50 protein-coding genes, 3 tRNA genes and 2 pseudogenes (1 of these 55 running past the window's edge) are annotated in these 57671 nt (G+C 42.4%); 20 read left to right on the forward strand and 35 right to left on the reverse strand.

Features of this window, described 5'->3' with window-relative positions:
* From V7K31_RS03025 to V7K31_RS03035, 3 genes are all read left to right on the forward strand, one after another.
* The coding region (locus tag V7K31_RS03025; protein ID WP_335092513.1) for a tetratricopeptide repeat protein at nt 1–287 on the forward strand (287 nt) is incomplete at its 5' end.
* A gap of 273 nt (nt 288–560) precedes the next feature.
* Complete coding sequence (locus V7K31_RS03030) at nt 561–746, forward strand: hypothetical protein (RefSeq protein WP_335092515.1); 186 nt, start codon at nt 561–563, stop codon at nt 744–746.
* A gap of 105 nt (nt 747–851) precedes the next feature.
* Nucleotides 852–1271: a type II toxin-antitoxin system VapC family toxin gene (locus V7K31_RS03035; protein WP_442941200.1), complete on the forward strand. Its 420-nt coding sequence runs from the start codon at nt 852–854 to the stop codon at nt 1269–1271.
* Between the two features lie 113 nt (nt 1272–1384).
* Here V7K31_RS03035 and V7K31_RS03040 read toward each other — a convergent pair whose 3' ends face one another.
* From V7K31_RS03040 to surE, 3 genes are all read right to left on the reverse strand, one after another.
* Nucleotides 1385–2464 carry a bifunctional riboflavin kinase/FAD synthetase gene (locus V7K31_RS03040; RefSeq protein ID WP_335092519.1) on the reverse strand — a complete coding sequence of 360 codons (1080 nt, stop codon included), beginning with the start codon at nt 2462–2464 and terminating at the stop codon, nt 1385–1387.
* Nucleotides 2465–2985: 521 nt separating this feature from the next.
* Nucleotides 2986–3882 carry an MBL fold metallo-hydrolase gene (locus tag V7K31_RS03045; protein WP_335092521.1) on the reverse strand — a complete coding sequence of 299 codons (897 nt, stop codon included), beginning with the start codon at nt 3880–3882 and terminating at the stop codon, nt 2986–2988.
* 285 nt (nt 3883–4167) lie between these two features.
* Nucleotides 4168–4965: a 5'/3'-nucleotidase SurE gene (gene surE / locus V7K31_RS03050; RefSeq protein WP_335092628.1), complete on the reverse strand. Its 798-nt coding sequence runs from the start codon at nt 4963–4965 to the stop codon at nt 4168–4170.
* A gap of 574 nt (nt 4966–5539) precedes the next feature.
* On the opposite strand from surE, the gene pheS reads away from it, so the two are divergent.
* The 8 genes from pheS (at nt 5540) to V7K31_RS03090 (ending at nt 9498) form a co-directional block, all read left to right on the forward strand.
* Entirely contained in the window at nt 5540–6532 is a 993-nt protein-coding gene (pheS, locus tag V7K31_RS03055; protein WP_335092522.1) for a phenylalanine--tRNA ligase subunit alpha, read from the forward strand.
* Between the two features lie 44 nt (nt 6533–6576).
* Nucleotides 6577–6792 carry a hypothetical protein gene (locus V7K31_RS03060; RefSeq protein ID WP_335092523.1) on the forward strand — a complete coding sequence of 72 codons (216 nt, stop codon included), beginning with the start codon at nt 6577–6579 and terminating at the stop codon, nt 6790–6792.
* Entirely contained in the window at nt 6789–7073 is a 285-nt protein-coding gene (locus V7K31_RS03065; protein ID WP_335092525.1) for a type II toxin-antitoxin system RelE/ParE family toxin, read from the forward strand. The genes V7K31_RS03060 and V7K31_RS03065 overlap by 4 nt, the downstream gene beginning before the upstream one ends.
* Before the next feature lie 78 nt (nt 7074–7151).
* Nucleotides 7152–7427, forward strand: coding sequence for a BrnT family toxin (locus V7K31_RS03070; RefSeq protein WP_335092527.1), 276 nt, complete (start codon nt 7152–7154; stop codon nt 7425–7427).
* Nucleotides 7428–7500: 73 nt separating this feature from the next.
* Nucleotides 7501–8118: a Uma2 family endonuclease gene (locus V7K31_RS03075; RefSeq protein ID WP_335092629.1), complete on the forward strand. Its 618-nt coding sequence runs from the start codon at nt 7501–7503 to the stop codon at nt 8116–8118.
* 75 nt (nt 8119–8193) lie between these two features.
* Nucleotides 8194–8517: a DUF4926 domain-containing protein gene (locus V7K31_RS03080; protein WP_335092529.1), complete on the forward strand. Its 324-nt coding sequence runs from the start codon at nt 8194–8196 to the stop codon at nt 8515–8517.
* 2 nt (nt 8518–8519) lie between these two features.
* Nucleotides 8520–9143, forward strand: coding sequence for a hypothetical protein (locus V7K31_RS03085; protein ID WP_335092531.1), 624 nt, complete (start codon nt 8520–8522; stop codon nt 9141–9143).
* A gap of 196 nt (nt 9144–9339) precedes the next feature.
* On the forward strand, nt 9340–9498 hold the full coding sequence (locus V7K31_RS03090; protein ID WP_335092533.1) for a DUF433 domain-containing protein: 159 nt from the start codon (nt 9340–9342) through the stop codon (nt 9496–9498).
* Here V7K31_RS03090 and V7K31_RS03095 read toward each other — a convergent pair.
* The 4 genes from V7K31_RS03095 to V7K31_RS03110 form a co-directional block, all read right to left on the reverse strand.
* The gene (locus tag V7K31_RS03095) at nt 9495–10937 is read right to left on the reverse strand and encodes a RecQ family ATP-dependent DNA helicase (protein ID WP_335092535.1); all 1443 of its coding nucleotides are present in this window, start codon (nt 10935–10937) and stop codon (nt 9495–9497) included. The two genes, V7K31_RS03090 and V7K31_RS03095, sit on opposite strands and share 4 nt — an antisense overlap.
* A 504-nt stretch (nt 10938–11441) precedes the next feature.
* Nucleotides 11442–12122 carry a SnoaL-like polyketide cyclase gene (locus V7K31_RS03100; RefSeq protein ID WP_335092537.1) on the reverse strand — a complete coding sequence of 227 codons (681 nt, stop codon included), beginning with the start codon at nt 12120–12122 and terminating at the stop codon, nt 11442–11444.
* Between the two features lie 275 nt (nt 12123–12397).
* The gene (locus V7K31_RS03105) at nt 12398–13999 is read right to left on the reverse strand and encodes a 2-isopropylmalate synthase (protein ID WP_335092539.1); all 1602 of its coding nucleotides are present in this window, start codon (nt 13997–13999) and stop codon (nt 12398–12400) included.
* Between the two features lie 94 nt (nt 14000–14093).
* Complete coding sequence (locus tag V7K31_RS03110; protein ID WP_196517317.1) at nt 14094–14615, reverse strand: LabA-like NYN domain-containing protein; 522 nt, start codon at nt 14613–14615, stop codon at nt 14094–14096.
* Nucleotides 14616–15352: 737 nt separating this feature from the next.
* Here V7K31_RS03110 and V7K31_RS03115 point away from each other — a divergent pair.
* Nucleotides 15353–17722: a CHASE2 domain-containing serine/threonine-protein kinase gene (locus V7K31_RS03115; RefSeq protein WP_335092541.1), complete on the forward strand. Its 2370-nt coding sequence runs from the start codon at nt 15353–15355 to the stop codon at nt 17720–17722.
* Between the two features lie 23 nt (nt 17723–17745).
* Here the strand turns inward: V7K31_RS03115 and gorA are convergent, their stop codons facing one another.
* Complete coding sequence (gene gorA / locus V7K31_RS03120; protein WP_335092543.1) at nt 17746–19092, reverse strand: glutathione-disulfide reductase; 1347 nt, start codon at nt 19090–19092, stop codon at nt 17746–17748.
* Between the two features lie 218 nt (nt 19093–19310).
* On the opposite strand from gorA, the gene V7K31_RS03125 reads away from it, so the two are divergent.
* Genes V7K31_RS03125 through vapC form a run of 3 tightly spaced genes read left to right on the forward strand, consistent with a single transcriptional unit; the run spans nt 19311 to nt 20157 of the window.
* Nucleotides 19311–19445: a hypothetical protein gene (locus tag V7K31_RS03125; protein WP_335092545.1), complete on the forward strand. Its 135-nt coding sequence runs from the start codon at nt 19311–19313 to the stop codon at nt 19443–19445.
* A 41-nt stretch (nt 19446–19486) separates the two neighbouring features.
* Nucleotides 19487–19753 carry a ribbon-helix-helix domain-containing protein gene (locus tag V7K31_RS03130; RefSeq protein ID WP_335092546.1) on the forward strand — a complete coding sequence of 89 codons (267 nt, stop codon included), beginning with the start codon at nt 19487–19489 and terminating at the stop codon, nt 19751–19753.
* Nucleotides 19750–20157 carry a type II toxin-antitoxin system tRNA(fMet)-specific endonuclease VapC gene (vapC, locus tag V7K31_RS03135; RefSeq protein WP_335092547.1) on the forward strand — a complete coding sequence of 136 codons (408 nt, stop codon included), beginning with the start codon at nt 19750–19752 and terminating at the stop codon, nt 20155–20157. The genes V7K31_RS03130 and vapC overlap by 4 nt, the downstream gene beginning before the upstream one ends.
* A 153-nt stretch (nt 20158–20310) precedes the next feature.
* On the opposite strand, the gene V7K31_RS03140 is transcribed toward vapC, so the two are convergent.
* The gene (locus V7K31_RS03140; protein WP_335092548.1) at nt 20311–22632 is read right to left on the reverse strand and encodes a tetratricopeptide repeat protein; all 2322 of its coding nucleotides are present in this window, start codon (nt 22630–22632) and stop codon (nt 20311–20313) included.
* A gap of 235 nt (nt 22633–22867) precedes the next feature.
* Here V7K31_RS03140 and V7K31_RS03145 point away from each other — a divergent pair, with 235 nt between their 5' ends.
* Complete coding sequence (locus tag V7K31_RS03145) at nt 22868–23716, forward strand: peptidoglycan-binding domain-containing protein (protein ID WP_335092549.1); 849 nt, start codon at nt 22868–22870, stop codon at nt 23714–23716.
* Nucleotides 23717–24281: 565 nt separating this feature from the next.
* Here V7K31_RS03145 and V7K31_RS03150 read toward each other — a convergent pair.
* The 4 genes from V7K31_RS03150 to V7K31_RS03165 form a co-directional block, all read right to left on the reverse strand.
* Nucleotides 24282–25883 (reverse strand): TROVE domain-containing protein, encoded by a 1602-nt coding sequence (locus V7K31_RS03150; RefSeq protein ID WP_335092550.1) that lies wholly within the window; start codon nt 25881–25883, stop codon nt 24282–24284.
* Nucleotides 25884–25919: 36 nt separating this feature from the next.
* Nucleotides 25920–26044 (reverse strand) — tRNA-OTHER (locus V7K31_RS03155).
* A 67-nt stretch (nt 26045–26111) separates the two neighbouring features.
* Nucleotides 26112–26238 (reverse strand) — tRNA-OTHER (locus tag V7K31_RS03160).
* 66 nt (nt 26239–26304) lie between these two features.
* Nucleotides 26305–26434 (reverse strand) — tRNA-OTHER (locus tag V7K31_RS03165).
* A gap of 516 nt (nt 26435–26950) precedes the next feature.
* Here V7K31_RS03165 and V7K31_RS03170 point away from each other — a divergent pair.
* Entirely contained in the window at nt 26951–27673 is a 723-nt protein-coding gene (locus V7K31_RS03170; RefSeq protein WP_335092551.1) for a hypothetical protein, read from the forward strand.
* Between the two features lie 162 nt (nt 27674–27835).
* On the opposite strand, the gene V7K31_RS03175 is transcribed toward V7K31_RS03170, so the two are convergent.
* Nucleotides 27836–28969: a quinone-dependent dihydroorotate dehydrogenase gene (locus tag V7K31_RS03175; RefSeq protein WP_335092553.1), complete on the reverse strand. Its 1134-nt coding sequence runs from the start codon at nt 28967–28969 to the stop codon at nt 27836–27838.
* 14 nt (nt 28970–28983) lie between these two features.
* Here V7K31_RS03175 and V7K31_RS03180 point away from each other — a divergent pair, with 14 nt between their 5' ends.
* Nucleotides 28984–29403, forward strand: a complete 420-nt coding sequence (locus V7K31_RS03180) for a GNAT family N-acetyltransferase (RefSeq protein WP_335092555.1) — start codon at nt 28984–28986, stop codon at nt 29401–29403.
* Between the two features lie 90 nt (nt 29404–29493).
* On the opposite strand, the gene V7K31_RS03185 is transcribed toward V7K31_RS03180, so the two are convergent.
* A complete protein-coding gene (locus tag V7K31_RS03185; RefSeq protein ID WP_335092557.1) occupies nt 29494–29841 on the reverse strand; it encodes a hypothetical protein in 348 nt (115 codons plus the stop codon).
* Between the two features lie 250 nt (nt 29842–30091).
* Between V7K31_RS03185 and V7K31_RS03190 the strand changes: the two genes are divergently transcribed.
* Nucleotides 30092–33004, forward strand: coding sequence for a sensor histidine kinase (locus V7K31_RS03190; protein WP_335092558.1), 2913 nt, complete (start codon nt 30092–30094; stop codon nt 33002–33004).
* A gap of 655 nt (nt 33005–33659) precedes the next feature.
* Here V7K31_RS03190 and V7K31_RS03195 read toward each other — a convergent pair.
* From V7K31_RS03195 to V7K31_RS03210, 4 genes are all read right to left on the reverse strand, one after another.
* Nucleotides 33660–35081 carry an O-antigen ligase family protein gene (locus V7K31_RS03195; RefSeq protein ID WP_335092560.1) on the reverse strand — a complete coding sequence of 474 codons (1422 nt, stop codon included), beginning with the start codon at nt 35079–35081 and terminating at the stop codon, nt 33660–33662.
* 48 nt (nt 35082–35129) lie between these two features.
* Nucleotides 35130–35558, reverse strand: a complete 429-nt coding sequence (locus tag V7K31_RS03200; RefSeq protein WP_335092563.1) for a hypothetical protein — start codon at nt 35556–35558, stop codon at nt 35130–35132.
* Nucleotides 35559–35762: 204 nt separating this feature from the next.
* Entirely contained in the window at nt 35763–35969 is a 207-nt protein-coding gene (locus V7K31_RS03205) for a hypothetical protein (RefSeq protein ID WP_335092565.1), read from the reverse strand.
* On the reverse strand, nt 35962–36129 hold the full coding sequence (locus tag V7K31_RS03210; protein WP_335092567.1) for a hypothetical protein: 168 nt from the start codon (nt 36127–36129) through the stop codon (nt 35962–35964). The genes V7K31_RS03205 and V7K31_RS03210 overlap by 8 nt, the downstream gene beginning before the upstream one ends.
* A gap of 1068 nt (nt 36130–37197) precedes the next feature.
* On the opposite strand from V7K31_RS03210, the pseudogene V7K31_RS03215 reads away from it, so the two are divergent.
* Nucleotides 37198–37341 (forward strand): annotated as a pseudogene (locus tag V7K31_RS03215) (ISKra4 family transposase); the annotation flags it as partial.
* On the opposite strand, the gene V7K31_RS03220 reads toward V7K31_RS03215, so the two are convergent.
* The 16 genes and pseudogenes from V7K31_RS03220 to V7K31_RS03295 form a co-directional block, all read right to left on the reverse strand.
* The gene (locus V7K31_RS03220; RefSeq protein ID WP_335092569.1) at nt 37338–38408 is read right to left on the reverse strand and encodes a hypothetical protein; all 1071 of its coding nucleotides are present in this window, start codon (nt 38406–38408) and stop codon (nt 37338–37340) included. The pseudogene V7K31_RS03215 and the gene V7K31_RS03220 overlap by 4 nt on opposite strands.
* Nucleotides 38409–38717: 309 nt before the next feature.
* Complete coding sequence (locus tag V7K31_RS03225) at nt 38718–39389, reverse strand: sugar transferase (RefSeq protein WP_335092630.1); 672 nt, start codon at nt 39387–39389, stop codon at nt 38718–38720.
* 431 nt (nt 39390–39820) lie between these two features.
* Nucleotides 39821–41632: a GumC family protein gene (locus tag V7K31_RS03230; protein WP_335092571.1), complete on the reverse strand. Its 1812-nt coding sequence runs from the start codon at nt 41630–41632 to the stop codon at nt 39821–39823.
* A gap of 559 nt (nt 41633–42191) precedes the next feature.
* On the reverse strand, nt 42192–43421 hold the full coding sequence (locus V7K31_RS03235; protein WP_335092573.1) for a glycosyltransferase family 4 protein: 1230 nt from the start codon (nt 43419–43421) through the stop codon (nt 42192–42194).
* Nucleotides 43422–43543: 122 nt separating this feature from the next.
* Nucleotides 43544–44551, reverse strand: a complete 1008-nt coding sequence (locus V7K31_RS03240; protein WP_335092575.1) for a glycosyltransferase family 10 domain-containing protein — start codon at nt 44549–44551, stop codon at nt 43544–43546.
* 184 nt (nt 44552–44735) lie between these two features.
* Nucleotides 44736–45956, reverse strand: coding sequence for a glycosyltransferase family 4 protein (locus tag V7K31_RS03245; RefSeq protein WP_335092576.1), 1221 nt, complete (start codon nt 45954–45956; stop codon nt 44736–44738).
* 175 nt (nt 45957–46131) lie between these two features.
* Nucleotides 46132–47136 carry a glycosyltransferase family 2 protein gene (locus tag V7K31_RS03250; protein ID WP_335092578.1) on the reverse strand — a complete coding sequence of 335 codons (1005 nt, stop codon included), beginning with the start codon at nt 47134–47136 and terminating at the stop codon, nt 46132–46134.
* 188 nt (nt 47137–47324) lie between these two features.
* Nucleotides 47325–48179 (reverse strand): hypothetical protein, encoded by an 855-nt coding sequence (locus tag V7K31_RS03255; RefSeq protein ID WP_335092580.1) that lies wholly within the window; start codon nt 48177–48179, stop codon nt 47325–47327.
* A 203-nt stretch (nt 48180–48382) separates the two neighbouring features.
* A pseudogene (locus tag V7K31_RS03260) lies at nt 48383–48634 on the reverse strand (dTDP-4-dehydrorhamnose 3,5-epimerase family protein); the annotation flags it as partial.
* 15 nt (nt 48635–48649) lie between these two features.
* Nucleotides 48650–49297 (reverse strand): hypothetical protein, encoded by a 648-nt coding sequence (locus V7K31_RS03265; protein ID WP_335092582.1) that lies wholly within the window; start codon nt 49295–49297, stop codon nt 48650–48652.
* A gap of 460 nt (nt 49298–49757) precedes the next feature.
* Entirely contained in the window at nt 49758–51629 is a 1872-nt protein-coding gene (locus V7K31_RS03270) for an ABC transporter ATP-binding protein (protein ID WP_335092583.1), read from the reverse strand.
* 109 nt (nt 51630–51738) lie between these two features.
* Entirely contained in the window at nt 51739–52713 is a 975-nt protein-coding gene (locus V7K31_RS03275) for a glycosyltransferase (RefSeq protein WP_335092585.1), read from the reverse strand.
* 49 nt (nt 52714–52762) lie between these two features.
* Nucleotides 52763–53890 carry a glycosyltransferase gene (locus tag V7K31_RS03280; protein WP_335092588.1) on the reverse strand — a complete coding sequence of 376 codons (1128 nt, stop codon included), beginning with the start codon at nt 53888–53890 and terminating at the stop codon, nt 52763–52765.
* Nucleotides 53891–54188: 298 nt separating this feature from the next.
* The gene (locus V7K31_RS03285; protein ID WP_335092590.1) at nt 54189–55421 is read right to left on the reverse strand and encodes a glycosyltransferase; all 1233 of its coding nucleotides are present in this window, start codon (nt 55419–55421) and stop codon (nt 54189–54191) included.
* 104 nt (nt 55422–55525) lie between these two features.
* Nucleotides 55526–57085: a GMC family oxidoreductase gene (locus tag V7K31_RS03290; protein WP_335092591.1), complete on the reverse strand. Its 1560-nt coding sequence runs from the start codon at nt 57083–57085 to the stop codon at nt 55526–55528.
* A 30-nt stretch (nt 57086–57115) separates the two neighbouring features.
* Nucleotides 57116–57671 carry the 3' portion of a glycosyltransferase family 2 protein gene (locus V7K31_RS03295; protein ID WP_335092592.1) on the reverse strand. 425 nt of this gene lie beyond the right edge of the window, so the window shows 556 of its 981 coding nt (coding positions 426–981); the start codon falls outside the window, past its right edge — the gene reads right to left on this strand; it ends in the stop codon at nt 57116–57118.

A 57671-nucleotide genomic window follows, 5' to 3' on the forward strand; every position in this document is an offset into this window, starting at 1 on the left:
CTAACTATCTAAATGCTCACCTCAACTTAGGAAATACTCTCTATGCTCAAGGAAAGTTGGATGAGGCGATCGCAGCGTACCGTAAAGCTATTCAAATTGACCCTAACTATCTAAATGCTCACCTCAACTTAGGAAATACTCTCTATGCTCAAGGAAAGTTGGATGAGGCGATCGCAGCGTACCGTAAAGCTATTCAACTTGACCCTAACTATGCAAATGTTCATAACAATTTGAAGGCTGTTTTGAAGGTTAAAGGAGAGAAGAAAAAGTTCTTAGGGCTTTTCTGATATATGAGTAGGAAAAGAGTATTTATAAGAGTAATAAATAATTAAATCACGATTACCTATTAGACAAAGTTTACCAACGTGCCAAACACTTTTTCCGGTTAGCCAACCGAGATGTTGTCAGCATTGTGTTAAGAATGAAAAGGATTGAAATAGGCAATTCTTATGACTATTTGTGAGATTGCTCCGGCGTAGCCCGTCATAGACATCGCCCTTACCGTATATTTATTCAAATTTTTGAGTAAAAATGAAGAAGACTGAAAAAGGATTATTCTCATGACTATTCGTGAAACTGCGATGCCTTCGGCGAGCTTCGCTAACGCAAAATTGCAGCAACTTTCCGAACCACTCCTACAACAAGTGACCGACTTCATTGATTTTGTTATCCACAAACACCAAGTTAAAATTGCTGACAGTCAGCCTGATGAAACGCTTGTGGAAGCATGGTTACAATGGTTTTAGGTTGTAGATTCCTTAGACGTAGCTCCATCTGAACCAGTTAGTAACTATCAGCAACTCCTACTCAGCAAGTATCGGCAACAAGGGCTAGAGCTATGATCCTGTGTGATGCAGGAGTTCTGCTTTGTTTGGTCGATTGCCTACGGCACGCTACGCGAACACACTCAGCCTCAGCACAATGCTTATAAAATCGCAGTGATGCGTTTGGCAAAGCCTCTGGTCACAACTTGGTCATGCCTGACAGAAGCCATGTATCTTGCCCTGCATCGTGGCGGCTGGCAAATGCAAAAACAGTTAGGGCAGCTTCTTTTAGATAAACTGCTGACAGTTTATGAGATTCAGGAGACTGATTACAGCCGTTTATTGGCGCTGATGGAACAATATAGCGATCGCCCGATGGACTTGGCAGATGCTACTCTGGTTCTAGCAGCTGAAAAGACAGGGTATCGTCAAATTCTCACGCTCGATTCAGACTTTTTGTTTTATCGGATTAGCGATCGAGACACCTTTGAAATCATTTCAGTGTAAAGCAATGAGTAACCAAATCACGATTTAGATCAGGTTTAGCAACGCCAGGATGTCCCCTTGAGTAGACTGCGCGTAGCCCGGATTTCTCACTTGTGAGAAATCCGGGCTAACTCCTAACTTTGCGCTCCAGCACTTAAAACTTCTCTAGCCACAAAACAGTCAAGTTGAATTTGTGTTTTCAGAGCTTCTAGAGAAGGAAATTTTTGTTCCGGGCGCAAAAATTTAACTAGCTGCACAACTAGTTTTTTGCCATACAAATCACCAGACCAATCGAGCAGATGTACTTCCGCAGATGAATAAGTACCATTTACAGTGGGGCGATTACCGATATTCATTACGCCCAAACTCTCACTAGGAGTAACATCTGATGTTTCACTGAGAGTGAAAACACGGACAGCGTAAACTCCTTGGCGGGGCAAAAACTTTTCCTTTGGTAGTTGGAGGTTGGCGGTGGGAAAGCCAATTGTTCTGCCCAATTGTTGACCTTGAACGACATCACCAGTTAGGGTGTAGGGGCGTCCTAGCAGGAGATTTGCGTTTTCGATGTCGCCGTACTCAAGGGTTTGGCGGATTAATGAAGTGCTAATACGGGCATCCTGAGTCGGAGTAGTACTGACGCAACTACTTTCGGTGGGCGAGTCACCTGTATAAGTTTGTAAGGGGACGATCGCAACGGGGATATTGTACTTGGCGGCGATTAATTGTAAATCTTTAGCAGTACCACTGCGCTTTTCGCCAAAACAAAAATCCTGCCCGATGCTAATTCGCTGGCATCGCAGTTGTTGCACGAGAATTTTATCAACGAATTCTTCGGGGGTCAAAGCAGATAATTCTTTGTCAAAGGGTAGTAGTACCAGTTGTTCTACCCCAAGCGATCGCAATTGTTGGACTTTTTCATCCAGTGGGGTTAACAAAGTCCGGGGTTGCCCCGTAAAATACTCGTGTGGATGGGGGTCAAAGGTGACAACTGTTGAATAAATATATTCTCTATTCGTCAGTTGTTGATTTTCATTTGACTGCGGACTACTGGCTACTGACAACTGACTACCAGCGTGCAACACTGGTTGAATTACCCTTTGATGACCAAGATGAACACCATCAAACTTGCCAAGGGCAACAGCAGTCGGCGTTAGCAGTTCTTCGCTTGAAGAAGCAAGCCACACAGAACACCCATTTTGAGACAAATTTAGCACGTGGATTCTGAGATTTTAGGTTTATTTTAGCTATCAGCAGAAAGCTACCTTATGGTAAACCGTCTTGAGGAGGACAGCTTTTGTAGACGGTCTGAACTTTCACCAACTGCTCATGAAGTCTTCTGCGATCAGCCAGGATGTTGATGCCACCCTTTTTAGCTATCAGCCAAAAGCCTAATCCACGGGAAGTAGCCCAAGATGGTATCTTGTGCTATCAGCTTGAGAGCTAATTGCTAAGTCCAGATAACCCCAAATACCAGAGCTAAAAAGGCTCTAGTTCCGTGCTGAGACTGCCACGAGGTTTTACCCCGACCATCAGCCGCAATCTTAGGGCATCTGTGGGTGTCTGGCTGTGTTGGTGAATCTATAAAGTCTGTCCTCCTGTTGTCTCCCTGATCCTGTGGCGCTCTGACAACTCTGGGCAAGGCTGTCTCACCGTCCAGTCAACAGGTACGCTCTCATGCTGAAAGCCTCTGATCACCAATCTAATCTAAAATCTCCAATTCCTGCGATCGCAATCTTTAGACAGAAGACTTCGTAATAGGAAAAGATTCTGATAAGGAAACTGATGTGGGAACCTCAAGTACCATTCCTTCCCGTGCCATTATCGCACCAGAAAACTTTGCTGCTGCTTCTTTCCCTACACGATCTAAAAAGTCGTCATCGTGTGCGGGGTCGTGGTGATAAATCACTAGAGTTTTGACATTAGCAGCTTGTGCCACTTTCACCGCTTCTTGCCAAGTAGAATGTCCCCAGCCAATTTTCGGGGATTTTGGGGAGTGATATTCCTCATCAGTGTAGGTAGAATCGTAAATCAGAATGTCGGCATTACGAGCTAGCCACAACACATTGTCATCGAGTCGGTCGGGAAAATGTTCGGTATCAGTAATATAAGTAGCAGCGCCACCACGCCAGTTGACGCGGTATCCTACGGCTTCACCTGGATGATTTAAAGGTGCTGTTTCCAGGGTAAGGTCATCGATGTGGATTGGTTGCCCTGGTCGAATGTCGTAGAAATTTAAATTGGCTTGCATAATCTGCAAGGGTACGGGAAAGTTGGGGTGCAGCATCTGGTCATTGAGGCGCTGTTCTATGGTAGAACCATCAGGTGCGATCGCGCCGTAAATATGAAAGTCATTCCCCTTGGCAAACCCTGGGGTAAAGAAGGGAAAACCCTGCATATGATCCCAGTGAGAGTGGGTAAAAAATATATGAGCTTCTAACGGCATTTGGCGCAATAAAGATTGCCCCAAAACGTGTAGTCCCGTGCCGGCATCGAAAATTAAGCGTTTATCGCCCGCTTGCATTGATATGCAAGGGGTATTACCGCCGTAACGAACGGTGTCTGGACCTGGAGTGGGGATGCTGCCGCGAACGCCCCAAAATTGTACGGTAAATTGGTTCTCTATCCTAGACATAGGTGTTGCTTGCTGGACTGAGCGGGCGATAATTGGAAAAATTGTTACTTATTTTGTCTAAGTTTATGCTGTCTAATCGATTTTGCCAGAGGGAGGATTTCTTGGTAAAACAGCATACTCTGTTTTCGGCTGATTGTGTAAATGTGGATGAGATACTCTCAGGTAGAATTTTCCAGTTTTTGGAAGATATCTGTATCATTTATTTCAAGAGTGTCCCTACGTTATAGCCTACTTTTTCTGGGATGCATTTGAATAGCCCCAGTTTTTCCTGATAAATCAAATGATTCACGGAAACTTGAATTCCCATTCAGACAATTTATCTAGTCCAGTTGCGTAGGTAAGATTGTATTGTAACGGGGTAATACTGATGTAGTTTTTACTTACAACTTGCACGTCTGTCGGTACATTTTGAGGCAGATTTAATCCGGTTGGGGGTTCCACATCCTCAATTACCTCTCCAGTTAACCAGTAGTACGTTTTTCCACGAGGATCAACTCGTTTATCAAACACATCAATGTAATGCCGCACTCCTTGACGGGTGAGAGTAACTCCGGCAATTTCTTCCCATTTGATGGCAGGAATATTGACGTTGAGTAACATTAAATCTGGTAGCGGTCTTTGGGCTAACTGGTCTACGAGAATTTTGGCAAACTTAGCAGCAGGTTTAAAGTCTTTAGATGTGTGACTAGCAAGACTCAGCGCTACACTCGGAATGCCTTCAATTAGACCTTCCATTGCCGCAGAAACAGTGCCAGAATACAGAATTTCAGTTCCCAAATTTGCACCTTGATTAATGCCAGAGAGAACCAAATCAGGGGGAGTTTCTAGCAAAGCCCACAGCGCCAATTTGACACAATCTGAAGGCGTACCATCGCAAGCCCAAGCTTTGACAGTGGGATGAAAAATCTCTTCAACAATTTCGGCGCGAATTGGTTGGTGTAAAGTTAACCCATGTCCAGTTGCCGATCGCTCTCGATCTGGGCAAACTACACTCACATCATGACCTGCGTCTGCCAAGTAGTTGGCTAGGGTACGAATCCCCAAGGCAGAAATGCCGTCATCGTTGCTAATTAGTAATTTCATAGTCATTGGTCATTACTTATTAGTTATTTGTTATTTGTTATTAGCCATTTGTCAATGTCGCAGGTCACAAGCAGCAAAAAAACATATATACTCACTAGTACAGTTACCCATATTTTTGTACCAGTCAAAGTGTCACCCTGACCGACATCCCGCCTAGAACTTAAGTTCTAGGCTAATAGCTCAAGTCCACTTAAGTGGACTGAAATTTTGCCTTTCACTGAGTCTAGTCATGTAAATCGCTTCAAATTTTGTATTTAGTCCTCTTGAGAGGAATGCAAGCTATTAGCCTCGGAATTTATGACAAGGCTCTATGGCAACCAAGCAAAAGATTTATAAAGATGTTGGTAATGACAAAACCTTTAACAAGGGGCTTAAGTCCCAAGTCTTGTTAATTGAGATATTAGCTGGATTTATGCCAAGCTGTATTAGCTCAATCGTCTCTAACTGATAAACAGAGGTTTGGTTTCGACCCTCAGCTTTGATGATGTTAATGGCATAGCTGTAAGTTTATTTATCGAGCAGTTCACAGCTTTTGACTATAGACTAATGACTAATGACCAATGACTAATAACTAATGACTAGCAATTTAGAAGCTCAACTTTTAGCACTGCGGCAGTCAGGAGAAAAAGCGATCGCAGCCGCCGACACCCTAGAACGTCTGGAGGAACTCAGAGTTAACTATCTGGGTAAGAAAGGGGAACTGGGGGCACTGTTGCGAAGTATGGGGCAAATGAGCGCAGAGGAACGACCGAAAATTGGTGCGATCGCTAATACAGTTAAAGAATCCCTGCAAACTAGTCTAGACAAGCAACGCGCCGCCCTGGAATCTGCACAAATTCAAGCTTTGCTAGAGGCGGAAACTCTGGATGTAACTATGCCGGGAATTTACAGCCCCCAAGGTCGCATTCATCCCCTCAATGGTATTATCGACCGGGCGCTGGATATCTTTGTTGGTATGGGCTATACCGTGGCTCAAGGCCCAGAGATGGAAACAGATTACTATAATTTCGAGGCTCTCAATACTCCGCCTGACCACCCCGCCCGTGATATGCAGGATACCTTCTACCTGCCAGATGGGAATCTTCTCCGCACTCATACTTCATCAGTACAAATTCGTTACATGGAAAGAGAAGAACCACCGATTCGGGTTGTGGCTCCAGGGCGAGTTTATCGGCGAGATAATGTAGACGCGACTCACTCAGCTGTTTTCCATCAAATAGAACTTTTAGCCATTGATGAGGGACTAACTTTTACAGACCTCAAAGGCACAATTAAGGTATTTTTACAAGCAATATTTGGCGATTTACCAATTCGCTTCCGCGCCAGTTATTTCCCGTTTACCGAACCCTCCGCTGAAGTGGATTTGCAGTGGAATGGGCGCTGGCTGGAGGTGATGGGCTGCGGTATGGTCGATCCAAATGTACTTAAGTCTGTGGGTTATGACCCAGAAATTTATACTGGGTTTGCTGCCGGTTTTGGTGTAGAACGCTTTGCAATGGTGTTACATCAAATCGATGATATTCGTCGTTTGTATGCTAGCGATTTGCGGTTTTTGCAGCAATTTTAGGCATACGTAATAGTTATGTACTGCAAGCAAGGTAAGAATAAATAATGACCTCAGTTTCCAGGTTAGATCAAGTTCTAGAAAGCATCGAAGACTTATCAGTAGATGAACAAGAAACACTAATTGATCTGATACGTCATCGACTGGCAGAACGGCGGCGTTCTGCAATTGCTGCTAATATCGCTCAAGCACAGGTAGAATACCAGGCGGGTAAAGTGTTCCGTGGTACAGTTACTCAAATAATGGATGAGTTAAGTAAGTGAGAACTGTAGTTCTGGCATCATCGTTTAAACGAGCATTTAAGCGATTGGTAAGACGACAGCCAGAATTACAAGAGCGAATTGAAGAGCGGTTAGTAATGCTAACCGCCGATCCATTTGATCCACTGTTACAGACCCATAAGCTTAAAGGCAAACTGTCTGGAGCTTGGGCGTGTTCAGTTGACTATGATTGTCGCATTGTCTTTAACTTTGTGCAAAATCTAGAATCTGGTGAAGAGGAAATTTTGCTAATTGATATCGGCACTCATGATGAAGTTTACTGAGTTGTAGCTGCTGTCTTAGTATTTTACTACTGACTAATTTTGGATTGAATAATTCCAAATTTAGCATGGTGTAAGCTGATGCAGTTCACTTGGGATGAAAATAAGCGGCAATCAAATTTGGGCAAACACGGGTTTGATTTCGTAGATGCTTCTCAGGTTTTTGAAGGTGGAACATTCACGTTTGAAGATGAACGCTATGCTTATGGAGAACAGCGCTTTATTACACTGGGATTATTGCGGGGGCGAGTGGTTGTGATTGCCCATACGGAAGTTGGGGATGAAATTCGTGTCATTTCGATCAGAGAGGGAACTAAACGTGAGCAATTCATTTTCTTTCAAAGCCTCTCAAACTGATTGGGAGAGGATTGATGCAATGCAAGATGAGGACATTGATCTTTCTGACATTCCAGAAGTGACTGAAGAACAGATGAAGCAAGCGGTGCTGAGGGTTGGCGGAAAACCTGCTGAACGGGGTCAACAAGGTGGCAAACATCTAACGCTTGAGGAATATTTGAAGTATGACGATCGCACGGATAGCCAATATGAACTGGTGGCAGGTGAGTTAGTTGCAATCTCACCCGAAAGCCCAAAAAATGTCCAGATATCTCTCTTTTTGCTGGTAAATTTCCTCAAGTTCGTCCCGGTTAATCGGTTGAGTAACAAAGTTGAAATTGTTGTTGCTGGTTCTCGTGTAACAACTCGTATTCCTGACTTAGTTGTGCTGACGGATGAACTTGCAACAGCCTTAGAAGGTGCAACGCGATCCACAATCACTCTGGATATGCCACCTCCAGCATTAGTTGTTGAAGTCGTTTCTCCTGGCAAAGCTAACGAAGATCGGGACTATCGCTACAAACGTTCTGAGTATGCCGCAAGGGGAATTGCTGAATATTGGATTGTTGATCCACAAATGAACAGAGTTACCGTACTGATATTAGTTGACGGGTTTTATGAAGAAACCAGATTTGTCGGAAATACTGCGATCGCTTCTACTATTTTAAGAGAATTACAGCTAACCACAGAGCAAATACTTAACGCTGGATAAGATTTTAGAAGTGCGATCGCTATCAAACCTTACAACTAAATTTGTCACCTTCGTGGCAGATCAAGAACCCAACTCATGAAGGTACAGCACCCCCTACTCTCCCAAGTTGCCTTAGCGCAGGACTTACCAGAATACAATCTGAAGCGAGGCAATATTGCAACAATTATAGAACATTACCCCATGCCTGAAGGGGAAGAGGACGGGTATAGTCTGGAAGGGTTTGATCTGCCCCATGTAACGATCGAAGTACCAGCATCTCAAATTATCCCCATTGCCCAGTGGCATCAAGAAGAAATGATTTTAGCCAAGTTACGCCAGCTATCTGGAGCGAGGCTGTTACAATTACAAGACTATCTCGATTTTCTCTTGCAAAAAGAAGAGTCTGAGTATCAGAGTTAGGTATGGAGCTTGAGTATTACAAACAGTACTTGCATTATAAAAAACTTGGTTTTCGCACCCAAGCCAGACAACACCTTCAGGCGTTTATTGCTTCATTTGGTTCATTTGCCGAGAAAGAATTGTGGACTTACAAGTTTCTAGAAACTCAAGAATACCAATCTGGGTGGCATATAATCCGCTATGAGCTTTATGAACAGGTTGTATTTCCTGTTCTTTTTAGCGGTTATCAAAAGCGCGATCCTTGGTCAGTTTTATGGCTTGCTCGTACAGCCAACAATTTTTATAAAGTAAAGCATCTCCATAAGCAGATTGACTTTAAAACAGACTATGGGTTACTCAAAGAATGTTACTTGCTCGCTCCCAACAATAATGAAGTACATAAAGACTTACTAAGTATTCAGATTCGATGGCTTCAGTATTGTATTCATGAATATCCAACTGGGATACTATATGGAGCAGTAAATGGAGCAACAATAGACGAATGCCAGGAGATTCTTTCAGAAATTGAGTTTGCTAGAAAACTTGATGTTGAAAAAAATCAAGAAAAATTCCTCAATGAGGTTCAGTCAAAAGTTCTTGAATACATCGTTAGACTTCGGACTTACAAATATCAAGGTGGTCAGTGACTTTCTCTAACCACCTTTTTATTTTTGAGACTTGATTTTATTTAATTAAACGCCAGTTCTGCTGAGTGATTCGTTCTATGTTTGCTGAAACCTCCTCACGCTACGTTACCCGCAACCCGGAAATTTTGAGCGGAGAGCCAATTATTATAGGTACTCGGACATCTGTGCCATTGTCGGTTTGTGGCGATTGGAGATTATGCCAGAAGAAATCCTGAACCATTTACCACATCTAACGCTGGCACAAGTATTTGATGCCTTGAGTTTTTATCTCGATCATCAAGCCGAGATTAATGAATACATTGAGCGAAACCGAGTACCCGATGAATTAATACATCCATCTGTAAAAGCTGTTTAGCGGCAATTGTCGCAATGTCCGCAACGCAAGTTAGCTGCTTCTTTGTCAAAACCAAAGGCATTTAATAAAAACTGCCAACGACACTGCTTTGTAGTCAGATATTGATGCATTTGTTTGGGAGCGTGTAATTGTGTCGGTGGCTGATTTGCCGCTTTTTGCCCAATGGTGTAATGGAAAGGATCAAGCCAGTTTAGCTGACCATTGCTATGGAGTAAAGATAAGGCGATCGCACCATCAGGAAATTGTCGCGTCACTGCATTAACTTCTCCCTGTTTTGGTAATTTTTTCACAAGTTGCTGCGCTATTTGTTGTTGCGATCGCATTTGTTCTTGAAAAAACTCCTGTCTTTGCTTATCCTCTGGATCTAACCACCCCGTAGGTTCACTCACTAATGTCAGCGCTTCGGCCGGTTTCCCATCCCTTCCAGCCCGGCCAATTTCTTGCACATATTCAGACAGCAGATGCGGCGCGTGAAAGTGAATAACCCACCTGACATTGCTTTTATTTATCCCCATACCAAAGGCGCAGGTACAAACCACAAATGGTATTTTACCACTTAACCAACTTGCTTCTACTTCACGGCGTTCTGTTGCACCCAATCCCGCATGATAACTAGCTGTGGCATAACCCATGTCTGCTAACCATTCAGCTAAATCTTCGCTATCTCTCCTAGTACGAACATAAACTAATCCCGATTGTTGCGGTCTATTTTGAATAAACTTTAATAATTGTTGTTTCCTACCTCGTGGTGTCCAAGCAATGCGAACGCTGGGATGCAAGTTAGGACGGTAGGGATTCAAGCGGAAAATCTCTGGTTGCTGTAATTGTAAAACTGTTTGAATAATCTTTTGGGCTAATGGGTCAGCAGTAGCGGTAAAAGCAGCAATACTAATTTTTGTTCCTGGTGGTTTTGATTTTAGTAGTGCAGGACGCACCGCCCCTAATCTGCGATAAGCTGGGCGAAAACTATCACCCCACTGCACTAAACAATGGGCTTCATCTAAAATTAAGCCATTAATTTGCAATTGTGGCTGACATAATCTCTCCCACACTGGCGCACTTAGCAAAGTTTCTGGCGATAAATAAAGTAATCTTAGCTGTTGACGTTCTAAAGCTTGCAGAGTTGCACGGCGTTGAGATGGCGATAATTCACTATGTAAAAGTGCTGCTTTCTGATGGCTTTGTAGTAGTTCCTGTACTTGATTTTCCATCAACGCCACCAAGGGCGAAACTACCAAAGTTAATCCTGTTTGTAGCAGTGCGGGAAGTTGAAAACAAATCGACTTTCCTCCACCTGTAGGCATAATAATCAGCGCATCTTTTTGTGCCAATAAACTGCTGACAATTTCTCCCTGTGGTGGACGAAAATCTTCATAACCCCAGATTTTTTGAAAAGCTGCGCGGACTTCTTGCCAAGATTTTGTTGTATCCTGATTCATAATCAATGGTAGATGTACCAATATCCTTGAATACTGAATATAGCCTCTCTTATCCAGCTAATGGTTCAGTATTTTCATCATCTTAGGTTGCAACGCACTGGCTTCAAGAATGAATTAGAATTAATTATTATGCATTTAATATATTTAGGACTTACGCACAAGTTACGGAATAACGAACCACAGAGGCGCAGAGGACACAGAGAAATCAGAGTTTGAGAGATATTTTGCGTAAGTCCTAATATTTATTACAACAGTTTTCATGTATTTGAACCACATCTTTCGTAAGGGCACAGCAATGCTTATACGTGTGAACTTAACGTGAAATCCAGTCTATAACTAGCTTTTAGAGATTGTCTCGTCAAGAGTCTGCGACTGGGAATGCCTAATGGGGGGCTGCCGCCTCAAGACTTGCGGCTCTGCCGCAATTGAGAAACGCTATAGCGCTCCTAGTTGTTTACTAAAAGCGCTGATCAAGCGAACTATTTGACTACGAAAAAATAAAAATTAGTGACTGTTCTGATTTTGGGAATGGAAGGGACAACCGCCTGCCGTTAATTTCTCAAGAAAGACATTATTATCAAAATAATGCTCTAAAAGCTCAATCTTCAAATCATCAGTCACGCGAGCAATACTAACTCCTACGATTTCTACTGTTTCTCCTGTGGGTGCATAGTCTTTATAGGAACCATTAAATGTTCCCCAATGTCGCCACTTAAAGGTTACATTAGGCGGCCCCGATAGGACTTCTGTTAATTCCCAAAGAAAGCCATTATGAAAGGCATTATGAAAAACCTCAAATGAAGATTCAAAGGTTTCTGTTTCAGAGCTATAATGCTCACTTTCACCCAGAAACAGGTTATAAGTACCTTCCTGGGCGACCTCTTGAGCAGTGAATTGCTGTCCGCCATTGCTACTCATCCTAAACTTATCAGTAACAATCGAAAGCCACTGTTGAGGATTAGATTTATTAGAAGCTTCCATCTCAAAAGTGCGGACTAAATTTTGAGCGATCGCTTCTAAAGAACCTTCTGGATGCTGAAATTTGCTTTCTTGATGAAGAAATTCATTGGTGTAAGAATAATCTGGGCGTTTTCCTTCTCGCCACTGTACTTCTTGATCATGAGCAATAACTATATCTCTATCTTGTACCCAGAGCGGCAATTCTGGAGTTTTTTCGTTACTCATACAACCCGATTGAGTATAAACATCATTTTTGATCATAAAGTTTTATGGATATGAGGTAAATCTAAAAATCTGAAAAAGTAAAAAATATTTATAATGCAATACCGTTCAGTTAAAGTTATTTGTAGGATTTTTCGGTGTCTAGAGATCTTACATTACAACGTCTCTACATTCTTACAAAAAGCTGAAAAAGAGCAAAAGAAACGACAGATAAACACTTATATTTATCTGTGTTTATCTGTCGTTCTATTTAACAAATCTCAACTTATGCAAAAGGTCTAATGCAGTGCAGTTACTTCCTCTGGCTTTTCTTGAGTTTGCAATGCAGAATACAACCTATTCAGCGCATTTACATAAGCTTGAGCGGATGCCACGATGATATCTGTGTTCGCCGCATGACCGGAAAATACCCTAGATTGATAACGTAAACGAATCGTCACTTCTCCAATGGCATCAATGCCGCCTGTTACTGACTGGACAGAAAACTCAATCAACTCGTTGGGCACATTCACCACCCGATTGATGGCTTTGTAAACTGCATCCACTGGCCCAGTACCGATCGCAGCATCGGTTAATTCTTCACCTTCTGGGGTGCGGAGGGTAACTGTAGCAGTGGGACGGGCGTTGCTACCACAGGAAACTTGCACCAACTCTACACGGAACAAATCGGGCGCTTGTTGGATCTCATCGTTAACGATCGCTTCCAAATCCCAATCAGAAATTTCTTTCTTTTTATCTGCTACATCTTTGAATCTGACAAATGCTTTATTTAATTCAGTATCCGACAGTTCAAAGCCCAATTCTTTCAACCGAGTGCGGAAAGCATTTCTCCCTGAATGTTTACCCAAAACTATTTGATTGTCTGCTAAGCCAATCAATTGGGCATCCATAATTTCGTAGGTGAGCCTGTTTTTTAACACACCATCTTGGTGAATCCCAGACTCATGGGCAAAGGCATTCGCCCCAACGATCGCTTTATTTGCTTGTACTAACATTCCCGTCAAATTAGAAACTAAGCGTGAAGTTTTGTAAATTTGCTTAGTGTCGATATTTGTCAGGGATTCTTGAGAATCTGCTGGTCTTCCCAAATAGGGGTTAAAATATTGTCGTCGCACATGCAAGGCCATCACCAATTCTTCTAGTGATGCATTTCCGGCACGTTCGCCAATCCCATTAATCGTACATTCTAGTTGCCGTGCGCCATTTTTCACGGCTTCTAAAAAGTTAGCAACTGCCAAGCCTAAATCATTATGACCGTGAACGGAAATAATCGCTTGGTCGATATTGGGGACATTTTCGATAATCCCCTTAATTATGGCTCCAAATTCGCTAGGGGTAGTGTAACCCACAGTATCGGGAATGTTAACTGTTGTTGCACCAGCTGCGATCGCTCCCTCTAACACTTGGTAAAGAAATTCTGGATCGGTACGAGCCGCATCCATCGGCGAAAATTCGACATCTGTCATGAAGGACTTGGCATAAGCTACCATTTCTTGGGCGATCGCTAACACTTCTGCCCGTGACTTCCGCAACTGATACTCTAAATGAATATCAGAAGTGGAAATAAATGTGTGAATTCTGGCGTTAACTGCTGGTTTTAAGGCTTCGGCGGCGGCTTCAATATCTGCTTTAATCGCTCTTGCTAAACTGCAAATTACCGGGCCATTTTCTGTGCCGACAATTTGGGAAATCTTCTTAACTGCTTCAAAATCTCCCGGACTAGCAAAGGCAAAGCCGGCCTCAATGACGTCTACACCCAGACGCGCCAATTGCTTGGCAATTACTAGCTTTTCGTCTATATTCAGAGTTGCTCCTGGACACTGCTCTCCATCTCGCAATGTCGTATCAAAAATGATGATTCGATCTGTTTTGTTTCTCATTTGCGGTTTGTTGTTTAGTTTCTAGTTGCGGCTCAATATATCTTCAACTTAGTTTTTCTTTTACTCTTACCTTTGTAAATAATTGCTAAGGCTACTAACCTTCGGTTTTTTCTATTTGTTCTCTGATATCATTTAAATCTATATATCTATCAGTAGCATTCCGTAGCTCTCTAGCGATCATTCCTTCTGTTGATACTACCGTAATATGTGTATTTTTGGAGCGTAATAGTTCGATTGCTCTTTCAAAATCTCCATCGCCACTGAATAATACTACTCGGTCATACTGGTCTACTGTATTAAACATATCTACAACAATTTCAATATCTAAATTCGCTTTTTGCGAGTAACGACCAGACGTATCATCATAATATTCTTTAAGAATTTTAGTTCTGACTGTATATCCTAGACTAATTAGAGCATCTCTAAAACCTCGCTGATCTTGTGGGTCTTTTAAGCCAGTGTACCAGAATGCATTAATTAATGTTGTTTCTGATTGCTCATGTTTGAAGTATTCTAAGACTCGCCGGGGGTCAAAAAACCAGCCATTTTTTTGTTGAGCATAGAACATATTGTTTCCGTCTACAAAAATAGACAGACGATTCATTGGAGAACCCATACAAATTTACACCTAATAATATAAATGAATTTAGACGGAACAATAGATTATAGCAATTCTCAAATGACAAGTTTGCTAATATCTATAAAGTAGCTCTTTATCTATAGCTTTTATCCTACCTCTTTCAAAGCATAAAAACGGCTGCAATATTGGAGTTGAGATATTGGGTGCTAAACCTTATTCACCTCCGGCACTGCAAGAGCCACTCTGTGATCAAAATCTACCAATAAAATTGACTGAGTGGCAGCATTCATCGCTGCATAACACTAAATTTTACTCCTAAAGAGGTATAGCATAGACTTAGGGTAGGATATAAGTTAATGCCTATCTAGAGGTCAAGCTTTCAGTATCAGGACACGCTTTGTCGAAAGTACGAATATTGCGCCAGAGACAGAAGCAACTTGGGACAGCTTCTGGTAGATCATCGACTTCAGAGCCTACCTGTTGGTTGGGCTGGGGTAAAATCTCGCCGCAACCAAATACACAGGGGGAGTATATCCGGCTCTGATCTGTGGGACAATCACTAGTTGTAACTCACTCAACACAAAAAGAATAAGTTAGCCAATGACTGAGTAGGAATCTTTTGGGGCTAGCTCTGGTAATAAAAGTTTGTTGATGAATAGAAGATACTTTACAAATGTATAAGATTGTCATTTAAGTCTGATTTCAATGAGCTTGTACTAAAACGTGGTCTGAATAAATAAAAGTGTTGGACTTAAATCAATCAGTAACACGATATGGCAGAAGAACCTACATCTACCTTAACTAAAAACTATGTCTCTGCTGCCAATAGACTGTCAAGTAAACCGACAAAAGTAACTTTGACAGTATCGGCTCGCCAGTCCAAGTGGATGGTTCGCTTAGGTCATCTCCTCGCTGGTGCTTGGGTAATCGGGGCAGCACTGCTGAGTGCTTCTGGTTGGGAGTTGGTTGAATTGAGCGAAAATCAGGCGCGATCTGATTTTTTTCAACTGCGTGGGCCGATTGTGCCTCCAGAAGACATCGTAATTTTAGCAATAGACGATCAATCAATATCAGTTCCCGAACAGTACTATAAAACAGATCCAAAACAATATGCCTACCTAGAAATACTGAAATCTTATCCTTATCAACGTGCTGCATATGCTCAAGTAATCACAAAGTTAATCAAAGCAGGTGCCCGCTCTGTAGCGGTAGATGTCGTTTTTGACACGCCAAGTAGTTATGGAGTTACTGACGATCGCCAACTCCAGGCAGCATTACAAAAATATGGCAGCAAAGTTACCTTAGCAGCCGTCTACGAAAATTCCCAGACGCGCCAAGGGTCTTTTATGCAACTGATAGATCCCCAACAGATGTTTCGTACCGGATCAGTGTCGATTAGCTCAGTGAATTTCCCCGTGGAGGTGGATGGTAAAGTTCATCGATTGGGGAGTGAGTTTTCTAAGTTGTTACCTGAAGATAATTTGATCGAGAAGCTACCCTCTTTTGATCAAGCAGCGCTCAGGACAGCACAAGTAAATTATCCCCGACCAAAGGGCGATCGCATTAATTTTTGGGGGTCTGCGGGTACATTTGAGCAAATACCCTTTTGGCACGTACTCGACCCACAAAACTGGAACACCTATTTACAGCAGGGAAAGGTCTTCAAAAACAAGATCGTGCTGATTGGTGCAACAGATAAGTTAAACAATGATTATTATCCAGTTGCTGCTAGCAACAGCAATAAACCGATGTCAGGCGTGGAAATTCACGCCAATGCGATCGCCACTTTGATGCAAGGTAAAGCGATCGCTCCAGGAATTAACAATCCACGGTTGCAGGGTTTGTTTGTGCTAATTCTAGTTGGCAGTACAGCCTTGATGATTAGCCGACGCAAGCGTAGTATCAATAGATTTCTATATAGCCTCGCCTTCTCTGGCACTTGGGTAGGAATAAGCTATGGGTTATTTGTCAATGGTCAGTTAATTTTTCCCACTACTGTACCAACGATCGCGATCGCGATGATCGGACTTTCCTACCTGGGAACCTCATTAGTCAGAGAAAGCATCAAAAAACGCCAATTAGTAGATATTTTTCAGAAGTATAAAACTTCCACCGTTGTCCAAGAGATTATCAGCCAACAAGATGACTTCCAAGGACTAATCCAGGAACGAGATTTAGCCTTATCAGGAAAAGTACTGGCTCGACGCTACAAAATTGTCAAAGTTCTCGGTTCCGGTGGATTCAGCGAAACCTATATTGCCGAAGATACCCAACGTCCTGGTAATCCGCGATGTGTTGTCAAGCAACTAAAACCAGCCAACACCAAACCCGAAGGATTGCAAATTGCCAGACGTTTTTTTAACTCAGAAGCGCAAACACTAGAAAAATTGGGAACGCACGCTCAAATCCCCCAACTTTTGGCGTATTTTGAAGAAGATGAAGAATTTTATTTAGTGCAAGAACAGATAATTGGTCATCCTTTAAATCAGGAACTCTCAGCAGGTAGAGCAATTGATGAAATTGCAGTGATCAAAATTGTCAGGGATTTATTGCAAACATTAACATTTATCCATAAAAACAACGTGATTCATCGGGATATTAAGCCCAGCAATATCATCCGGCGACATTCAGACGGTAAACTGGTACTGATTGACTTTGGAGCAGTCAAAGAAGTTAGCACAAAACAGCTTGATAGTCAAGAGCAAACCCCCTTCACCGTTGGCATTGGTACTCAGGGTTACGCACCAAGCGAGCAATGTTTTGGGCGTCCACACTACAGTAGTGATATCTATGCAGTCGGCATGCTTGGGATTAAAGCCTTGACTGGGATAGCGCCCCGTCAGCTAGATAGAGACGCTGATGGAGAGATCAAATGGAGCGATGCCTACGGCGGTAAACTACGCCCACAAGTGAGCCACGCCCTAGCGAAGATTCTTAGTAAAATGGTGCTGGATGACTTCAAACAGCGATATCAGTCTGCATCAGAGGCTCTTGAGGCTCTTGAGGATCTTGAAGCTTTTGACGATGTTGTAAATTCCCAAAGCATATACCCTATACCACAGGATGATTCATTAATGAATACTTTAGACGATTTAGGCGCTCCCACAAAATCTTGCTCAGAAGGACAAAGGGGACAAGATTAACAATTCAAATTACGAATTACGAATTATTTTAACGACAGGAATTCTTCTCCTACCGTGGGATGAATGCCTATGGTTTCATCCAGGTCTTCCTTGGTAATCCCCTTGCGAATTGCCACGCCGAGACTTTGAATGATATCTGCTGCGTGTTCACCCACCATATGAGCACCCAAAACTTGCCCAGAATCACCATTTAACACTAACTTGATAGTGGTTGGCTGATTCTGTTCGATTAGCTGATACAACAGTGGTTGGAACTGGGTGCAGTAGCATTGTACAGATTCACCAAATTTTTCCCGTGCTTTTGCCTCCGTCATCCCCACACTAGCCGCTTCTGGACGACAAAAAACAGCAGTGGGCACATAATCATAATTCGGTTTTTGCGGCTTGTTGCCAAAAACTGTATCGGCAAAGGCAATACCTTCTGCTTGAGCGACTGGAGACAATTGCACGCGGCTGGTGCAGTCACCCACAGCAAAAATGTTTTCTTGGCTAGTGCGGCTGTATTCATCTACTTTAATTGCACCATGTTCGCCAAGTTCAACATGGGCATTTTCCAAACCAAGATTCTTGGTATTGGGAGCGTAACCTGTGGCAACTAAGATGGTATCTGCTGTAATTATTTCTTGGCTCTCACCAGTAATAGTTAACAACAAACACTCATCTGAGAATTTGATTTCACGAACAGTGCTATTGGTGAACAACTTAATTCCGCGTTTACTCAAACCCTGTTGTACAGCAGAGCGAATGTCATCATCAAACCCCGATAAAATCATCTCGTCTTTTTCAATTACCGTCACCTCGCAGCCGAAAGCGTGCATCATGCTGGAAAATTCTACGCCAATGTAGCCGCCGCCAATAATTGCTAAACGTTTCGGCAAATAAGGTAGCTGAAACATCTCGCGGGATGTGATGGCGTATTCTATACCTGGGATTTGGGGCTTGAGGGGTTGTCCTCCCACAGCAATTAAAATTTTGTCTGCTGTAACTTTGTGTCCATCAATATTGATAGTATGGGCATCAATGAAAGTGGCATATTGAGAAATTAATTCAATTCCAGCTTTGTGCAATTGCTGAAAATAGGATTGGTTAATGCTGCCAATATGCTGATGTACTGACTTAATAAATAATGTCCAGTCAAAGTATGTTTGACAGTCACTCCATCCATAACTGTGTGCTACTTGATTTTGCAGGGCGAAGTCAGCAGCGTAGACAATCAGTTTTTTAGGAACGCAACCGCGATTTACACAAGTCCCACCGACGGATTCTTGTTCGGCAATAGCGACACGTACACCGTAACTAGCTGCTTTTTTAGCTGCTGCCAATCCCCCAGGGCCAGCACCAATGACAAACAAATCGTAATCAAATGTCATAAAAATCTGTTCCTTTTTTACTGTTTGGAAAGCAGAGCTATTTCATCCCTTATAGTTATTCACACAAAACTTCATCTACTATCTTTGGGTGGACAAGTTGGGATGAAACCAGGCTGATATGTAGGAGATTGCCGCATTAATCGCAATTACATCCAAAAGGAACAGCGATCGCTTGATTTTTGCTAAGTTATATTACATTATGTTGCCAAACAAGCATTTTGTCTATTCTACAAGAGGTAGATGTTTGCGTCACCGAACAGCCCGTCGTAGACATCGCCTACGGTGCGCGGGTATGCGATCGCGCTTTTGATCCAATAAGTAACAGCCTAATCTTCAGTTACAATCTCACCTAAGACTAAAATAGTTATGGAAAAACACCCTTGTAAATAAATCTATGAATGTGTTCTTAAATCCAGAGATAGAGCAATTCATCCAAACTCAGATTGAAAGTGGTAAGTATGCTTCGGCAGAAGAAGTAATTGTTGATGCTCTCAAGTTGTTTGCAGCAAAAGGTCACATTGAAGCACCAGTGCAAGTAAAAATACCTGAAGAATTGGGGTGGCCTCCTGGTTTTTTTGAACAGACGGCTGGTTGTCTACAAGATGATCCTCTAGTGAGATATCCGCAAGGTGAATATGAAGTGCGGGAGCCGTTAGAGTGATTTATTTATTAGATACCAATGCTTGCATTGTTTATTTAAATCGTCCAATATCTGGAGTGCGACGACGGTTAGAGTCTTTATCACCACAGGATATTGCTGTTTGTTCAATTGTTAAGGCTGAACTGTTTTATGGTACGATAAGAAGCAAGAATCCTCAACGCACCCTAGCTTTACAGTTAGCTTTTCTCAATAATTTTGTCTCTCTGAGTTTCGATGATGTAGCCGCCACAATTTTTGGTCAAATTCGTGCTGAATTGGCAACTTTAGGTACGCCTATTGGCCCTTATGATTTACAAATTGCATCGATTGCCCAGGCACATAATTTAATCTTAGTTACGCACAATACGAGTGAATTTAATCGCGTGAATGGGTTAAAGATTGAGGATTGGGAGGAAGAAGGTTGATAATTGAGTCGAACAACTGTTCGGTTTTGCAACCTACCAAGCTATCCGACTCGGTTTAATATTTGAACAGAGTCACCCCTAAGAGGTTTGCGATCGCACTTCTGGACAGCAGCCATCCTGTAGAAAAACTAGAGATGCGTTGTTTACACATGATTATGGCAAATCAAATAAAGTTTGCATCTTTTCGGCATCCCGTGTCATTCCCAAGTGCTTAAAACTATTGATAGCCTTAGTTGAGAATTGGCGGGCTTTCTCTGCACTTCCCCACTTTTTCTCCCAACGAGCAAGAGAACGTTGATAGCGAGCCAAACGCCGCTTATTTTTGCTGCTTTCGGCGACAGTTAAGCCTTGAATTAATAACTTTTGAGCTTCATCGCGATCGCTTTGTTCAATTGCAATATCAGCTAGCCAATTTTGAGCAGAATTTATGACTCGATGCCAATTAATTTTTTCTGCACTTTTCATCACCTCTTGAAAGAGCTTCTTTGCTAAAAGATATTCACCTTCTAAATAAAAGATTTCAGCCTGATGGTAAAGAACAGGAATAAAATAGCGGATGTGCTGTTGCTCCTCTAGATTAGCCTCGATCACCAATTTTTCTTCTACCGTCAACCAGTGGCGTGCATCTTTATAATCCTCTTGTCTAATTTGCAGCCTCGCCATACTTTCGGCTAAGTCAGCCTGAACACATAAATCTGCATGGTCACGCAAAACCCACGTCCGCCGCAAAATTTCGTCTGCTTCTTTTAGACTCACAGATGAACACTCCCGAATTAGTAGCCAGCTTTTGCGGATAATGATTTTTACGAAAGAAGACCATTCACCACGCCGTTCTGATTGCTCCATGAGCCATTGCAGCCAATCGAGGCGATCGTCCCAATAGGCGTAGAGATTTGCGTACTGGCTTAAGAGAAGCCATAAATCCCTAACTGCTTCATAGTGTTCTTGGTCTTTACACCAATAAAGTACTGCCCGCAGATTTCCCTGTTCTTCTTCTAGCTTGTTGTAATGTATCCACTTTTCCGAATCTTCTCCGGCATAACTGTGGGCAAAATTCAGATACCATCTCACCCAGCGCCTTCGTGCTTCCCTCTCAAAATCTGGGTCAGCTGCTAATTCTGCTAAGGCGTATTCACGAGTCAAAGAGAGCAGCTCAAACCGCTTAGTTTCTGTGTTGAGATTCACCAAAGAAAGTTGCTGCAAACGTGCCAAGCCATTATTTACAGCATCAGGAGCGGCTGTTAGTCCAGCAACCTCAGCTACAGCAGCGAGTATAGGAGAGTCAGGAAAAATCGCCAGTGACATCAGTAACTTGTGGGGTGGTTGTCCCTTCATTTTTTGCACTGATTGCTCAAAGCAAAAACGAGCCACATCACCTGTAGCAGAGGCTAACCGCTCCAATACCGAGTTTAGGGAGTAGCCGCTAGATACTTGACCGATCGCATAGACGATCGCAAGAGGGATTCCGCCAGTGCGATCGTAGAGTTGCTTAGAGTCTTCATCGTTGATGGTTATAGCTTTTTCTTCAGCTTGTTGTCGAATCAACTGCAAACCATCATCAGGAGGTAAATTTCGCAGACGGATTGGCAGCAAGGCAATTTGCTCACGGGTAGTTATTACTACTTTGACGCAAATAGGCAGATTATATAAAAACTCAATAACCTGATCCCTGTCCTCTATAGTCTCCATATTGTCGACAATCAACAGTGTTCTCTGTTTTGAGAGACTTTGGCGTACACGATCAAATTGGTCATGGGGAGGAGATTGAATAATCGTAGGGTCGTCTAAGGCATTGGCAATTTCCCGAAAGATATCGCGCAGGTTACGCTGTCCCTGTTGCCGCCGCAAAATACTATCGGGGATGAGTTCTTGTTGTTTGGCTGAAGTGAAAATAATCGCATCAAATCTGGGTGTACCAGCAAGGTTTTCAGAACTGGCTTTTAAGCACAGATAAGCAGTTTCTAACACCAGTGCCGTTTTACCTACGCCACCAATACCATGCACCGTAATCATATGAGCACCATGATCCGGCGAAAGGCGTTCCAGTAGCTTGTTCATATCCGCTTCCCGACCGATAAACTCTGTATAGGTTGGTGCTGGAAGATTGTGCGGGATGTCACAGCGTTGGATAGCAGATACAACAGAACCTTTACGATACCCATGTTTTTCCAGAATGTAGACAAGATTGCTGGACTTAACACTGTTATCTGCTTCTCCTGTCAAAGTTTCGATGTCCCGATATATATTGCTCGATCCTGTTCTCACACCACCGTTATCTCTGTGCAAGTCCTTACTAATCTTCTTCAAGCTATACCCACACAGTAGCCCAAGTAACAGGGTTTTCTTTGCACTTTGTCTGTATCGCTGTTTAGTTCTAGCCTCCAAATCAGTCAGTAGTCGATCTATCTCCCAGTCCTTCAAAACCTTTCGATACCAAGTTTTGGGCAGATTCCAATCTTCTGACTGACCTGACATAAATATCACCCTATAATTCCATCATAAATCTCGTATTAGCAACATTTTAACAAACAAAAGTTTGACAAATTACTAACATTCTCTTAACTGTGTCAATTTGCTTTCGGAAATTTAATCAGTAAGCTAATTTCTAAGTCTATTTTTGTCTCTAGTAGGTAGAGGCACCCGATCGTATTGGCTTCTAAAGCTCTGAAACTTTGCCAGATTATTTTTTCACAAATTACTCACTAAAACTATGACAAATAAAGCACTCAGCTTCGTAAGCATCTTGTTTGGGCTAAAACAATCCCGGCGTTATTTCCCAGAAGAAAAACAAGTCTGTGTATTCAATAAACGTCCCATACTGTATCGAGACTTTTCGCCAAACTCTGCACAGGAATCAATCAATGAACTACAAGAGCGACTGCAAGCTAAGGGTTTTCTCTCAACTCTTAGTGGTAAATTTGACTTAGAAACAGAAGAGGCTGTAATAAAATTTCAGAAAGCCAATAATCTTCAGGTGGATGGAATAGTCGGGCCACTAAGTTGGGCTTGCCTTTTCTACCCAAGGCTTTACCGCAATCAAAAAAGTATGTCTCCAAAATTACAGGATGCTGTTAAGGAATTGCAAATTCTTCTCAATGAAGAAGGATTTTTCAAAAAAGAACCTGATGGATATTTTAGTAGGGAAACTGAAAGAGGGGTTAAACGCTTTCAAAGAACCTATGGACTAAAAGATGATGGTATTGTTGGGGCTGCAACTTGGGCTGTACTTTTGGGAATGCGACAAAAAATAGACAACAACAGCTTTCTCCAGTTAGTTTATTTTCTACCACCCCAATCCTGGTTTTTATGGGATCAGTTTTTAATGATCTCTTTCATTATGCTGGGTATTTATTATAGCCCCATACCAGGAGATGAACCTAAGTGGAATACAGCCTTAGCAACTGCTTATGGACTTACCTGTATAGTGCCTTTTCTTTTGGAGTGTTTACCGCTCAAGCCGTCTAAGCAGTCAAGCTTACCGCTTTTACAATATGCTCCTTATGTGTTAACTGGTATCTTTTGGAAACCAATTATCAACTTCATGGGGAAATTGTTTTAACCATTGGGTTCTTGAATCAATGATGAGCGATCGCTATATTATTTTGTGTCAAATTTTTGTGTTGTGCTTCTAAAAAATTGCGATGTCTACGACGGGCGTAGCTGCGGCACATCGAACATGCGTGTCAACTTAAGCTCAAACCCCTTTAAAACCTCGTTTCCAGCCAGAGGCTGGAAATGCACCTCATTGCGGCTCTGCCGCAAGTCAAGAGGCGGAGCCTCTCATTAGGCATTCCCAGTCTCTGACTGGGAACGAGATTATCTCTAAAAGCTGGTTCTAGACTGGCTTTAACCTTAAGTTGACACCAATGCACATCGAAGACACCCTACTCTTACCCATCGCTGAAAGAGAAAAACGACCATTCAAAAATTAAATCGCCTTCTTCTTTGCGTGAGGTAAAAATCAAAAACAAAGGCGGGTGCGGGGTTTGAACCCGCTAATCCCCACAATGGTGGAGACATAACCGATAACCCTAAATTCTTCGGCCCCGAAAGGCAAGTTGCGAACAGGGATAACCCGCCATGAAGCATGAAGGATAAAGTTTTCCTTTATCCTCCACCAATCTCTACAACTCATCCGTAGCCAGCATTTGGATGATCCGAGGCGTACCCGGATCGAACCCTGCCAAATCCCAAGACAGCGAATCTTCAGGATCTACCAAAGTAATCTGGTAAGGTGTCAAGCTGACATACACCGCCTTGACGTTGGGATTCACCTTTTTGCGGTACTGCTTCAACGCTTGACTTGGATGCTTATTTCCAGCCCAGCTTTCCGAGTCAGTCCAAAAGCAGACTACATCAGCTTTGAACTTGTTCTTAATCATCCAGTCGTAAGCCACAGATGCATCAGTTCCGCCGAAGTTTTGGTTGCTAGCTTTGCGAACCGCAGAACTAAAACTATCTTTGGCGGTGATACCTAATTCACGGAATTCCGTAGCAAAGCCGCGAATCATGTAGTTTTTCTCTGCTTTTGCTGTCACCAGTGCCATTGTGGTGGCAATTTCACAACAACTTAGTCCCATATCTGCAACCAAGTTACCCATAGAACCAGAAACGTCTACGGCGTGCATGAACACTTTACCAGTGGGTTTCACAACATCAAAAGATAGTTCAACCGCCTTTTCTAAAATGTCCACAATCCGAGGAACTGGGTTCCAAGTTTTCTTACTGCGTCCTAATCTTCCACCAGATTCATAAGTTTTGACTGCTTTCAAAACATCAATCGGATGGATGCGACCTTTACGCAGATGTTCTCTACGATTAAGAACTGCTTCAACTTGCAGCAAATTGGCGCTTTCATCGGCTCGCAACACACCTAGTTCAGTTAAAGAACCCAAGTTACGTAACATTGCACCTATTGGCATTTCCTGAAATAGCAGCTGCCAAGCAAGCTTGTCCATTTTGCCCACAGGTGCAGCCATTTCGTGGGTTAAGCGTCCTTGGGAAATAGCTTCATGGGTTTGGGTAGGATTTCGCTTGAGCCACTCATACCACCAAATCTGCGCCAACGCCTCTGAGGGAATGTCTGCTGGTAATTCTTCCCAACCTCTAACTACCCACTCAAATAGTTGACGGTGATTTTCTGTAGGCGGTTTGACATGGAACAACCGCAACGCATCTCGGTGAGAGAAGCCTTGACGCTGTTGATATTTCAACAGTTGATAAGCTAAACCCTTGACATCTTCCCTTGAGAGCCAAGTTTTACCAGCTTCCCGCACTACTTTGCCAAATCCCCGCAAAGATTTGGTGTAGTTCAACCATTCGTAGAAGTGGCTACCAGTGCGAACAACTTGCGGGAAGATTTCACCAAACGCCTGTTTTGCTTGTGGTGCTTCACCCATCGACAGCAGCACCAAAGCTAAGATAGGCGCACTGTTATTGATGGCGCGTCCATCGCTAGCATACAAAATTTCTTCCGCCACACGGCTGGGATTTTCAGCAACGGCAAGTCTTACAACTGCCACAAAATCCTCAGTTAATTCCTGTTTGCCAGCGTAGTAAGTGCTTTTTGCTGTGCCAACCAAAAGACAACGGCGCAGCATTTTCCAAATACCAGCATCAAACATAAAGCCGCCGGAACGTCCCTGAACCATTTCTGCTTCCCGTCCGGGGATAGGCTGATTTTGTGATGTAGTTGTTTTATTTTTAGTGAAAAAATTGTAATTCATCGCTTCATCTCCCGGCCTTTGCAGGCAAAATGAAAGGTGGCAGAGCAGGATTTGAACCTGCGACATCCGGCTTAACAGGCGATAACCCTAATTCGTCGGCCTTTTCAGGCAAGGTGTGAAGAAGGATGTTTTTCGGCGCTCTACCACTGAGCTACCTGCCACATGAAAATTTTGGATTTTGGATTTTAGATTTAATCCAAAATCGCAAATCTAAAATCTAAAATTATTTGGTGTAACGGAGCGGGATTTGAACCCGCGACCTCTCGAACCCTATTCGATAACCCTAATTCGTCGGCCTTTTCAGGCAAGGGGTGAAGAAGGATGTTTAGCGCTCTACCACTGAGCTACCCGCCACATAAAATTTTTGATTTGAGATTTTAAATTCAATTCCAAAATCCAAAATCTAAAATCTAAAATTAATTGGTGTAGTGGAGCGGGAATCGAACCCGCCACCTCCCGCTTGACAGGCGATAACCCTCAATTCGTCGGCCTTTTCAGGCAAAGGGTGAATAAGGATATTTAGGCGCTCTAACCTCTGAGCTACCCACCACATATAAAGTTATGAGTTAAGAGTGAGGAGTTATGAGTTAAACATTTAAAATTCGTCACTCAGCACTCAATTTGCTGTAGCGAAGTAGGACTTTTACCTGCACCTCCAGAAGTTGGATCAACGGTGTTTTAGTTATATGCGATAACCCTCGATATCTCGGCCCTTACGGGCAAGGTGGGCGCTCTGTCATTTGAGCTATCCGCTACTGGTGCAAGTTAACTCTCTGATGAAAGTTGACTTGTATTATTAATGTAGTATAAGTAGTATTTGTTGTCAAGGATCTGGCAAGCTAATTTATAGATTTGTTGGTTGAGTTAAAAACCTTCTTATTTTCTCTGGGAATTCTGCCCGATCGCAGACCAATATTAGAGAAGTTCCAGTTTCGGCAGCCCATAACATCTAGCGAGTAAAGATTTTGCCAGGAAATTTGCCACAAGTTTGCCAAAAGATACAAAAAAGTAGCCAAATTTTTGCCAATATAATATTATTTCCTAAAATTCACTTGGCAAAAATCGGCATGAGTGAAAAACCCATAGAAGGTAACGGCAAGGCTTTTCTCGTTCTACTTTTGCCCATCTCGTTTTTGATTATTTTCCTGGTTACTACCTGGAGGATTTTACTGGCGGTAATTTTGCTGGTAATTGGCTTCAAGGTTTGGCAGGAATATCAATGGCAACAGTGGACTGTGCGAGTTAACCCAATTTTTCATCAGTTGGTTCGGGAAAATCAGGGCAGACTTACGCCAATGGACTTGGCAATCAAGGGCAATTTTCCTGGTACAACGGCAAAACGCTACTTGGATGGTAAAGCTTCGGAATTTGGTGCCAGTGTACTTAATTCTGAAGATGCAGGGCAGTCTTATTACTTTATAACTGCCAGCATTCTCGGCAATATCCTTGACAGTAGTGAGCCTGTTAAAGAGCTTCCTGCTCAACCAGTTACTAAAACTGCCCGATCGCTCCTAGCACCACCACCAACCCCACAGGAGGAAGAACCAGAAACCGAATCACTCCCACAGCCAACCCATGAGTCAGCTAAACGATCGCTGGAAAAACAGTTAATTTTTGGCTCTCTGATCCAATCTGAACTTGCCAAACGGCTAAATGTCTATTCCAGCACTGTTTATAAACGGCGAAATGATCCAGAGTTTCCAGAGTGGAGCCGCAACAAAGACCCTGATGGTATTGCGTGGTCATACTCGGAAAAAATTAAGGAGTTTTTCCCACTGGAAGAAGGATAAGAATTCAAAAATCAAAAGTAATGCGGTGTGCAACTTTCTCTCAAACCTAACCCCCAGCCCCTTCCCTACGAGGGAAGGGGAGCAAAACTTAAAGCCTCTCCCCGAAGCGGAGAGAGGTTTGGAGAGGGGTTCCAACAATAAGTTGCACATCGCGTAAAGTAATTAATATTTTTGATTTTTGAATTCTAAACCCACAGCTTCGTTGATGGAATTTAATCCGCTTTGTTCTAGTAGGACAAGCAAACCTGAAAGAATCCGGCGTACCATCAGTGGTCCTTCGTAAATCCAGCCTGTATAAACCTGAATCAAGCTAGCACCAGCAGTAATTTTTTCCCAAGCATCTTCAGGAGAAAAGATACCACCAACGCCAATAATCGGGATTTCTCCTTGGGTTTGCTGCCAAATAAAACGAATTACCTCAGTGGAGCGATCGCGCAATGGCTCCCCGCTAATTCCGCCAGCTTCATCCTGGGGTGATTTGCCAGTTTGGTCAATCACCTGGGTTTTCAGCCCATCACGGCGGATGGTGGTGTTGGTGGCGATAATTCCCGCCAGTTGGTAGGTTTTAGCCAAAGAAATAATATCAGCGATCGCTGACCATTCTAAATCTGGCGCTATCTTGACAAAAATTGGTTTTTGTGTAGTATTTTCTTGTTGCAATAAATCTAAGATGACACCGAGCATAGAAGCATCTTGGAGCGATCGCAACCCTGGTGTATTGGGGGAAGAGACATTAACAACAAAATAGTCTCCAAAATCCAAGAGGGTGCGAAAACTATCGAGATAATCCTGTGCGGCTGCTTCTAGAGGAGTTACCTTAGATTTACCCAAATTTATCCCTATAGGTATTGACTGGGTTAACTCATGCTTTTCTTGTGCTAATCGTGCCGCCATTGCTGCTGCACCACGATTATTAAAGCCCATCCGATTGAGAGCAGCCTTATCCAACGGCAAGCGAAATAAACGGGGACGCGGATTTCCTGGCTGTGCGTGAAAAGTTACAGTTCCTAGTTCCGCAAAGCCAAAACCCAGGTTAGACCAAATGCCAGCAGCAACTCCATCCTTGTCGAAACCAGCTGCTAAACCTACGGGATTTGGGAAATTTAGCCCAAACAAATTTTGTTCTAATCGTGAATCGTACAGACATAAAGATTTTTTTAAGCGTTGGTTTGCCCAACTAGCAGGGGTTTGCGATAGCCAACTAAAACTGCGAATCGTCTGCTGGTGTAACCACTCGGAATCCGTTTTTACCACATTGAACAAAAGCGGACGAATGGCAAATTTATAAATATCCATTAGCTTTTATCAGGATGATAACAGTTCAGTTAGAACAGGAAGTAACTCAGCAGGATCGGATGAGAGTCATTCAAATGATTCGCCAGTTCAATCAACATTTTTTTCCGTTGTCGGAGTGGCAATCTATAGCAGTTTTTGCACGAGATGAATCAGGCTTGATTGTGGGTGGAGTTCTGGGTGAAATCGGTTGCGATTGGCTTTATATCAGAATCCTAGTTGTTCAAGAAGACTTACGCGGCAAAGGGATTGGAAGCAACATCCTTAAAATTGCTGAAAAAGAAGGTCAAAAGCAAAACTGTGTAGGGGTTCATCTTGAAACATTAGAGTTTCAAGGTAAGGAATTTTATGAATCTCAAGGCTACACTGTATTTGCTTTTCAAGAAAATTACCCACTTGGGCATAAAAGATACTTCATGCAAAAGTTATTCAACTAATTCTGTAAGTTTAAATCCCCGTTACAAAACGTAATGACGTTTGCGAGTCCGCAAACGTCATTACGAATTATTTTAAGTAGACTGCCGCGCTTACTCTTTAGCTTGTCGGAGTTCTTCTCTAGCTTGTCGGAGTTCATCTTTAGCTTGTCGGAGTTCATCTTTAGCTTGTCGGAGTTCATCTTTAGCTTGTCGGAGTTCTTCGGCAATCTGCCGTACTCCTTCTGCAGAATTTCTCATTTCTTCAGCAAGCTGCCGCATTTCTTCTGCAGAATTTCTCATTTCTTCAGCAAGCTGTCGCTGCTCCTCTTGTGAGAACCTAGTGTCTTCAGCAGACTCTCGCTCGTTTTCTTGTGAGAGCCTAGAATCTTCAGCAGATTCTCGCTTTTCTTCTGAGACTTGTCTCTGCTCCTCTAGAGCATCAGACGAAGTTTCGCCCATTTCCCTAGCACTCCATAATCTAACTTCAACGAACCCCTTAGCTATAACTTTCAGCAAACACCCGTAGCAATATTACTCAGGATGCTTTTCTGAGCATCTTATATACTACAGTAATTACCTGATTTTTTACGGTATCTGGAAAACCTCACTTCCATCCCTCTCTCCTGCAAGGAGGTTAGGTTTTGCGTTGACTTTTCCATATAACGTGAAAAGTTAGATATATTACAAGCTATGTTAACCAATAAATCAGATGGGGCAGCCGCAAAAACCTATAGCCGGCGAACAGCAGATCATCTCCTTGGGACGTATCCTGCAACGCCTCAGAGAAGAAGATAATGTTGACGTTCTGATTGAAACTACTATTTCTTATCTCAAAGAACAGTTTGACTACAAACTGATTTGGATTGCTCTTTATGATCGCCTGAATCACATATTGTTTGGCAAAGGAGGCATAACACCTGATAATGATACGGTCTTTTTACGGCAAAGAGTTGTTCTCAATCCTGGGGATTTATTAGAGCAAGTAGTGATTGAACAACATCCCTTGGGTGTAGCTGATTTACAAACTGAAATCCGCGCCACCCAATGGCATAAAGTTGCCCAAAAATTCCATATCAAGGGAACGATTATTTTACCAATTCGCTATAAAGACCGTTGCGTAGGCTTGCTGTTACTAGGTTCAGAACGCTGGGGCTACTTACTCACAGGGGAAGCAAAAGCACGTTTGATGATGGTTTTAGGCGAGCTGGGGGCAGTGCTTTATCAAAATGAGATGGATTTGCAGCACAAGCAAACCAAGAGAACCGAGGAGCCATTATTAGAATTGCTGGGAAATTTACGCACCCTGACTAACCTCAATCAAAAACTTGAAGCAGCAGTGCAAGCAACTCATAAATTTGTCTCCCCCAGCCGGACAAATTTTTACTGGTTTGAGCGGGAAGGGCGCTACTTTTGGTGTCGGATGAGCAATCAGCTTGTCAAACTCGATCACAATTCCAGCAGTCAGCAAGCAGCAGGAATGACTGTACAGGACTTAAGCGACTTTTATTATGCTTTGACAGTTAACCAAATTGTCTCGATTGGTGATGCACGCAGTTCTTTAAAGAGTCATTTTACGGCAAAATTGCTGCAACGGCTGAAGGTGCGATCGCTCTTGGCAGCTCCTGTGATCTGGCAAAAGGACTTAGTAGGTTTTCTGGCGGTAGAAAGCAATGAACCTCGGATATGGATGGAGACAGAGAAAAATTTCGTCCAGGGTGTTGCTGGCTTAATCTCCCTGGTTGCACCTAGCGAAAGCATGGAAAGCACTATCAAACAGATTCAAGACGATGCTCAACTGACTAGCCAAGTTGCCCAAGGTATTTATAGCGAACATGACCTTCAGGAAACTTTACAAAGCTGTGCTAAAAGAGTTTTAGCTCGACTAGGTGCGACGCGATTTTTGCTGTTGCAGTATGACCCTGAGCAAAATAATTATCAATTTATTTACCAAAATCAGCCCTATAATCGCCGCTCATTGACATTTACCCTTAATACTCTCAAAGAATTAGATGGGCAGCTTTTGCAACGTTCAACTCAAGCGGTGGAAATTGAGAACTTAGATGAAGATTTACGCTTTTTTAACTGGCGTCCCCTTTTACTAGAAAATGGTGTGCGATCGCTACTTATTTGTAAATGCACTCACGAGCATATACCAGCAGCGCTTTTGGTGATCACTCACGAAACCCATCGTTTTTGGACAACTCTGGAAAAGGAGTTACTCTGGGCTGTCAGTCAACAGATTGGTGTAATTGTTCGTCAGTGGCAATTACATAACCGCACTACCCAGCAGCAAAAAGTTTCCCAGGCATTTGAGCAATGCCTACGCATCCTGTCACAATCCCAGAACAGCAAAATCGAGGTCGAAAAAAAGCATTTAGAACGCACAGCACTCGAACAAATAGCATCCATTTTGGGCTGTCCCCTAGCGATACTCCTATCCTGGTCGCCTGGTGAAAGTTCGGCAGAAATTATCCCTGGACTGATTGATAATAGTAAATTTGGGATTTTTTCCGATGCATCTATTTCTATCCAGTTTGAAGCCTTAATTCAGTGGGCACTTGCTACGAAGACTTACCTGACTTTGAAAGTAGATAATTTAACCACGGGAACCCGAAAATGGTTGAATGTTCCAGACAAAGGTCAAATTTTGGTGATGGCATTACGTACCAATGCTGATTATGAAACCACAGGTGTAGTGTTGTTGGCAGACTATCAAGAGCGTCGCTGGTCAGAACAAAGCCTCAGTGCAACAGCAACTCTGATTTCTCAATTAGCCTGGTGGCGTCGTGAAAAGCAAATTACCCGACTTCTAGAATCCACAACCGAGGAATTACGACAACTTAACTGGTACAAACATCGTCGTCTAGAGGAAATTCAAAGAATAACGACGCATTCCCTTAAACAAATACATGATTTGGGCATTCCTACTAATGAACTGACTCAGATGCGCTACCAGCTATTGCTACGGCAGTTAGACCACACAGCCACCTCTATGAGTGGAATGCTCAAACTAGAGCAGTGGCAGCTACATATCAGTTGGGAAACTATGCCTATAGCCAGTTTATTGAAGCGATCGCTCGAACGCATCGATAATTTACTTAAACAACAAAAGCTATGGATTGGTGTACATGGTTTGGGACAACAAATTGAGGAAAAAGAGTCGCCAAAGAATTCTTCATTAGCCAAAGGTATTTCTACCTTAAACGCTCAATCTTCAATGGCGATCGCTGGTGATATTGTCAAAATTGAATTAGTTATCCATGAATTATTGGTTACTGCCTGTAACCGTTCTCAAAACGGCGGCAGAATTGATATTTGGTGTCGCCGTTTAGATACGTCTAAACCACTAGATGCAAGTGTAGAAACTGATCATCAGACATCGCTAGAACTATCGATTACATACAACGGTGCGATCGAACCACAGTTACTCACAGAGCTACATGATAATACACCCAAAGATGTGCTTGCTCACTCCAACCTCGACCAACCACCAGGTTTACATCTGCTAATCTGCCAAAACCTCATGCAGGAGTTGGGAGGAGAGTTGAATTTCTATCAATTACCAGATAATCGGGTAGTTAGCCGCTTGTTGTTGCCGTTAATTGGTAATGATTCTGTCTAGCATCAAAGAATGATTAATAAAAGCCTAAAACGACCTATTTTGGTAAATACATACCATGATTGATTTGTACTGTGCGTAAGTCCTAAGTTCTATGTTAGTCACTTGTTAACTACAAGCCCTAACAATTTATCCTTGTCACTGTCAACGCTAATTAAACGGAGATATCAAATTATCTTAGTAATTATCTCAACTATTTTGTATATACAGCGTTTTTCAGGTAAATGAGGTACACAGGTAGGGGCAGAACAATGATTATCATTATTATTAAGTTTCATACCTAATTTTCTGAAAGTGCTGTGTGGCGGAGTGTTGGAGAATTCTACCTTAATTATCGATCTTTAATATTTAGATGCGTTCGCCCTGCCTTCTTTGCTTGCACAAGTTGTTTGTGATCATGATTGTGACTTGTTGAACGCTGCCTAATTCTATTGCTTGATTTTAGGGGTTATTTTCCGTCTTTTTTGCAACCCCCTGAACGCTTACATAATTTTAGTTATTGGTTAATAGCTGAAACGATGTTTGTTGTCAAAAATTTTAGTGAACGAACGCTTGATAACACTTAATCGAAAAAATCGATAAATTCTTCCTATTTTAATTAACAAAACAGAAATTAAAATAACCCGATATTGTACCACAAAATATTTATGTAAAAGTTCTACTGAAAGTGCACTGAACGTAATGCTGTGCTTGAATCTGACCTAAGTGGAAACTTGCTCCAATTCCAAGAAGCGATCGCTAACATTGAAAACCAGTAGAAGAAAAGTGCTGTATGACTCCAGACGTTTTCGGTCAGCATTCCAACCATTGCTGCTAAAAGAAAAGCGAATAAAACTGAACAAAACTGTTTTTGTGAAGGCTCGCTCAAGGGAGAGCGAATAATTTGCAGCAGTCGCAGTAGTTGTACACCCAGAAACAAAAGAAATAAAACCAGACCTACAATTCCTTCCTCAACTAGTGCCCGAACATAATCATTATGTGCCCAAGCAAACATCGGTCCCAAAGCATTTGTTGTTTGGAGTCCATAGCCAAGCAGGGGAAAATGTTGCCAGTGCCCGACGAGTGAAGTCCATTGAGCAATTCTCCAATTAAAGCTATTGTCATCGGACGCAGCGAGCAAAACGGCACGCGATACATCAATATCTGGATTTAGCAATGGAGTTTGTGTAATAGAAGTTAGGCGTTCTCTGCCGTAATCGGTACTCGCAAATAACCCAACCATGACAGCAAGCAATAAAATTCCTCCAAACGTTTTGGCAAAATTTAGGCGAGGAATGACCAGTGTAGCAATCAAAACTACCAGCATACCAATGCCTACTAATACCTTAGTAGTCACCAAATAAAACACGAGTATACCAAGCAAAAGAAACCAAGGAAGGCGTTTTTGGGCAATGCTAAGTTTCCAGTAAACTAAGCCGATGAAAAAAATTAAAAAGGTTACAAATGTGTTTGCTACACCTAATGTTCCATTAATGCGAAAATCATGCTGATTAGCATTAACCGCAAGAAACGATGGCAGAAACTGACCAGGAACGACAAGTTGCAGAAATGCTGTTGAGAGAGGGATAACCAGCGCGAGAAAGAGACTGTTAACGATTTGCTCCGGATGCAACCGTTCTTTCAACTGAAGTGTCAGTAGGTAAGACATCAACCAAGACAAAACTCGCACCCACTCACGAACCGCATCTGACAAATATTCGCTACCGAATCCTAAGCCACTTAAAGGAAGCAGAACAACCCATATTCCTTGAACGACTAACCATCCTGCGAAAAAGCACCAGAAACTGTCGATATGTACAGTCTGTTTGGATAAAAGGCGAACAATCACATAGATTAGGGTCAAGGCTGAAATTCCAATCGCAAATGCACCAGTCAGTCCTTGGTCTGAAAAAGGATCAAGCGCACTTCGGAGAATTAAAAGCCCAATAACAGTCAGCTCAAATTTTTTGAAAAAGAAGGTAATAAATGCAGGAACGAATAGAATTAAACCGACATAAAGAGGGTTAACTCCAATGAGAAAGCCGGCTACAATTCCCATCAATATGCCAATTAATCCAACCCAATACCTTGAATATGCCATTTGTATTTTTCTGATTCGCCTAAGCAGTTTTTGAGCAGTTGCGGTTTACTATTTAATGAAATTAAAGTCTTTTATTGCTAAACTTCCCAATGTCCGCGACTGGCGTCGGGTAAACTCACCAACTGACGGATTACCATCTGGATTCACTACACCCTGTACCTGTTGCCACAGTTCTTGCTGTGCGATCGAAAGATCATACGTGTGCTTTCCTGTTTTGCGAACATGATACCATTGAGTTTTATTACATATTTTGCACCAAAAAGCTTCTAACCACTCGTCCTTCAGAGGAACAGTGGACTTCTTCGATAGCAACAATAAAGCAGTCTTGCGACTAACTCCACGTTGTTGGAGCTGAACCGAGAGATCGGCAAATAAGAGATATTTTTGGCTAACGCTATCTAAATAGGAAGCATCGATTGAGCAGTGGATTTTGCGTCGTTTTGAACGTTTCCGGTTGAGATCACATCTTCGCTGCATTTGATTTTACTCCACACAACTTGGAATGGGCTATTTAACAGTATTAAGTGGGTGGAAATAAATAAGAAAGATTATGTAAACAAAGGTTAAGGAAGAAATTACGATGATGCTACGCGCCATCGGCACCCACAATCTGTTTACTTTTTTCCACTTCGGCTTTATAAGAAAGTTGTACGATATCAGTGCCTTTGATTCCTTCTATTTTTAGTTGTTTTGCCAAGTCGGTAATCGACAACGGTTTGCCTTTACTATCTTTGAGGTTGAGGGAATTAATTGTTTTCTTAATCCTGGATTTGAACCAACAATTATGACCTGAGTTTCCAGGGGATTATCGTTCACATTCAAAGCTTCTAGCCGTCCTATGTCTTGCGGTAAGCCTGTAAGTGAGGAAGAGCGATTTGTTTTAATCATCAAACTTCCTTCTGCCTTGTATGAGGGTTTTAGTGAAAATGCATACAGGGGTAACAGCTATGCTAAAAATTCCGACTACAGGTAGCCAACGCCGTTGAATAACTTCTAAGTATTTCTGAATATTTACTTCTTCAAAGTTGGGTAAAGATTCCATCGTCATAATATATACAAATTTTATAAAGAAAGACTATTTACTTACAGCAGATTTTTCTCAGTATTTTCCCGGCAGTAGCGCTGTAGTCTACTTTTCGATGGTAATATTTGCGTTAATTGTCAGCAGCTAATGCCTTTTTGTTGAGGTTGTTCAATATCTGAAACAAACTAATAGTTTTATCAGTCGCAAAATTAACTGAGATTGCTTGATATTATCCTGACAGCAAAAACACGATTACTCACAATTTTATCCCTTGTTTAGAGGCTTTCCATTTTTTGGTTAACTTACTTTGGTGTTATTACTGATGCAAATATTGATTACTAATCTAATATTCAACATCATATTATGTAAAAAGACTTAATTGAATAACTTTACAAACAATTCATACATGCCAGTATATTCCGAGATTTTGAAAAGACAAGATAAATTAATGGCTTAAGGGTAAGGAATAGAGCAATTGTGCTAGACTACAACCTATGTAAGCACTTCAGAGGTAGGCTTTAGGCAGTTAAAATAAACACTTGGAAAGACTGGATAGATATTTATGTAAGCTGTTTAAAAAGCTTTCAGCAACAATTAATTCTTGCTCTGAATAATAATAAATTTTGAGGACAATACGCGACTGGCAATACTAAGATTGTATGATTTTAGTATGAAATTTCTAAAGACTTGCGATCAGTATAAGTGGGTGGAAAAAGTAAACAGATTGTGGGTGCCGATGGCGCGTAGTATCATCGTAATTTCTTCCTTAACCTTTGTTTACATAATCTTGCTTAATTACTTCCACCTACTTATAATGTTAACAAAAACTAAAAGTTCCCGTAGTTTTCCGGGTAAGTAAGTCGGCGTTAAAAAATCAACCTATGTAATGAAGCATAAAGTCACCAAAAAGCTAATAAATAAATAAATAGTTCCAGGATTTTTATAAAACTAAACATACCTTGGTTTTATCGTGCCGACTTACTTATAAGGGTTTGAGATAGTTAGTGATAGTTTAGAGGCATAAAAATTAACTCCTAGTTTTTCAAAGCTGTTTTACCATTTTTCTTTTCCTAAGTTAATATTTCGGGCAAGTCTATTGATTCTGGTGCAATCGAGTCTGCAATTAAAAAAATTGGAGCCAGCATAAAAATTTCTGGCGCACAGTGGAATGTTGAAAGTGTTCATCAAATTCTCTCTGTTCGTTGTGCTTATCTCAATGGTTTACTGGCTATTTAAGTATTTCCGTCAAAAGTGGATGCTCCTAAATTTCGTAGACAAGTAAGTTTATCAATTGTATCGAAATTAAGACTATTGAAACTATCCTTAGTAACTTGGACTGATATTAAGTAAGTTTGTGTATCCTTTCTTGTAACCGGGTCAACTTTCTGAACAAAACCATTAAATACAACTATATTTAAGTGTTGAGCCATATCTGCAATAAAAACTTCTCTAATGGTTCGTAATGTGATAGCTGCTACTATATCTTGATATAATTCCCCGATTTCAATAGGCTTTCTAGTTGTACCCATAATTTTATCTTTACTATGGTCATACTTGAGTCCTGCTATTGTCGGAATAATCTTAGCATTAGGCAGTTCATAATCAATCATTAATTGTTTAGCTTCAGATAGATAAGAGACTTGGAATTTTTTGGGAAATGCTATCTGGTCTTTATCTGTATAAGAAAGACATTGGAATCCTTCTAAGGATGGGTATGCTGAACGTTCTAATATCATTTTATTGTAGATAACTATAGCTGCTTGTTGCCCATTTTTGTAACCTGTTTCTAACTCATCCACCTCTGAATTGCACTTTTTTATTTCTAAAATAAAAGTATGTTTGTTTGAGTTGTAATTTGCTTTAGAATGCTCTAGTGATACTTGGCGGCTAGTTTCGGCTTCTTCATATTGTTTCTTAGCAAGTTGATAATTCGATTCAGCTTTTTTCACTGCTCTTATATATGCTTTTTCTAAGAAAAGTAGGAGTTGTATAACCCACTTAAAAAGAGATGGTGGTTTGTGGAATTGTGGTATTTGTGAGCTAACTAATAATTCCTGGGGCGCTTTCATTGCTGGAAATATCTCTTTAATCCGCAAGTCGTCAACTGAAATTGTATTTTCTGTTCTTAGAGTATGCTCTAAGATATTTTGCAACTCATATATCCAATCTGCTATTTCTGTATTAATTTCATCGATATCAGCCAAACGTTGCGCCAAGTAATTATGCTTGCTAGGATTTTCTCTCTGCTCTAATGCCTTTTTGTATTTACGAACAACTTGTTTTCTTTGAATTTCAGTTCCCACGTTTTTCTGACTCCTTCGGAAATATATTTTGAAACAGCTTCTACTCTCAATCACTCAATCCCTCAAAACGTCCTGCCATAGGCTGATACACACTTCTGTGCCGATAAATAAGCTACGACATTTTTTGATTAGTGGGATAGGTTCTTGTTTAGAGGCGCAAGGCTTTGCACCTCTAGTCATTACTAATTCGTAATTAAGAAACGGGTTAGAGTAACCAAACTCTACAATTCGTCACGTTAGGGTTAAAATCCACATACATAACATAAATATGAATTAGTAATTACAAACTCATAATTGTTAGTTGTGACTCTAGAAAGCGCCAATTCGGTGAAAAATTACGTAAAAAGTTTTGCTAATTAACCATAAGTCATATAAGGGGTGCCAATTTATTTGGTATTGCAAGTCTAAGTCAACTATTTGTTCAAAATCTGTGACTTGAGATCGACCATTTATTTGCCATTCGCCAGTTAAACCAGGCTTGACATTTAAACGTTGCCAGTGGCGTTTAGTATAATGGACAACTTCATCGGGTGTGGGCGGACGTGTTCCTACCAAACTCATTTCACCTACTAGAACATTCCAAAACTGAGGTAGTTCATCAAGACTAGAACGCCTCAAAAACTGACCCACCTTGGTTACTCGGAAATCATTTTTGTTTTTGAATATCAATCCGTTAGCTTCATTGTTAACTAAAGACTTTAATTGCTCTGCATTGCTCACCATCGAACGGAATTTGCGAATCACAAACGGGCAACCTTGAAGTCCATAGCGTTCTTGAATGAAGAAAATAGGGCCGGGACTATCAATTTTAATCGCGATCGCTACAGGTACAAATACAATGGCTAGAACTAGTAATCCTAGTAAGCTACCTATAATGTCTAAACAACGCTTAAATTTAGACTTTACTGAGATATGTGGAGTAAATTGTAATTCTCTAGTTGTAGCACTTTGAATAATGCTGCGTAATTGTTTGGGGTACATCATTCTTGACAAACTAAAGTGAGTCTATGTTGCTAATAGGTTTAAGTAGAGAAATAAATCTGCGTAAGAATGTTAACAATTCAAAATTCTTGCATTAAAGACATTTTGCCTACTCTAAGCAAGCTTGCTTAGAGTAGGGTAACTGGGGCTACGTGTAGACGTAGCGCTAACACTGCTAGCGGCTTCCTCTTCTAGCCTGATTTAACTAATTACTAATCTAATGCTTAATCTTTGGGTTTAATTACCCTCGTCTGTACGCGGTTTTTGCTTCAGCCTGTAAATTGGTAGAGGTATTAGTAACTGGCTTTAATTACGAATTACGATTTATCAAGTATGAATGATTGAAGATTCTTCCGATTAATAATCAAATCACTGATTTGTCCAGATTTGATTGTCTATACAATATAGTATTTATACTATATTGTATATGTTTAGAAAAACTTTTGTCCCTCAGTATGTTGGAAGCGATCGCCTTTGTTTGCTTTAATCTCATGTTTTGGCGTTTCTTCCATCATGAGCTTACCCTCTTTGTTTGATGCACGCAAGAGGTTTTTGGGGTCAGGAGTCACATTGACTACTGTTCCTAAAATCGAAGCACCACTGCGTTGTAAATCATCAATCATTTGCTGTGCGATCGCTTTAGGCGTAAAGTCAGGGCGCACAACTAACACAACTCCATCCGTCTCACCACTTAAGGTCATTGCATCAGTGTATTCACGCAAAGGACAGGCGCAAATAATTACTAAATCATAAAGGGTCATTGCAGTCGCAATCAATTGTTTCATCGCCGTCGCTTCTATAACTTGGGCATGACGATTGGGGAATCCGCCATATGTCAATACATCAAGACCCTCGATCTCAGTGTGTTGTACCACTGACAGCAGCGATGCTTCTTCACATACAGCATCAGTCAAACCAGGCTGAGCAGACAAGTTAAAAAAGTAGTGCTGTAATGGATTACTCAAATCAGCATCAATCAGCAGTGTTCTTTTAGACAACATTGTTGCTACACTTGCTAAATAGACACAGACACTCGATTTTCCCTCGCCACTGATACTACTAGTGATGAGAATAGACTTCAGCTGGTTTTTGTTGTTGAGTTGTAACTTTTTGAGCAACCGACGATAAGGTTCAACTGCTTTTGGATTGTTCAAAAAGCGGTCTAACTGACCCGGTTGTATTGGTAAGCGCTGGGCAAGATTTCCCAACACTGGTAGCTTAATCTGATCTTCTACTTCCTCTGCACTGCCAATCTTTGTATTTAGCATTTCACCCAAAAGAATTACACCGATCGCTAACACTAAACCTGCTGTTGTTCCTAACAGCAAAATAACCATTGGCTTCGGGTTTGCAGGCGAAGTCGGAACGGAAGCCAGCCCGACAATATGAACATTACTGACGAGTTGCGCTTCCGCGATCCGTGCTTCTTCTAACTTATTTTGTAGTAACTTGAGAGTTGCGCCTTCCTGTTCGTGCCTACGGACTAAAGCAGAGAGAATTCGTTGTTTAGCAGGTAACTCAGTCACGCGCGATTGCAAAGCAACTTTTTGGCTTCTGATAACTTTTAGCTTATCTATTAATGCGTTGTAGTCAACTTCACCCGTAATGTACGTAGAGATCAAGCTACGGCTCAAGTCATCAGATGCAACTTCGTTTGCAGGAATCGATGATTCAACAGGAACAATCCGCCTAAGACTTTGATTATATAGAGCGCGTGTCTCATCTCGCTTTTGAAGTAAGTTAATTACCGATGGATGTTGATCGGAGAAACGACCCCGAGCCTCAATAATTTGCGAGTCTAGTTCAATAAGCCTAGCTCGCAAACCTTTAAGTTCGTCATCTTGACCAGCACGTGATGCTATATAAGCACTTTGAATATTTTTGCTGCCAATAACTTTTTGAAGTTGTTCACTTTTTCGTTGTGCTTCTTGAAGTTGTGCCATCAATGTACGTTCTTGATCTTCCAAAGCGGTTAAGCTGTTAGTCAAACTGGTATCTTGAGTTTCCAGAGAAACAATGCTGTTAGCTTGTTTGAACCGACTTTCAGCCGTTTCCGCACGCTCTAGCTTTTCTTGCTGCTCCGGGATTCGCCCCTCAATAAACTTCCGAACTGATGAAGCTTGTTGACGAATGGACTCTCCATTTTCTTGCACCATTGCGTTAGATATTGCGTTTAGCATAGCTGCAACTAACTCTGGATCTGAATCCTTGTATCGCAATTCCAGAATATTGGTAGCGGGCACAATCTTTACTCTGAGTCTAGAACCAATTTTATCAATTGAGGTGATTTTATGAGATAATTTTTTATGAGATAGCATCTCCAATGCTCGTTTTAAAACGCGCTCCGAGGAAACTAATTCCGCTTGAGTTGCAATCGGGTTTGCATTTCCTGAGGTTGTATTTGCCGCTAACGCTTGGCCCAGATCAGAAACGCTAACTCTTCGATCATCAAGAATCAACCGAGCTGAACCTTCGTAAACTGGTGGGGTCGTTTTTAAGTACAAATATGATACGACGAGCACCGAGGCAAACGAAGCAAGCGCGCTCCAAAAATTGCGTTTTAGTGAGAACGCTAACGCTGGCATACTTTTCATGAAATCTTTCCTGTTATGAGAAATATTTTTCGTGCTATCGAAGCTATTAATAGGCTGGATTGAGGATTGCATTGTTGTCGCTTCCAGCTTTTATTCTCCAATATTCATAGCTTTTGAGAGAAATAGTCAAGGCTATAAATTGTAGAAGAGTGTCTATTTTTGATGCTGTGTTGACTTCACCGAATGTGGATATCTTCACTAATTTAGATTAGCTGTCTGCTTCCAAATACTTAGTACCGAGTGCTGACTCCATTAATGTAGCCGATTTGACCTGATCTGCATAGAGTGAGGCTAGTGTCGAAGTAGGAACAGTAAGTGGTTTTGTTGAGATTCTATTGTACAGATCAATAAACTTGTTTGTAATTTGCTCCCAGTTATAGTTCGCGCTTACATAAATTTTTGCTTGTTCAGCGAATTTTTGAATTTCTTGAGTGTTATGGATTGCCCAATCTAGCTTCTCAATACATGAATTAACATCTCCTTTCCGGAAAAGTACGCCTCGATTTTGTCCGAGAAGTTGCCTATGAGGCAAAATATCGCTGGCAATAATTGGAACACCCTCTGCCATAGCTTCTAGCATTGCCATCGGTAATCCTTCAATATCTGAAGGTAGCACAAACAACCCCGATCCTCTCACAATTTCCGCCAGACGAGCACCCAAGAGTGGACCAGTAAAAAGAATATTTGGATTGTTGTTAGCTAAATTGAGCAACTTTGCTTTAAAGGTGGGAGAATCATCTCCTCCGACTAAAACCAGTTTCCAACCTGATTTTTGAAGTGATTGAAATGCTTTTATCAACAGATCAGGACACTTTTCAGGAACCAGCCGGCCTAAGAACACCATGTACCGTCCTCGCTCCAAACCCAACGAGGAAGTCCAAGTAAATTTAGTATCAGAAGCAGGATAGCTGGCTGGGGCGTTAGGAATATAGGCAGAGTCTCGACTGTAGTTGTTAATAAAGTATGATTGCAATGGACCAGATACTACAACCATTTCATGGGCACTGGAAACAGCAATTTTTTCACCCAGCAAGATAGACAACCGCGCCAGTTTTCCCCATTTTGCACGTTGCCAGTCTAAACCGTGGCAAGTGACCACAACCTTAGCTGGTGAGATGATGCGCGTTAACCAACTGAATAACGATGGTCCTAAAGCATGAAAGTGAACAATATCATAATCTCCAGCCGTTAGCATAGCGCCTAATGCTGAGCTAATGATTACATCTGAACCGCCCACTTTGGGACACGGTAGAGAAATCACTCGAACTCCTTTGAAATCATATTGTCTAAATGCAGGCATTTTTGTGTAAAAAGAGCGAGCAAACAGGTCTACCGAGTGACCCTGAGCAACCATGCGTGGATAAATTTCTGCACAATGATGTTCGATACCGCCTTCTTCTGGGGGCAACCCTTTTGCACCGATAACTGCAATCTTCATGTTCTATTTAGGTAAATGAAACTTTTGCAAAACAATACTAATCCGCACTTAAATTAGACCAATTTAAAAAATAAATTGGACTCAAAAAAGTATTATAGGAGAAGTTATTGATTCTATATATCCTAAAAATATGCTTTTATTTCTCGATCTAGAAAAGCAAATAAATTTTGTTCATACAGAATCTTCTTGCGAGCTTCCAAGATAGCAGGGAGGCGTTTTTCATATTCACCAGATTCCATAATCTCTTTAATCTTTTCCGAGCAGTTTGGATCGTGAATATCAATTGGAATATAGCACTCTTCGGGTAAGTATTTGTTTACATTTGGGCTGCCATAATATAGCGGTAGAGAGAAAGAAAGCAGACAGTCTGCAATTTTTTCAGTCCAGTAAAAAGGAACAATACTGTTTTCGACAACAATCGAGTATTTACAAGGAGAAAGGACTTCCCATTTTGTTGGTGCAATTCCCCGATAGTTTGAATATTTGTTGAATTGATTGCTTCTTCCCCAAAGGGAGAACTCTAAATTGCTAGAAACTAAGCGCTCAAGAAATTCCAACTGCGCTTTATGCCCTTCTAAAGTTTTGAAACCTGACAAAATCATACACAGCATTTCCGTCTTTTGAGGTAAGGAAGCTTTTGCCAAAAAGTCCCAACTACGATCAACATGCATCAAAACATAGGGTGGGGAAGGCACATATTTGGTTGGGTACTGTTCGTAGAGATGTGGGCAGTTGGTATAAAAACGGGAAATTTTTTGATGTTCATTGGGTTGGTCTAAGCGAAACAGTTCGACATAATCCGGTGGTTCTGTGTGTAAGCCCCAGACTTTATCTGGCGTAGGTAGATCGATCACAGGTAAAGGGTTTCCTGCATAATCGTGCGTACTCGTATTTAAGATTACGTATAGATCTGCCTCTCCTTCTGCCAAAAACAATGTGTTTCCCCACTGACAAGATCCTTTGGGAGTTTGATCGGTGATTCTTTGCCAAAGTGTTGGAAAGTTAGAAATCAAGCGAACTGTGACTTCAATTCCTCGTTTTTGCTTGTCGCTGGCAGACAATCCTAAAACCTTACGCTTTTGAATAGCATGAGCTAACTTTTCTAGCTTGGCTGTGAGCTGAACTTGCATGGTGATGAAAGACTTAGAGAATAGTAAAAAGAAAATCTATTGAATAGAGGCAACGCGGCTTTGCATAAATGCGGGATGAATTTGCGGTTGAAACCATTGAAAATTCGTGACAAACTTGGCGAAATCATCCCATGATTTAGCAACGCCAGGCAATGCTATTCAAGCCTGAGTTAAATCAGCAGTTTTAGACAGACAATCGTTCGTGTACTTGGCGTGTCTGCCAACGGTGCATCATTCTGGCACAAACGTCTTTGACGATCGCGCTGGCATGAAAGGGTTTGGCCCCATCGGTACAGGCTTGTACGGGAAAATTTTGCGGACAGGTAAGCACTTGCTCAATAGCAGCAGCAAGGGCTTCGGCTGTTCGCTCCTGGCAAACTACACCATTTTGAGCCGTGAGCAAGTTAGGAGTTTCACCGCAATGAGTTGTGACGATGGGCGTACCACTGGAGAGCGCTTCTAAGACTACAATCGGTAAGCCTTCATAGACGCTTGACAGCACAAAGACACTGGCAAGACGTTGTAGCTTTGCCATTTCGCTTTGTGGTACAGCTCCTAACATCGTGATGCGATCGCTCAAATTAAGGCGGGCAATTTCAGCGCGAATCGGCTTTTCCAGATCGCCTTCTCCAGCAATCAGTAAGTGAGCTTTGGCATCAGCAAGTACTGCCATCCCTTGGATTAATAACAAAGGATCTTTCTGAGCGTGTAGTCTACCTGCAAATAAAATGAATCGAGTTTGCTCATCAAGACCAAGCGATCGCGCGAAGGTTTGTTGAGCTTCTACACGCTCGGTTGCAGACAATGGAAAGAACACACCATCATCAACCGTATTTCGCAAATATCCCACGCGATCGGCACACATTGGGTAACGCTCTTTGTAGAAAGCTGCCGAAGCTGTATTACATGAGAGAATTTCAGTAAACTGAGGCACGACTTGACGTTCCATCGCAAAATAAGCAGATGGAATATACTGCCAAAGGATACTACCTTTACGGCTAGAAGGTTGGATTTGTTGTTGAATATCGTTGTGAATAAACAGGGTTTTGTCTCCTGGCCAGTGCCGCGTCGCTAAGGTCGGTTCTAGGCGATGAAAGTGCATAAAGTCCGACGCTAGGCAACGACGAAACAATGCAGCAGTGTAGCGAACCGAGTCTGGAATCAAACTTTTGCCGTTCTCTTTTGGCTGTGTGAATAAGGGTAGGAAATAAATTTTTCGACCCGCCAAATTCATTTCCTGCCAGATTCCCGGTTCAACCCGCTTCTCTACCTGGGTTCCGACTAGCCGCAATTCAAAAGTGTCCGGCGCATACTTGAAGAAAGAGCGAATCACAGTCTGGATACCGCCTAAACTCTTGCTCCACGGGTCAAATTGGTAAAAAACCGTTACAACAGGTCTACGCATCAGTTTTCGATAAAATGAATCATTTTAATATCCAAAAAAGCTAGCTTCGCTAATGATTAAGTCATGAGATTAGTATTCTTATGCCAATTCTTCTATGTGAAGCTGCATAGAAAGAACGCTTACCTAGCAAGGCTTTGGTCTAATTAGTTATGTTCAGCTTCATCCTAAAATGGTATTACCAACCAAAGAGTTTTAGGATTTGGTCTAGAACGCGGACAAGAAACTTGTGGTAATAGGGTTGAGTTTTCTGAAGGTAGTAGTGTATCAACCGGTCAAAATAACTACGTGGGTCGCACATCGAATTAGTCGGTTCTTTGTCGTAGCGCTCCCGGTATACTGCTGCCCAATCGACCCACCAAATGTCTTCGTGTCGGAAGTGAGCGGCACCGTACTTATCAATCATGTCTAGTACCTTCTGGTCCCACCAGGAACGACCAATCTTGTAAATGCTAGTCATATCGATGCCCTTCTCACGATACCCTCGTAGCCAGTGATCGGGAATTGGATGGATCTGTTCGGGAGCAACGATATGTGCGCGATGGTACTGCCGATACACCTCGATCGGTCTGCGTTGAGGATGGTTGAGCCGCTCCCAGCACTGATACCACCGTGTCTTACTTTCCTGACGATCCCAATCTACGAACTGGTAGTGAAGCACCTTGACATCCCGCAACGTGATAATAGGTGCAGTCGGTGGATTCGGAATACGCGGACCATGAATCAAACTGCCAGTAAAATCGCTGCCATCATCCATAAAACCCCAACCATAGTCATAGGGAGAAGTCCAGTAGTTCTCTATGTCGTTCAGAACATTGACCCACTGAAAGTGAATGACACTGCCAATCGGTGCTTTAAGAACTGTCTGCCATTCGGGACTAATCATAAAGTTAGCAGTCAAGGCTTCATCGGCATCCAAAGAAATTATCAGCCGAGGACCCGGAATACGACGGGCTTCTTCCAGAAGCAACTTTCGCCTCTCGGCTTCATCGTAAACCCCAGAGGGATAATGCAGGAGCTTTACCTTTGGATAGCGGCTAACAATGTTAGGTGATTCATCAGTTGACATTTGATCCAGTACAATGATGTGGTCTGCCCATAGACTGGCGCATTGTAAGAATCGATCGAGAATCCAAGCTTCATTTCTGACGGGAGTGAGACAAATAATGGTAGGTTTATCCATGTTACGTTATCTGTAAAATTATAAGAGTGAGCCACAAAATAAATGATCGGCGTTGCTAAATATAGGGATGAATCATCCCGCATTTATGCAAGGCCAAATGATCTACTTAGCCTACAAGACGAGCGATGTGTGTAAACTGTAGAGGGTGGGGTGAAAGCGTACTGCATCCAAATGAGAAATGCTATAGTCTAGAACTGAGGCACGGGCGGAGGCTTAATACCCGCAAAACCTTTGGGTCCGGTGTAATTGGTAAATATCTGCCAATCAGTGGTAACTGGCTTAAATCTTCCTCCGCTTACTCCACCGTGAGTTACAAATCCATCAAAGGGACTTGTAGTGGTTGCCCAAGAATCAATACCTACATTCGCTATGTACCCCAATTTATTGCAATCGTTTAAGTCAGTACCCTGATTGGGAATACAACGCATGGCTTGAGAAACAACCACAGCCTTGACATCTGACCAGGTGATATTAAACCTATCGGCGAAGCCGTGGAAGTTATAGCCAACTAGACCATCGTCTACAGAACGACCAATGCTACCTCCAGCTTTACCAGCAGCATTGCCAATCCCAGAACGTACAGATTTATGTCCTTGTGCTTCGTCTCTGTAATCAGCTCCGGTGGCCTGATTATTGATAAAGTCTTCGGTAAAGGCAGCTCCACTTACAGCCTGTTTGACTGCCCTGACCCATGTATTTTGGCTGATTGAATAATAATCTACAGCAATGTCAGTCAACTCGATTCGAGCATTAGGCATAGATTTACGAGTATTGGGGCCAGCACACGCATTGTATATTTGGTTATAACCAGCGCCTGCTAATTGCGGGACCCTTCTTGTAATAAGGACTGCTTCTTCACTACTCATGCCAAACTTCCATCCATAGCCATTAGGTACTCCGCAGGGATATCCTACACTGGGTAAAGAAGGATTAGACGGTGATTTGCCATTTTCCCCTGCAAAATCCCAATTTATAGTTGCCTCATATTGGGCTTGAGTGAAACTAAGTCTAGCTGAAGAGAAGGTATTTCCTGCATTAACCATGATCGAGGACGAGTTATGAGCAAAACAACTCCCTAGCACAATGATTAAGGCAACGAATGCAATTCGGACAGTTGCAGATCGTATTCTCTTATTCAGAGAGAAACGCATAGTAAACCTCTTGTAAAAACCTTTAGTCACCCTGTATCATTTCAACTACGGCTCCAGTCAGTAATTGCTAAATTAATCAAAGACCATGAACTAATTTAGATAAGTGAATACCTCATTACACTGAGTAGTATTTCGGTAATCACATACCGCCTCCGCTTACTTACCTGATCTTCAGGAGAGACAATTGGTTCTTCTTGTAAAGGACAAGCAATCGCCAAATCTGGCTCGTCCCAAACAATAGTACGCTCAAACTTTGGCACATAGTAGCCTGTAGTTTTGTACACAAACTCCGCAGTTGTGGAAAGTACCAAAAAACCGTGAGCAAAACCAGGAGGTATCCACAACTGCTGTTTATCCTCTGACTAAGTGAAGGTATTTTTTACCCCGTGATGTACTAGTACAGCACGACGTTGGCGATAAAACGTGCGGATTTGTTCCTCGCTGAAGTTAGGATCATTTTTGATGCTGTGGATCACGCTATATCCTCTCTCTAACATGCCATTAGGTGTATCTGCAAGTCCGATATGCTGGATGCCAAATATGTTATTTTTGTCGTTAAAGTCTTTCAGTTGAAGCCCAACTGCCCTAGCGTACATACCCATCATCACGTCTTCACAGCAGGGTACATCTACCCATAACATCGGGTCTTGCAGATAACCCCGCACTGCCATCCGCCGGATCAACTGGATGGAAACAGCATAAGCTCCACCTTGACAATGTTCTCCGAAGCAGTAGCCTTGGTTAATTGCCTCCCTTACGTGAGTTCTTATCGTTTTCAATTTGCCCCAAAGCGAGACCTGGATATGTTGACCTTGTTTGAGAGGTTCTCTCCAGACTGCAAATGGCGAGTGCAACTTCCGCATCGAATAGCCATCATTAAATACGTTCCTTTTTTCCCCATTGCAGGATAACTTGTGAGCAGAACCGATGATGCCAACTTCAGGTGATATATCGAAAGCCTGTTGAATCTTCTGTGCAAAGGGAGCAATCACTAATGCATCCGAATCCATTTTGAGCACAAAGCTCGCGTCCGTATATTCGTGTATCCAGGAAAATGCAACCATGTTTGCAACACACAACCCACCCCGGTCTCCGACCCCCCCTCCCCGACGAGGGTTGACCAGGCTAACTGCGGTACAATTCTTAGGTAGACTGAATTTTTTTACTAGCTGACGGTCTTCTTGAGCGTCATCTACGAAAACTAACCAGGGAATCTGAGGCTCATAAAATCGTATACTATCTAACAAATCAGCAGCGCGATCAATCTCGTTTTGTCCGGGTCCAATCGGCAAGAATACAGCAAAATTAACCATTTCAAATTATCCTCAAGCGCATGGTAAATTTTTGAAAAATTAACTTATTAAGATCAGAATTGCCTTGATCTGTGATTTTTATTTGCCATTTGAGCGATGGTGATGCTAGCCACGATTTGAAAGACAGAATTTGCCAAACTAATCGAGCCGCATCCGTTTACGAAGAAAGAGGTATGGATTGCACGTTGTGAAAAGACCAGTAAATGCCGTGATTGTTGAACAGTTGATCGTGAGTGCCTGCCTCAACTATTTCACCGTTCTTCATAACGATGATCCAATCTGCATTGCGGATCGTAGACAAGCGGTGGGCAATGACAATGACGGTTCGATTTTGGCGTAAGCGCTCGATCGCTTCTTGCACAAGCCGTTCAGAGTGAGAATCCAGTGCGCTGGTTGCTTCATCAAGAATCAGAACTTCTGGATCTCGCAGAATTGCGCGTGCGATCGAGAGACGTTGACGCTGACCACCGGAAAGCTGTACACCCCGATCGCCAACTAGGGTATGATAACCACGTGGTAGCTGCTGAATGAATTCATCGGCATTGGCTAAAGAAGCCGCCTTGAAGATCACGTCATCGCTTACCGTTTCGAGACCATAGGCAATGTTATCGCGAATCGAAGCATTGAAAATGTATGTGTCTTGGCTGACGATTCCGAATCGCTGCCGTAACGAAGCGATATCATAATTACGAATATCTTCGCCATCAATATAAATCGTACCTCTTGTTACGTCATAGAAACGTGGTAAAAGTGCGGCTATCGTTGACTTACCGGCTCCAGATGATCCTACCAATGCTACAGTCTTACCGCAGGGAATGTCTAAATCAATATCTTTGAGAATTGTTGTGCGATCATTGTAACCAAAGCTGACTTTACGAAAACTAACTCCCTCGCGCAGATGGGAAAAATTGCGTAAGCCTGACTGAGGTTGCTCAGATTGCGTAGAAAACAGTGCGTCACACACAATACTCACCGAAGGCAGATATTGATTAATTGCGCCGCGCGCGGTATTAATCCGTTTTGTGACTGGCACAACTTTGATCAGCGTCAGCATGAATGCCATTAGTTCGGAGGTTGACAGCAACCCTCGCGAAATCAGCAGTACATAGCTGACCATTAAAATCACCATAGCTACTGCCATAGTGGAAAACTCAGTCAACGGCTCCAGTAGTCCAACTTTTTTAGCAACTAGTATGCTAGTGTCTGTGACTTCATTGGAGATGCGTTCAAAGCGATCTAACTCGTAGCGTTCTGCTGCGTAAGATTTTACAACGCGGATGCCCGCCAAGGTATCGAGAATGCGAATGTTAAGATCATGTCGCGCATTAACTACTGCTTTACCAAACTTTGTAATTCGACGCAGCAGTTGGTTTAACCCTAAGCCCACACTGCCAATCAGAAAGACAATTAGTAGCGTTAGTTGCCACGAAACCAGCACCATAGTTCCGAGATAGGCCATTAAAATAAAACCAGCAGTGATCAATGAAATCAGAAATGACAGCATAATGTTAATGCTAATCACTTCTCCTAGGGTGCTTGACAACGTGCCTAACTTTTGGTTATCAAAGAATGCGATCGGTGCGTTGATATATTTCTCGTAAAGGCGCATTCTAAATAAAGCAATGAGTTTCTCGCGATAAAAGCTAGTTAAAACTTCAGCCATGTAGCTAAAGTAGCTTTTTAGGGCAAGCGATACTAGCATTGTCAACACTAAAAGTCCGATCAGCGTTGTTTTAGGCTGTTGACTTACCCAGAGATCAACACCTGGCAAAATCCCCGCAGGCAGGTGAATGCCATTTCCCTCATTGAGCAGCAGCCGCAAAAAGGGAATGGTCAGACCGATGCCTAAGCCGTCTAGCAGCGCCGCTAAGATCATTGCTATCATCCCCAAGTAAAGACGCTGGCGAGGAACTTTCATGCCCATACGCACTAGGCGTTCCATACTTTGCCAGTGGGAATTCAATGGGAAATTCCAGCCGAGTTTTTTGTGGTGTTGGCGGCGACCCAATCGAAGGCTTCTAATTTTCACAATAAATTTTTAAACTGTAGGAATGTTTAACCTGACAATAGTTAGTTAGTCGGTAAGTAGTCAAAATCATCCGTGACAATGAACGCTAAACAATTTAATCAGCGATCGCTCAAGTAGAAGGAGGCAACCAAGTTTCTACAAAATATCCCCAACGTAGAGATAATTCCATCTTTAGCGGAATACGGATTTGCAAAGCTGACTCAAACGGGTTGATAAGTTTCCAAGAATCAAGCAACGCTAGCAGCAGTCTCCACAAACTACTGATTTGCTGTCGAGTTCTCGACTTACCCAACATATTTTCGATCAATGCAACTGAGCGCCCTTGCCAAAAGTTGCGCCGCACTAACCAGTTGGGGTCAATGCGTTCTTTGGGAATCCAATGCTCGATCGCAGCTTCAGGATGGTAATAAAAACCTCCTCCCTGACTTTGGAGAGTAGCATTGAGTAAATATTCTTCGCCGGAAAGTAAACTTTTGCCTCTGCGCCCTAGCTTCTCGTGAAAGCCACCGATTTTCAGCAGCGCATCACGCTGGTAAGCTACGTTTGCACCCCAAGGAAATTCATTGGGGCGGAACCAGCGAGGCTGATCCCCGCCATCGAGGATCGTAAATAGAGTCTCCATCGTGGGATGAACCCAATCCGGTTTAGGTAACTCCCAAAGCGGGCGGATCAATCCACCCACACAAACAGGCTCAGGCCGCACAGTTTGGAATGTGTGTAGTAACGAAGCCAGCCAACTAGGACAAGGAATGGCATCATCATCAAGAAAAGCAATGTATGAACTCTTCACTTCCTGTAGTGCAGTGTTCCGCGCTTTTGATAATCCCTGAACCGGCTCAAAGACATAGCGCAGATGAGGAAGCGAAGATGCAAACTCTTGGCAAACTTCCGGTGTGCGATCAGTCGAGGCATTGTCTACCACTAAGATATCAAATCGCTCTGCTGCCAGCGTTTGATGACGCAGAGCATCTAGAGCTAAGTACAAGCGATCGGCTCTGTTATAAGTGCAAATCGCCACCGAAATAGAAGGAGCAGTTTCGGCAAGCGGAATCGATACATCTTGGGGGGAGACTTGAGCTTTCATAGGGAAACAGAATTTCATCCTCAAATCAGATTTTTATCGATTTATGCATTCATACAATAGATTCAGATCCAATGACTGACATCCAAGCACGATGTGCAGACTCCATATCAAATCCATCAAAATAACGGGCACGAATCTTATTTGGATCAATCAAATTGGCTTCAAACTTTTTCAACGTTTCTACGAAGCTGTTAAATAAGGTATCTGCATTTGGACAATCGAGTAGTAACCCCACATCCGGGTATCCAGCATAAAGATCTGGGATACCGCCGACCGATGCTGCTAGACAATAACGTCCCGCCTGAACGAGTTCTAGCAAGCTAAAACAAGGTCCTCCCTCCCATCTAGACGGATAAATAAAGAAATGACAGGAGCTGATAATTTGATTTAGTTCACGATGATGATCGTAAGCACCGTGAAAATAAACACAGTCTTGAATACCGGACTCTATGGTTAAATTTTCAAGGGTTTCGCGATCAGATCCACCTCCGTATAAATGAAGTTCAACGTCTTGTCGTAGTTGCCGAAGCATAGCGAAGGCCTGCAAGGCCACATCTAAGTTTTTCTGCTGAATATCTAAACGACCCATAAAGCCAATTTTCCAAGGAGGTGCAGATGGTAGGGGAACGGGTTCTGAAAAAAAAGTCAAGTTGTGTAAGGGAATGACATGCACTTTGCCTGTGTACCCATACATTTCTTTAAACTGATGCACTGAACAGTGCGAGACAGAAACCACCGCATCGGTTTGGATGATCGCTTGCTGAGTCTGTTTGGCATAGGAACCGACAATGTGGGGTAAGAGAGGCCAAAATTCCGGTGTTACCAGCCAACTGACTGCTATCTTCGCTCCACAACTATGAACGATCTGAACAAGGTTGAGGTAGATTGTTGGCTCGGGTTGACAGACGCAAAAAACCCAATCTCCTGGCTTGAGTTGTGTTTTGAGCCAGAGTAACATGATTCGCTTTCTAATCTGCCAGCGTTCACCTGGTAATTTGGGCTGACGATAAATTTTGATGCCTTTTGCCGCTAATTCATCAGCCAGGGGTGATGGCTGACTTTCGCATATCACTAATTGAAAGGGTATTTTTTCAGCCTGTAAATGGATTGCAAGAGCATGAATATACGTTGCAATGCCACCCGATCCACCCCAACTGTCATAGTAAAGAAAAATCATGAAAATCTACCTCATAATAATTCATGGGGTTGCATAAATGCTGGATGAATTGAGTCTTTTGTCAAAAGCTGAATATTGATTCTTCCCTACGGGACGCTCCGCGTTCGCGGAGCGTGTCGTAGACAGAGGCTGCTCCTAGCTTGCTTCCACGTTGTGGTACGACAAGGCTCAGTACAAGTGCCTAAGATCCCAAGTAGCGTGAAATTTTTTATACAACAACTTCAGATCCGAATGGCACTAAGAAAAGCCCAAAGGCTTGTGTAGCCTCGTTCTCAGCCTCCAGGATGGGAATGTATCTTCATAGGCTCTGCCTCTTGTCAAGCCCCTGGAGGCGGAGCCTCCCAGAATCGGTTCCCAGCCTGGAGGCTGGGAACCAGTCAGAGCAGGGGCTATATCTTTTATTAGTGCCATTCGCTTCAGATCCAATGACTGACATCCAAGCACGATGTGCAGACTCCATATCAAATCCATCAAAATAACGGGCACGAATCTTATTTGGATCAATCAAATTGGCTTCAAACTTTTTCAACGTTTCTACGAAGCTGTTAAATAAGGTATCTGCATTTGGACAATCGAGTAGTAACCCCACATCCGGGTATCCAGCATAAAGATCTGGGATACCGCCGACCGATGCTGCTAGACAATAACGTCCCGCCTGAACGAGTTCTAGCAAGCTAAAACAAGGTCCTCCCTCCCATCTAGACGGATAAATAAAGAAATGACAGGAGCTGATAATTTGATTTAGTTCACGATGATGATCGTAAGCACCGTGAAAATAAACACAGTCTTGAATACCGGACTCTATGGTTAAATTTTCAAGGGTTTCGCGATCAGATCCACCTCCGTATAAATGAAGTTCAACGTCTTGTCGTAGTTGCCGAAGCATAGCGAAGGCCTGCAAGGCCACATCTAAGTTTTTCTGCTGAATATCTAAACGACCCATAAAGCCAATTTTCCAAGGAGGTGCAGATGGTAGGGGAACGGGTTCTGAAAAAAAAGTCAAGTTGTGTAAGGGAATGACATGCACTTTGCCTGTGTACCCATACATTTCTTTAAACTGATGCACTGAACAGTGCGAGACAGAAACCACCGCATCGGTTTGGATGATCGCTTGCTGAGTCTGTTTGGCATAGGAACCGACAATGTGGGGTAAGAGAGGCCAAAATTCCGGTGTTACCAGCCAACTGACTGCTATCTTCGCTCCACAACTATGAACGATCTGAACAAGGTTGAGGTAGATTGTTGGCTCGGGTTGACAGACGCAAAAAACCCAATCTCCTGGCTTGAGTTGTGTTTTGAGCCAGAGTAACATGATTCGCTTTCTAATCTGCCAGCGTTCACCTGGTAATTTGGGCTGACGATAAATTTTGATGCCTTTTGCCGCTAATTCATCAGCCAGGGGTGATGGCTGACTTTCGCATATCACTAATTGAAAGGGTATTTTTTCAGCCTGTAAATGGATTGCAAGAGCATGAATATACGTTGCAACGCCACCCCGACTATCCCAACTGTCATAGTAAAGAAAAATCATAAAAATCTACCTATTAATACGCTTGATGTAAATTAAGCCCTGTACAAGTCTAGATCCTGAAAATTTGACTAAACTACGTCTATCTTGAGAACCGTAGTTTGAACTTACAGATTCCCTTTACGGGATTGGTCTAAAATGTAATCGCAGGCACGAACCGTCAAAGCCATAATCGTTAACGTTGGATTCTGACAGCCTTGAGATGGAAAGCAAGAACCATCGGTGATAAATAAATTCGGTATATCCCAGCTTTGATTAAAGCGATTCAGCACAGAGGTCTTTGGGTCATTTCCCATGCGTGCCGTTCCAACTTCATGAGAAGCGATGCCAGGAGGAGCTAATGTACGACTTTCTAATTCCACTAAAAACCCAGTCGCCTCTGCCATTTCTTTGAGGGTTTGTAGCTGGTCTTGAGCCATTGCAACTTCGTTGTCTGAAAAGGCACAAGAAATATGAGCAACAGGAATTCCCCAAGCATCTTTGTGATCAGGGTCTAGTGTGACATAGTTTTCAAATCGGGGTAGCATTTCGCCAAAAGCAGCCATAGTGAAGGGGACTCGATCAGAGTCTTCAGGAACTTCGCGCGCCGCCGAACCCTGAATTCCGTAACCGCGAATAAAGTTAGGATGTCGATCGCGAATGTTGCGAAACTGGGGAATGTAAAACCCACCTGTTGGCTGGTTGCGAGCAAAGGATTCTGGGTTGGGAATGATGCCTTTGACTTGTATGGAATTGAGATGATCCATCAGATAATGACCGAGCACACCTGAAGAATTGCCTAACCCGTTTGGATGCTGACGAGTTGTAGAATTGAGCAGCAGACGGGTCGATTCAATCGATGAGGCACATAGAATCACAACTTTGGCATAGATTTCGTAACTCTTGTGAGTATAACGATCAATAACTGCCACTCCCTTGGCTTTACCTGTATCAGAATCGACTATGATATGGCTGGCAATACTGTTTGAGCGCAGCTTCAGTCGCCCGGTTTTTTGAGCGATTGGGACAGTAGATGGTGGCGGTGCAAAGCGCCCAGGAATAACTCGGCGATCGCTCCATCGACTTTCGACAGCAACTTTGAAAAGCTCCTCGCCATCGCTCAAGACTCGATGGGGAAGAACGACCGAATCAGGAAGATGAGGAATTCCTTCAATAGTTCCTCGTACACCCACCCAGCGCTCGACGTGAGCATAGTAAGGAGCGAGGTCTTGATGAATGATTGGCCAATTTCCTCCATATCCATCGAGATTGGCTGCTTTAAAGTCGTAGTCTGATAGCCGATAAAGTTGTCGCCCATGAGCTTTAACAATCATGCGTCCACCAACTTGTCGGCTGCGGAGCCAGATAAACGGTTGATTGTCTGGGGTAGTGTAGGGATTGTCGATATCATCTACAAAATTTTCATAATTCCATTCCCAAGCAACCGTTTTGGATTGAATCGGTTGGCGTTGCAGCGAGAGCGATCGCTGATCGACTTTGCCTCGATACTTCAATTTACGAAGGATATCTTGCTTGAAAATCAACCATTCTTTCTGGCGGGGTGTTTCACCTGCATCAAGCAAGCAAACCTGCATTCCGCCTTCAGTAAGTTCTTTTGCAGCCCAACCACCGCTGGCTCCTGCTCCAACGACGATGGCATCATAAACTTTTTGCTTTACCATACCCATAACAACCGAATTAAGCGTGAATTTCTTGAGTTAAATAAATTTCTCAAACTGTTTGTTAGAACTATAATCTCGCGTCTTTTGAATTATTCTATTGATCTTGCCATTGCTCTGATGCTCTAGCCCCCAATGAATTAGAGCGTTAATGATAAAGTAAAGTTTATTTTTGGAAAGACAAAACTGGGGATAGGTCAAAAACGCTTGCCAGAAAAAGTAACTCGCTTGACGATAGTTATTGCTTTTCTCAGCTACAGAAGCAATGTAAAGATATGCCCGACCGTAAGCTCGGCGTTTTTTCCACTGAAGTTGTAGTGGTACAGATTCAAACAAATCTTCAATTGCTTTAATTATGTTTGAAACCATTAACTCCAGATTGCGGCTGGTACTATTAGGATGCTGTCTATAGTGAACTAAGGGTTCGCAAATGATCTTAAATGGATAGTGAGCCGCAATCCGTGTCCACATATGCCAGTCTTCCGGCCCTTTAATGATTTGATTAAAGTATCCAACAGTTTCAAAACATTGACGGCGAACCATCGGAGAACTGCCGCACATCACTAAATTTAATTCCAGCATTTGTTGCCAAAGA

Origin of the sequence: Nostoc sp. (assembly GCF_036917675.1) — a bacterium.
Classification (GTDB): domain Bacteria; phylum Cyanobacteriota; class Cyanobacteriia; order Cyanobacteriales; family Nostocaceae; genus Nostoc.

Excerpts from the sequence above, each read along its gene's own strand:
- V7K31_RS03030 (WP_335092515.1), top strand. The coding sequence starts at position 561 with ATGACTATTCGTGAAACTGCGATGCCTTCGGCGAGCTTCGCTAACGCA.
- V7K31_RS03035 (WP_442941200.1), top strand. The coding sequence starts at position 852 with ATGCAGGAGTTCTGCTTTGTTTGGTCGATTGCCTACGGCACGCTACGC.
- V7K31_RS03045 (WP_335092521.1), bottom strand. The coding sequence starts at position 3,882 with ATGTCTAGGATAGAGAACCAATTTACCGTACAATTTTGGGGCGTTCGC.
- surE (WP_335092628.1), bottom strand. The coding sequence starts at position 4,965 with ATGAAATTACTAATTAGCAACGATGACGGCATTTCTGCCTTGGGGATT.
- pheS (WP_335092522.1), top strand. The coding sequence starts at position 5,540 with ATGACTAGCAATTTAGAAGCTCAACTTTTAGCACTGCGGCAGTCAGGA.
- V7K31_RS03060 (WP_335092523.1), top strand. The coding sequence starts at position 6,577 with ATGACCTCAGTTTCCAGGTTAGATCAAGTTCTAGAAAGCATCGAAGAC.
- V7K31_RS03070 (WP_335092527.1), top strand. The coding sequence starts at position 7,152 with ATGCAGTTCACTTGGGATGAAAATAAGCGGCAATCAAATTTGGGCAAA.
- V7K31_RS03075 (WP_335092629.1), top strand. The coding sequence starts at position 7,501 with ATGAAGCAAGCGGTGCTGAGGGTTGGCGGAAAACCTGCTGAACGGGGT.
- V7K31_RS03080 (WP_335092529.1), top strand. The coding sequence starts at position 8,194 with ATGAAGGTACAGCACCCCCTACTCTCCCAAGTTGCCTTAGCGCAGGAC.
- V7K31_RS03085 (WP_335092531.1), top strand. The coding sequence starts at position 8,520 with ATGGAGCTTGAGTATTACAAACAGTACTTGCATTATAAAAAACTTGGT.
- V7K31_RS03090 (WP_335092533.1), top strand. The coding sequence starts at position 9,340 with ATGCCAGAAGAAATCCTGAACCATTTACCACATCTAACGCTGGCACAA.
- V7K31_RS03095 (WP_335092535.1), bottom strand. The coding sequence starts at position 10,937 with ATGAATCAGGATACAACAAAATCTTGGCAAGAAGTCCGCGCAGCTTTT.
- V7K31_RS03100 (WP_335092537.1), bottom strand. The coding sequence starts at position 12,122 with ATGAGTAACGAAAAAACTCCAGAATTGCCGCTCTGGGTACAAGATAGA.
- V7K31_RS03105 (WP_335092539.1), bottom strand. The coding sequence starts at position 13,999 with ATGAGAAACAAAACAGATCGAATCATCATTTTTGATACGACATTGCGA.
- V7K31_RS03110 (WP_196517317.1), bottom strand. The coding sequence starts at position 14,615 with ATGGGTTCTCCAATGAATCGTCTGTCTATTTTTGTAGACGGAAACAAT.
- V7K31_RS03115 (WP_335092541.1), top strand. The coding sequence starts at position 15,353 with ATGGCAGAAGAACCTACATCTACCTTAACTAAAAACTATGTCTCTGCT.
- gorA (WP_335092543.1), bottom strand. The coding sequence starts at position 19,092 with ATGACATTTGATTACGATTTGTTTGTCATTGGTGCTGGCCCTGGGGGA.
- V7K31_RS03130 (WP_335092546.1), top strand. The coding sequence starts at position 19,487 with ATGAATGTGTTCTTAAATCCAGAGATAGAGCAATTCATCCAAACTCAG.
- V7K31_RS03140 (WP_335092548.1), bottom strand. The coding sequence starts at position 22,632 with ATGTCAGGTCAGTCAGAAGATTGGAATCTGCCCAAAACTTGGTATCGA.
- V7K31_RS03145 (WP_335092549.1), top strand. The coding sequence starts at position 22,868 with ATGACAAATAAAGCACTCAGCTTCGTAAGCATCTTGTTTGGGCTAAAA.
- V7K31_RS03150 (WP_335092550.1), bottom strand. The coding sequence starts at position 25,883 with ATGAATTACAATTTTTTCACTAAAAATAAAACAACTACATCACAAAAT.
- V7K31_RS03170 (WP_335092551.1), top strand. The coding sequence starts at position 26,951 with ATGAGTGAAAAACCCATAGAAGGTAACGGCAAGGCTTTTCTCGTTCTA.
- V7K31_RS03175 (WP_335092553.1), bottom strand. The coding sequence starts at position 28,969 with ATGGATATTTATAAATTTGCCATTCGTCCGCTTTTGTTCAATGTGGTA.
- V7K31_RS03180 (WP_335092555.1), top strand. The coding sequence starts at position 28,984 with ATGATAACAGTTCAGTTAGAACAGGAAGTAACTCAGCAGGATCGGATG.
- V7K31_RS03185 (WP_335092557.1), bottom strand. The coding sequence starts at position 29,841 with ATGGGCGAAACTTCGTCTGATGCTCTAGAGGAGCAGAGACAAGTCTCA.
- V7K31_RS03190 (WP_335092558.1), top strand. The coding sequence starts at position 30,092 with ATGGGGCAGCCGCAAAAACCTATAGCCGGCGAACAGCAGATCATCTCC.
- V7K31_RS03195 (WP_335092560.1), bottom strand. The coding sequence starts at position 35,081 with ATGGCATATTCAAGGTATTGGGTTGGATTAATTGGCATATTGATGGGA.
- V7K31_RS03200 (WP_335092563.1), bottom strand. The coding sequence starts at position 35,558 with ATGCAGCGAAGATGTGATCTCAACCGGAAACGTTCAAAACGACGCAAA.
- V7K31_RS03205 (WP_335092565.1), bottom strand. The coding sequence starts at position 35,969 with ATGATTAAAACAAATCGCTCTTCCTCACTTACAGGCTTACCGCAAGAC.
- V7K31_RS03210 (WP_335092567.1), bottom strand. The coding sequence starts at position 36,129 with ATGACGATGGAATCTTTACCCAACTTTGAAGAAGTAAATATTCAGAAA.
- V7K31_RS03225 (WP_335092630.1), bottom strand. The coding sequence starts at position 39,389 with ATGTACCCCAAACAATTACGCAGCATTATTCAAAGTGCTACAACTAGA.
- V7K31_RS03235 (WP_335092573.1), bottom strand. The coding sequence starts at position 43,421 with ATGAAGATTGCAGTTATCGGTGCAAAAGGGTTGCCCCCAGAAGAAGGC.
- V7K31_RS03240 (WP_335092575.1), bottom strand. The coding sequence starts at position 44,551 with ATGCAAGTTCAGCTCACAGCCAAGCTAGAAAAGTTAGCTCATGCTATT.
- V7K31_RS03245 (WP_335092576.1), bottom strand. The coding sequence starts at position 45,956 with ATGCGTAGACCTGTTGTAACGGTTTTTTACCAATTTGACCCGTGGAGC.
- V7K31_RS03250 (WP_335092578.1), bottom strand. The coding sequence starts at position 47,136 with ATGGATAAACCTACCATTATTTGTCTCACTCCCGTCAGAAATGAAGCT.
- V7K31_RS03255 (WP_335092580.1), bottom strand. The coding sequence starts at position 48,179 with ATGGTTAATGCAGGAAATACCTTCTCTTCAGCTAGACTTAGTTTCACT.
- V7K31_RS03265 (WP_335092582.1), bottom strand. The coding sequence starts at position 49,297 with ATGGATTCGGATGCATTAGTGATTGCTCCCTTTGCACAGAAGATTCAA.
- V7K31_RS03275 (WP_335092585.1), bottom strand. The coding sequence starts at position 52,713 with ATGAAAGCTCAAGTCTCCCCCCAAGATGTATCGATTCCGCTTGCCGAA.
- V7K31_RS03280 (WP_335092588.1), bottom strand. The coding sequence starts at position 53,890 with ATGATTTTTCTTTACTATGACAGTTGGGGTGGATCGGGTGGCATTGCA.
- V7K31_RS03285 (WP_335092590.1), bottom strand. The coding sequence starts at position 55,421 with ATGATTTTTCTTTACTATGACAGTTGGGATAGTCGGGGTGGCGTTGCA.
- V7K31_RS03290 (WP_335092591.1), bottom strand. The coding sequence starts at position 57,085 with ATGGGTATGGTAAAGCAAAAAGTTTATGATGCCATCGTCGTTGGAGCA.